Source organism: Streptomyces sp. NPDC054765 (assembly GCF_053612065.1).
Genome location: NZ_JBSHBP010000067.1, coordinates 1 through 43158 on the forward strand (window position 1 = coordinate 1; position 43158 = coordinate 43158).

Annotated in this window: 40 protein-coding genes and 1 riboswitch; of the genes, 29 read left to right on the top strand and 11 right to left on the bottom strand. The window is 71.2% G+C overall.

The annotated features are described in order from the left end of the window. The 3 genes from ACWGJY_RS30700 to ACWGJY_RS30710 form a co-directional block, all read left to right on the top strand. A partial coding sequence (locus tag ACWGJY_RS30700; RefSeq protein ID WP_453264126.1) for a cbb3-type cytochrome c oxidase subunit I occupies window positions 1-455 on the top strand: 455 nt, incomplete at its 5' end. Next, window positions 452-850 (top strand): cytochrome c oxidase subunit 4, encoded by a 399-nt coding sequence (locus tag ACWGJY_RS30705; protein ID WP_453264127.1) that lies wholly within the window; start codon window positions 452-454, stop codon window positions 848-850. The genes ACWGJY_RS30700 and ACWGJY_RS30705, both read left to right, overlap by 4 nt. Before the next feature lie 135 nt (window positions 851-985). Next, a complete protein-coding gene (locus tag ACWGJY_RS30710) occupies window positions 986-2260 on the top strand; it encodes an Ig-like domain-containing protein (protein ID WP_453264128.1) in 1275 nt (424 codons plus the stop codon). Window positions 2261-2279: 19 nt separating this feature from the next. Here ACWGJY_RS30710 and ACWGJY_RS30715 read toward each other — a convergent pair whose 3' ends face one another. Next, window positions 2280-2681: a hypothetical protein gene (locus tag ACWGJY_RS30715; RefSeq protein WP_453264129.1), complete on the bottom strand. Its 402-nt coding sequence runs from the start codon at window positions 2679-2681 to the stop codon at window positions 2280-2282. 264 nt (window positions 2682-2945) lie between these two features. Between ACWGJY_RS30715 and ctaE the strand changes: the two genes are divergently transcribed. From ctaE to ACWGJY_RS30745, 6 genes are all read left to right on the top strand, one after another. Further along, window positions 2946-3566 carry an aa3-type cytochrome oxidase subunit III gene (gene ctaE, locus ACWGJY_RS30720; RefSeq protein ID WP_453264130.1) on the top strand — a complete coding sequence of 207 codons (621 nt, stop codon included), beginning with the start codon at window positions 2946-2948 and terminating at the stop codon, window positions 3564-3566. 87 nt (window positions 3567-3653) lie between these two features. Further along, on the top strand, window positions 3654-4463 hold the full coding sequence (gene qcrC, locus ACWGJY_RS30725; RefSeq protein ID WP_453264131.1) for a cytochrome bc1 complex diheme cytochrome c subunit: 810 nt from the start codon (window positions 3654-3656) through the stop codon (window positions 4461-4463). Further along, entirely contained in the window at window positions 4460-5524 is a 1065-nt protein-coding gene (gene qcrA, locus ACWGJY_RS30730) for a cytochrome bc1 complex Rieske iron-sulfur subunit (protein ID WP_453264132.1), read from the top strand. Before qcrC ends, qcrA begins: the two co-directional genes overlap by 4 nt. Then, complete coding sequence (gene qcrB, locus ACWGJY_RS30735) at window positions 5521-7158, top strand: cytochrome bc1 complex cytochrome b subunit (RefSeq protein WP_453264133.1); 1638 nt, start codon at window positions 5521-5523, stop codon at window positions 7156-7158. Before qcrA ends, qcrB begins: the two co-directional genes overlap by 4 nt. 177 nt (window positions 7159-7335) lie before the next feature. Beyond that, window positions 7336-8400 (top strand): anthranilate phosphoribosyltransferase, encoded by a 1065-nt coding sequence (trpD, locus tag ACWGJY_RS30740; RefSeq protein ID WP_453264134.1) that lies wholly within the window; start codon window positions 7336-7338, stop codon window positions 8398-8400. Between the two features lie 91 nt (window positions 8401-8491). Then, window positions 8492-8609, top strand: a riboswitch (SAM riboswitch). Between the two features lie 170 nt (window positions 8610-8779). Then, window positions 8780-10186 (top strand): aminotransferase class V-fold PLP-dependent enzyme, encoded by a 1407-nt coding sequence (locus tag ACWGJY_RS30745; RefSeq protein ID WP_453264135.1) that lies wholly within the window; start codon window positions 8780-8782, stop codon window positions 10184-10186. 398 nt (window positions 10187-10584) lie between these two features. On the opposite strand, the gene ACWGJY_RS30750 is transcribed toward ACWGJY_RS30745, so the two are convergent. Next, the gene (locus ACWGJY_RS30750; RefSeq protein WP_453264136.1) at window positions 10585-10866 is read right to left on the bottom strand and encodes an Lrp/AsnC family transcriptional regulator; all 282 of its coding nucleotides are present in this window, start codon (window positions 10864-10866) and stop codon (window positions 10585-10587) included. Next, complete coding sequence (locus ACWGJY_RS30755; protein ID WP_453264137.1) at window positions 10863-11543, bottom strand: rhomboid family intramembrane serine protease; 681 nt, start codon at window positions 11541-11543, stop codon at window positions 10863-10865. The genes ACWGJY_RS30750 and ACWGJY_RS30755 overlap by 4 nt, the downstream gene beginning before the upstream one ends. 293 nt (window positions 11544-11836) lie before the next feature. On the opposite strand from ACWGJY_RS30755, the gene ACWGJY_RS30760 reads away from it, so the two are divergent. From ACWGJY_RS30760 to ACWGJY_RS30780, 5 genes are all read left to right on the top strand, one after another. Beyond that, window positions 11837-12076, top strand: coding sequence for a hypothetical protein (locus ACWGJY_RS30760; RefSeq protein ID WP_030086623.1), 240 nt, complete (start codon window positions 11837-11839; stop codon window positions 12074-12076). Window positions 12077-12094: 18 nt separating this feature from the next. Next, on the top strand, window positions 12095-13468 hold the full coding sequence (locus ACWGJY_RS30765) for an NYN domain-containing protein (RefSeq protein ID WP_453264138.1): 1374 nt from the start codon (window positions 12095-12097) through the stop codon (window positions 13466-13468). Between the two features lie 305 nt (window positions 13469-13773). Further along, window positions 13774-14799, top strand: coding sequence for an NlpC/P60 family protein (locus ACWGJY_RS30770; protein WP_453264139.1), 1026 nt, complete (start codon window positions 13774-13776; stop codon window positions 14797-14799). A gap of 272 nt (window positions 14800-15071) precedes the next feature. Beyond that, on the top strand, window positions 15072-16127 hold the full coding sequence (locus ACWGJY_RS30775; RefSeq protein ID WP_453264140.1) for an NlpC/P60 family protein: 1056 nt from the start codon (window positions 15072-15074) through the stop codon (window positions 16125-16127). Between the two features lie 51 nt (window positions 16128-16178). Then, window positions 16179-17564 (top strand): hypothetical protein, encoded by a 1386-nt coding sequence (locus ACWGJY_RS30780; RefSeq protein WP_453264141.1) that lies wholly within the window; start codon window positions 16179-16181, stop codon window positions 17562-17564. Between the two features lie 94 nt (window positions 17565-17658). On the opposite strand, the gene ACWGJY_RS30785 is transcribed toward ACWGJY_RS30780, so the two are convergent. After that, window positions 17659-18978 carry a glycosyltransferase 87 family protein gene (locus ACWGJY_RS30785; RefSeq protein ID WP_453264142.1) on the bottom strand — a complete coding sequence of 440 codons (1320 nt, stop codon included), beginning with the start codon at window positions 18976-18978 and terminating at the stop codon, window positions 17659-17661. Window positions 18979-19202: 224 nt separating this feature from the next. Between ACWGJY_RS30785 and ACWGJY_RS30790 the strand changes: the two genes are divergently transcribed. Continuing rightward, complete coding sequence (locus tag ACWGJY_RS30790) at window positions 19203-20345, top strand: glycosyltransferase family 4 protein (protein WP_453264143.1); 1143 nt, start codon at window positions 19203-19205, stop codon at window positions 20343-20345. Window positions 20346-20551: 206 nt separating this feature from the next. On the opposite strand, the gene ACWGJY_RS30795 is transcribed toward ACWGJY_RS30790, so the two are convergent. Further along, window positions 20552-22348: an AMP-dependent synthetase/ligase gene (locus ACWGJY_RS30795; protein WP_453264144.1), complete on the bottom strand. Its 1797-nt coding sequence runs from the start codon at window positions 22346-22348 to the stop codon at window positions 20552-20554. Between the two features lie 275 nt (window positions 22349-22623). On the opposite strand from ACWGJY_RS30795, the gene ACWGJY_RS30800 reads away from it, so the two are divergent. The 6 genes from ACWGJY_RS30800 to ACWGJY_RS30825 all read left to right on the top strand — a co-directional run bounded on the left by ACWGJY_RS30800 (window position 22624) and on the right by ACWGJY_RS30825 (window position 27892). Continuing rightward, window positions 22624-23400 (top strand): metallophosphoesterase family protein, encoded by a 777-nt coding sequence (locus ACWGJY_RS30800; protein ID WP_453264145.1) that lies wholly within the window; start codon window positions 22624-22626, stop codon window positions 23398-23400. A gap of 256 nt (window positions 23401-23656) precedes the next feature. Beyond that, window positions 23657-24169 carry an SRPBCC family protein gene (locus tag ACWGJY_RS30805; RefSeq protein WP_453264146.1) on the top strand — a complete coding sequence of 171 codons (513 nt, stop codon included), beginning with the start codon at window positions 23657-23659 and terminating at the stop codon, window positions 24167-24169. A gap of 2 nt (window positions 24170-24171) precedes the next feature. Then, window positions 24172-25374 carry an ArsA family ATPase gene (locus tag ACWGJY_RS30810; protein WP_453264147.1) on the top strand — a complete coding sequence of 401 codons (1203 nt, stop codon included), beginning with the start codon at window positions 24172-24174 and terminating at the stop codon, window positions 25372-25374. Between the two features lie 106 nt (window positions 25375-25480). Next, a complete protein-coding gene (locus ACWGJY_RS30815) occupies window positions 25481-25957 on the top strand; it encodes a DUF5304 domain-containing protein (protein WP_453264148.1) in 477 nt (158 codons plus the stop codon). Window positions 25958-26076: 119 nt separating this feature from the next. Further along, complete coding sequence (locus ACWGJY_RS30820) at window positions 26077-27018, top strand: ROK family glucokinase (RefSeq protein ID WP_453264149.1); 942 nt, start codon at window positions 26077-26079, stop codon at window positions 27016-27018. A gap of 127 nt (window positions 27019-27145) precedes the next feature. Next, a complete protein-coding gene (locus ACWGJY_RS30825) occupies window positions 27146-27892 on the top strand; it encodes an endonuclease/exonuclease/phosphatase family protein (protein ID WP_453264161.1) in 747 nt (248 codons plus the stop codon). A gap of 1 nt (window position 27893) precedes the next feature. On the opposite strand, the gene ACWGJY_RS30830 is transcribed toward ACWGJY_RS30825, so the two are convergent. Together ACWGJY_RS30830 and ACWGJY_RS30835 are read right to left on the bottom strand one after the other, a co-directional pair. Then, complete coding sequence (locus ACWGJY_RS30830) at window positions 27894-28433, bottom strand: hypothetical protein (protein ID WP_453264150.1); 540 nt, start codon at window positions 28431-28433, stop codon at window positions 27894-27896. Next, on the bottom strand, window positions 28420-29217 hold the full coding sequence (locus tag ACWGJY_RS30835) for an alpha/beta hydrolase (protein ID WP_453264151.1): 798 nt from the start codon (window positions 29215-29217) through the stop codon (window positions 28420-28422). Before ACWGJY_RS30835 ends, ACWGJY_RS30830 begins: the two co-directional genes overlap by 14 nt. A 162-nt stretch (window positions 29218-29379) precedes the next feature. Here ACWGJY_RS30835 and ACWGJY_RS30840 point away from each other — a divergent pair, with 162 nt between their 5' ends. From ACWGJY_RS30840 to ACWGJY_RS30860, 5 genes are all read left to right on the top strand, one after another. After that, entirely contained in the window at window positions 29380-30111 is a 732-nt protein-coding gene (locus ACWGJY_RS30840) for a lysophospholipid acyltransferase family protein (protein ID WP_453264162.1), read from the top strand. Window positions 30112-30215: 104 nt separating this feature from the next. Next, window positions 30216-31490 carry a MacS family sensor histidine kinase gene (gene macS, locus ACWGJY_RS30845; RefSeq protein WP_453264163.1) on the top strand — a complete coding sequence of 425 codons (1275 nt, stop codon included), beginning with the start codon at window positions 30216-30218 and terminating at the stop codon, window positions 31488-31490. Between the two features lie 20 nt (window positions 31491-31510). Next, the gene (locus ACWGJY_RS30850) at window positions 31511-32155 is read left to right on the top strand and encodes a response regulator (RefSeq protein ID WP_453264164.1); all 645 of its coding nucleotides are present in this window, start codon (window positions 31511-31513) and stop codon (window positions 32153-32155) included. 199 nt (window positions 32156-32354) lie between these two features. Then, a complete protein-coding gene (locus ACWGJY_RS30855) occupies window positions 32355-33383 on the top strand; it encodes a 6-phosphofructokinase (RefSeq protein WP_453264152.1) in 1029 nt (342 codons plus the stop codon). 207 nt (window positions 33384-33590) lie between these two features. Continuing rightward, on the top strand, window positions 33591-34607 hold the full coding sequence (locus tag ACWGJY_RS30860; protein ID WP_453264153.1) for a 2-hydroxyacid dehydrogenase: 1017 nt from the start codon (window positions 33591-33593) through the stop codon (window positions 34605-34607). Here the strand turns inward: ACWGJY_RS30860 and ACWGJY_RS30865 are convergent. Then, window positions 34573-36567, bottom strand: coding sequence for an anthranilate synthase family protein (locus ACWGJY_RS30865; RefSeq protein ID WP_453264154.1), 1995 nt, complete (start codon window positions 36565-36567; stop codon window positions 34573-34575). The two genes, ACWGJY_RS30860 and ACWGJY_RS30865, sit on opposite strands and share 35 nt — an antisense overlap. A 254-nt stretch (window positions 36568-36821) precedes the next feature. On the opposite strand from ACWGJY_RS30865, the gene ACWGJY_RS30870 reads away from it, so the two are divergent. After that, complete coding sequence (locus ACWGJY_RS30870; protein WP_453264155.1) at window positions 36822-38171, top strand: class II 3-deoxy-7-phosphoheptulonate synthase; 1350 nt, start codon at window positions 36822-36824, stop codon at window positions 38169-38171. A gap of 175 nt (window positions 38172-38346) precedes the next feature. Beyond that, the gene (locus ACWGJY_RS30875; RefSeq protein WP_453264156.1) at window positions 38347-38601 is read left to right on the top strand and encodes a (2Fe-2S)-binding protein; all 255 of its coding nucleotides are present in this window, start codon (window positions 38347-38349) and stop codon (window positions 38599-38601) included. A 70-nt stretch (window positions 38602-38671) separates the two neighbouring features. Here ACWGJY_RS30875 and bfr read toward each other — a convergent pair whose 3' ends face one another. Next, entirely contained in the window at window positions 38672-39148 is a 477-nt protein-coding gene (gene bfr / locus ACWGJY_RS30880) for a bacterioferritin (RefSeq protein ID WP_453264157.1), read from the bottom strand. 146 nt (window positions 39149-39294) lie between these two features. Between bfr and ACWGJY_RS30885 the strand changes: the two genes are divergently transcribed. Beyond that, window positions 39295-39927, top strand: coding sequence for a sulfite oxidase-like oxidoreductase (locus ACWGJY_RS30885; protein ID WP_453264158.1), 633 nt, complete (start codon window positions 39295-39297; stop codon window positions 39925-39927). Window positions 39928-40037: 110 nt separating this feature from the next. Here the strand turns inward: ACWGJY_RS30885 and ACWGJY_RS30890 are convergent, their stop codons facing one another. Together ACWGJY_RS30890 and pknB are read right to left on the bottom strand one after the other, a co-directional pair. Then, window positions 40038-40931: a deoxyribonuclease IV gene (locus ACWGJY_RS30890; RefSeq protein ID WP_453264159.1), complete on the bottom strand. Its 894-nt coding sequence runs from the start codon at window positions 40929-40931 to the stop codon at window positions 40038-40040. 63 nt (window positions 40932-40994) lie between these two features. Continuing rightward, window positions 40995-42953: a Stk1 family PASTA domain-containing Ser/Thr kinase gene (gene pknB, locus ACWGJY_RS30895; RefSeq protein WP_453264160.1), complete on the bottom strand. Its 1959-nt coding sequence runs from the start codon at window positions 42951-42953 to the stop codon at window positions 40995-40997. Window positions 42954-43158 lie beyond the last annotated feature (205 nt).

The following is a 43158-nucleotide window of genomic DNA, read 5'->3' on the forward strand; positions in this document are numbered from 1 at the left end:
TGGACGAGCGGCTCGGGAAGATCACCTTCTGGACGCTGTTCGTGGGCTTCCACGGCACCTTCCTCGTCCAGCACTGGCTGGGCGCCGAGGGCATGCCGCGGCGTTACGCGGACTACCTCGCGGCCGACGGCTTCACGACGCTGAACACCATCTCGACGATCAGCTCGTTCCTGCTGGGCCTGTCGATCCTGCCGTTCCTCTACAACGTCTGGAAGACCGCCAAGTACGGCGAAAAGATCGAGGTCGACGACCCGTGGGGCTACGGCCGTTCGCTGGAGTGGGCGACGTCCTGCCCGCCCCCGCGGCACAACTTCCTCACCCTGCCGCGTATTCGCTCCGAATCCCCGGCATTCGACCTGCACCACCCGGAGATCGCAGCTCTTGACGCGCTGCACAACGGCCGCGGCACCGAGCACGACAAGGCCCTCGCCGGCGGCAAGGAGGCGGGCAAGTGAAGATCCAGGGCAAGATGTTCATCTGGCTCGCCGTCTTCATCCTCGTCATGGCGATCGTCTATGGCGTCTGGTCGAAGGAGCCCGCGGGCACCACCGCACTGTTCCTCGCCTTCGGCCTGTGCATCATGGTCGGCTACTACCTGGCCTTCACGGCCCGGCGGGTCGACGCGGGTGCCCAGGACAACGAGAACGCCGAGGTCTCGGACGACGCCGGTGAGCTGGGCTTCTTCAGCCCGCACAGCTGGCAGCCGCTGTCCTTGGCGGTCGGTGGCGCGCTCGCCTTCCTGGGCGTCGTCTTCGGCTGGTGGCTGCTCTACTTCTCCCTCCCGGTGATTTTCGTCGGCCTCTTCGGCTGGGTCTTCGAGTACTACCGCGGCGAGAACCGCACGCAGTAACCACGGCACCTCTGCCGTGCGGCGGGCCCGGACACCTCAACAGGTGTCCGGGCCCGCCTCTTTTGGCGGCCGGGAGCAGACCCGTTTGCAGTCCTCCAGCGCGCTGGGACAGGTGATTCTTCATATTTTTGGGGCATGAGTCACAGACCTCGAACCCGGACGGTGCTGAGCTGCGGCCTCCTGCTCGTGCCCCTTGCGGTGAGCGCCACCGCGTGCGGGGGCTCGGATTCGGAAGCGCTCTCCGCCAACCCCTACGACGCGGCCGACCAGATCTCGGCCAACACCCCGGACGGCAGCAAGAAGGCGGACCCCGACAAGCCGCTGGAAATCTCCGTCAAGGGGGACGAAGCGCGGATCACGGACGTGACCGCCCTCGACACCACCGGCCGCTTCGTCCGCGGCGAGCTGAGCGCCGACGGCAGGCACTGGCGCACCACGGCGCCCCTCGCCGCCGGCAGCCGCTACACGGTGCGGGTGAGCACCGAGGAGGAGGACGGTTCGCCCGGCCGCAAGACGCTCGTGGTCAACACCGCGGGCGCCGAGGGCCAGTTGACCGCCGCCTTCGGCCCGAAGGCCGGCGAGTACGGCGTCGGCCAGCCGGTCACCGCCGAGCTGAGCCAGCCGGTCAAGGACCCCAAGGCCCGTGCGGTCGTCGAGAGCGCCCTGAGGGTGGACTCGATGCCGCGGGTCGAAGGCTCCTGGCACTGGGTGGACGACAAGAAACTGCACTTCCGCCCGAAGGAGTACTGGCCCGCGCACGCCACCATCTCGGTGCACAGCAACCTGGCCGGCCTGAAGGTCGCCAAGGGGATCTACGGAGGGTCCTCCAAGCCTGTGAAGCTCACCACCGGCGACCGGGTGGAAGCCATCACCGACGCCGCGGCGCACCACATGACCGTGCTGCGCAACGGTGAGTCGATCAACACCATCCCCGTGACCACCGGCAAGCCCGGCTTCTCCACCCGCAACGGCGTCAAGGTCGTCCTCGGCAAGGAGAGCTTCGTACGGATGCGCAGCTCGACCGTCGGCATCGCCGCCGGGAGCTCGGACTCCTACGATCTGCCGGTCTACTGGGCCACCCGGGTGACCTGGAGCGGGGAGTACGTCCACGCCGCGCCCTGGTCCGTCGGATCGCAGGGCGCGGCGAACGTCAGCCACGGCTGTACGGGCATGTCCACCAGCAACGCCCAGTGGTTCTTCAACACCGTACGGGTCGGCGACATCGTCAAGGTCGTCAACAGCGGCGGAGAGACCATGACGCCGTTCGACAACGGCTTCGGCGACTGGAACATGCCCTGGCAGGAGTGGCGCGACGGCAGCGCGCTCAAGGGCAAGGCCGCCGGGACCACAGGAGCGGCCGCGCGCGCCCAGAACCCCGCCGACGACGCCCGGCTGCGCCCGGAATTCTGAGCGCCGCCCAGCGGGCCGCTCAGGCCTGTACGAGGTGCTTGCGGCGCAGCAGGCCGGCCAGGGCGTCCGCGAAGGCCACCGGGTCCAGCGGATGCGTCACGGCGGCGTCCGCACGGCTCCAGGTCGCCAGCCAGGCGTCCTGGGGGCGGCCGATCAGCAGCAGTACCGGCGGACACCGGAAGATCTCGTCCTTGATCTGCCGGCAGACGCCCATGCCGCCCGCGGGCGCGGTCTCGCCGTCCAGCACGCAGACGTCGATGCCGCCCTGCGCCAGGGCTTCGAGGACGGCCGGTGCGGTGGCGCACTCCAGGATCTCGATCTGCGGGGCATCGGCGGCGGGGCGCCGTCCGGCCGCCAGCCGGACCTGCTCGCGGGTGTGGGCGTTGTCGCTGTAGACCAGCACCGTGGCAGTCGCCTGCATCGTTCCTCCACGCGTTGTAGCGGCACAGCATCGGTGGGGCGGATGCTACTCCCGCGGCGGGTGTCCGCAGGAGGGGTTGGCCGGATCCAAGATCTGCCCGACGGGCCGTCAGGGCGGGGGGCCGGCGGGGTCCGGCGGGCCGCGGCGGGGCCGGTGCGTCCCTCCTTCGAGCGAGCGCTGAAATGGGCCGTACGAGCAGGGCATACGCCCTTGACACACCGAACGGCACCCCCCGGGGTGAGGGCGGGATAAGCGACCGACATAATGTCGGTCGTGGCGACAGCAACGACAGTAGAAACCGGGCACGCGCACCCGTCGGTCAATCGGCCGAACCTCACCAGCGTCGGAACCATCATCTGGCTGAGTTCCGAGCTGATGTTCTTCGCGGCCCTCTTCGCGATGTACTTCACCCTCCGATCGGTGACCGGATCCGCGTATTGGAAGGAATCCGCCAGTGCGCTGAATCTTCCGTTCTCCGCGACCAACACCACGATCCTGGTGCTCAGCTCTCTGACCTGCCAGCTCGGCGTTTTCGCAGCCGAGCGTGGCGACGTCAAGAAGCTCCGCGCCTGGTTCATGGTCACCTTCATCATGGGTGCGATCTTCATCGGTGGTCAGGTCTTCGAGTACACGGAGCTGGTCAAGCACGAGGGCCTGTCGCTCTCGTCCGGCCCGTACGGCTCGGTGTTCTACCTGACCACCGGCTTCCACGGACTGCACGTGACGGGCGGTCTGATCGCCTTCCTGCTGGTCCTGGGCAGGACGTACGCGGCCAAGAGGTTCACCCACACACAGGCCACCGCGGCCATCGTCGTGTCCTACTACTGGCACTTCGTCGATGTCGTCTGGATCGGCCTCTTCGCCACGATCTACCTGATCCGGTAACCGGTATCGGGCCTGATTGCCGGGCCCGCATATCCGACAGACATAGCCAAAGCATCGACGCAGAAGATCCTGACACCGGGGTAATCCGTGAAAAAGCTCTCCGCACGACGGCGCCATCCGCTGGCGGCGCTCGTCGTCCTACTCTTCGCGCTGGCGGTCACTGGGGGGCTGTACGCCGCGTTCGCGCCGGCGGACAAGGCTCAGGCCGATGACACCGCCCAGTCCCTTGCCGTCAAGGAGGGCAAGAAGCTCTTCGCCGTGGGCTGCGCCAGCTGCCACGGCACCGGCGGTCAGGGCACCTCCGACGGCCCGAGCCTGGTCGGCGTCGGCGCCGCAGCCGTGGACTTCCAGGTGGGTACCGGCCGTATGCCGGCCCAGCAGCCCGGCGCCCAGGTGCCGCGGAAGAAGAACATCTACAACAACGCCCAGACCGACCAGCTCGCGGCGTACGTCGCGTCGCTGGGCCCCGGCCCGAGCGTGCCGTCCAAGGAGCAGTACAGCTCCGCCGGCGCCGACATCGGCAAGGGCGGCGAGCTGTTCCGCACCAACTGTGCGCAGTGCCACAACTTCACCGGCAAGGGCGGCGCCCTGACCAACGGCAAGTTCGCACCGACGCTCGAGGGTGTGGACCCGAAGCACATCTACGAGGCCATGGTGACCGGCCCGCAGAACATGCCCTCCTTCGGCGACGGCTCGCTGTCGAAGGAGAACAAGAAGGACATCATCGCGTATCTCGGCGCCGTCAACGGCGATGATTCCGAGAGCCCCGGCGGCCTCGACCTCGGCGGTCTCGGTCCGGTCAGTGAGGGTCTCTTCGGCTACATCTTCGGCCTGGGCGCGCTGATCGCGGTCGCCATCTGGGTCGCAGCCCGGACTACGAAGGCCAAGAAGTCATGAGCGAGACTGGACGACACGAAGACGTGCCAGAAGAAATTCTTCCCGGTGAGCGGGAGACCGCTCACGAAGGTGCGGTGGCCACGGCGGAGAACCCGTTCGCCGACCCGGGCCTGCCGCCCCACGAGCACCGTGCCCAGGACATCGACGAGCGGGCCGCCCGGCGCTCCGAGCGCACCGTGGCGCTGCTGTTCGTGGTGTCGATGGTGGCCACGGTCGCCTTCATCGCCTCGTACGTGGCGATCCCGATCGACAAGATCGTCTACATCTGGCCGATCGGTCACATCAGCGCGCTGAACTTCGCGCTCGGTCTGACGCTCGGTGCCGCGCTCTTCTGCATCGGCGCCGGTGCGGTCCACTGGGCCCGCACGCTGATGTCGGACGAGGAGGTCGCCGACGACCGCCACCCGATCGAGGCCGCCCCTGAGGTCAAGGCCAAGGTCATGGCGGACTTCGCGGCGGGTGCGAAGGAGTCCCAGCTCGGCCGCCGCAAGCTGATCCGCAACACGATGTTCGGTGCGCTGGCCCTGGTGCCGCTCTCCGGTGTCGTCCTGCTGCGTGACCTCGGGCCGCTGCCCGGGACCAAGCTGCGCACGACGAACTGGAAGAAGGGCGTCCGCCTGGTCAACCAGTCGACCAACCTCCCGCTGCGTCCCGAGGACATCGCGGTCGGCTCCCTGACGTTCGCCAAGCCCGAGGGCCTGGAGGAGGACGACGAGGAGTTCGCGGAGAAGATCGCCAAGGACGCCCTGATGCTCGTGCGGATCCAGCCGCAGAACATCAAGGACAAGCACGAACTCTCCTGGTCGCACGAGGGCATCGTGGCGTACTCGAAGATCTGCACCCACGTGGGCTGCCCGATCAGCCTGTACGAGCAGCAGACGCACCACGTGCTCTGCCCCTGCCACCAGTCGACGTTCGACCTCTCTGACGGCGGTCGGGTGATCTTCGGTCCCGCCGGGCACGCCCTGCCGCAGCTGCACATCACGGAGAAGGACGGCTTCCTGGAGGCCGCAAACGGCTTCGAGGAGCCCGTCGGCCCGAGCTTCTGGGAGCGCGGATGAGTAACGAGACAACCGCGACCACCACACGCCGTGGCCAGGCGCCGCGGGGCGAGCGGATCGCGGACTGGGCGGACGGCCGGCTGGGCATCTACAGCCTCGCCAAGTCCAACATGCGCAAGATCTTCCCGGACCACTGGTCCTTCATGCTGGGTGAGGTCGCGCTCTACAGCTTCATCATCATCATCCTGACCGGTGTCTATCTGACGCTGTTCTTCCACCCGAGCATGGCCGAGGTGACCTATCACGGTTCCTATGTGCCCATGCAGGGGATCCGGATGACGCAGGCCTTCGAGTCGACGCTGGACATCAGCTTCGACGTGCGTGGTGGTCTGCTGATCCGCCAGATCCACCACTGGGCCGCGCTGGTGTTCCTGGCCGCGATGATGGTCCACATGATGCGGGTGTTCTTCACCGGCGCCTTCCGCAAGCCGCGCGAGGTCAACTGGCTGTTCGGCTTCCTGCTGTTCGTGCTGGGCATGTTCACCGGCTTCACCGGCTACTCGCTCCCCGACGACCTGCTCTCCGGTACCGGTGTGCGGTTCATCGAGGGCGTCATCCTGGCGATGCCGCTGGTCGGTTCGTACCTGCAGATGTTCATCTTCGGCGGCGAGTTCCCCGGGCACGACATCATCCCGAGGTTCTTCACGGTCCACGTGCTCCTGCTGCCGGGCATCATGCTCGGCCTGCTGGTGGCGCACCTGATCCTGGTCTTCTACCACAAGCACACCCAGTTTCCGGGTGCCGGCAAGACCAACAACAACGTCGTGGGCATGCCGCTGCTGCCGGTCTACATGGCCAAGGCCGGAGGCTTCTTCTTCCTGGTCTTCGGTGTGATCGCCGCGATCGCCGCGATCGCCAGCATCAACCCGGTCTGGGCCATCGGCCCCTACCGGCCCGACCAGGTGTCCACCGGCGCTCAGCCCGACTGGTACATGGGCTTCGCCGAGGGTCTGGTGCGTGTCATGCCGGGCTGGGAGTGGAACTTCTGGGGCCACACCCTCAACCTGGGCGTGCTGATCCCGATCCTGATCTTCCCGCTGGTCCTCGCCGTCATCGCGGTCTACCCGTTCGTCGAGTCCTGGGTCCGCGGCGACAAGCGTGAGCACCACATCCTGGACCGCCCGCGCAATGTGCCCACCCGCACCGGCTTCGGTGTGGCCTGGCTGGTCGCGTACTTCGTGATGCTGATCGGTGGCGGCAACGACCTGTGGGCCACCCACTTCCACCTGTCGCTCAACTCGCTCACCTGGTTCGTCCGGATCGGCTTCTTCGTCCTTCCGGTGCTGTCCTTCATCGCCACCAGGCGGATCTGCCTGGGTCTGCAGCGGCGGGACAAGGACAAGGTGCTGCACGGACGCGAGTCCGGCATCATCAAGCGCCTGCCGCACGGTGAGTTCATCGAGGTCCACGAGCCGCTCGACCAGGAGCAGCTGCACGTCCTCACCCAGCACGAGCAGCCCGCGCCGCTCGAACTCGGCCCGGCGGTCGACGAGAACGGCGTGGAGCGCAAGCTCTCGCGTGCACAGAAGCTGCGGGCCAAGCTCTCCAAGAGCTACTACGGCGAGGACAACGTCATCGCCAAGCCCACGGCCGAGGAGTACAAGGAGATCACCAGCGGCCACGGCCACCACTGATCACCGCGGCGCCTCGTAGCGCACCGTAGCCAGTACGCCACCCAGAGGGCCCCGTCCTTCCCCATCCGCTCGACTCCGCTTCGAGCAGGGGATACCCCATCCGGACGGGGCCCTCCGGCATGCCCGGGGCTCGATAGGGTGGCGGCACAAGCAGGAGAGAAACCAGGAGTGTGGACCATGAACGTTGTGACCCCGGTCGGCGGCGACAGCGTGGCGGCCCACACCTGGCCGGGCGTCCTCAACGCCCTGCTCGACGGTCGTGACCTCACCGCGGACGACACCGCATGGGCGATGGACAAGATCATGCGGGGCGAGGCCGGCGACGCCCAGATCGCCGGCTTCGCGGTGGCGCTGCGGGCCAAGGGCGAGACCGTCGCGGAGATCTCCGGACTGGTGCGCACGATGTACGCGCACGCCCGGCTGATCGAGGTGCCCGGACCGAGCGTGGACATCGTCGGCACCGGCGGCGACGGCGCCAAGACCGTCAATATCTCCACGATGTCCTCGATCGTCGTGGCCGGCACCGGCGCCAGGGTCGTCAAGCACGGCAACCGCGCGGCGTCCTCCGCCAGCGGTGCTTCCGATGTGCTGGAGAAACTCGGCGTCAATCTCGACCTCAGCCCGCAGCGGGTCACCGAGGTCGCCCGGGAAGCGGGCATCACCTTCTGCTTCGCGGTGAAGTTCCACCCCTCGCTGCGGCACGTCGCCAATGCCCGCGGCCAGCTCGGCATCCGGACCACCTTCAACGTGCTGGGGCCGCTGACCAACCCGGCGCGGGTCCGCGCCCAGGCGACCGGCGTCGCGGACGCCCGGATGGCGCCGATCCTGGCCGGGGTGCTCGCCGAGCGCGGCTCCTCCGCGCTGGTCTTCCGCGGCGACGACGGCCTGGACGAGCTGACCACGACCGCGACCTCCCGGGTCTGGATCGTCCGGGACGGCACCGTGCGCGAGGAGTCCTTCGACCCGCGGGACGTCGGAATCCCGCTGGTGCCGGTGGAGGCGCTGCGCGGTGCGGATGCCTCGTACAACGCGGAGGTGGCCCGCCGGGTGCTGGACGGGGAGACCGGCCCGGTGCGCGACGCGGTGCTGCTGAACTCCGCGGCGGCGCTGGTCGCGCTGGAGCCCGCCGACACCTCGCTGGCGGAACAGCTCCGGGCCGGTATCGACAAGGCCGCCGCCTCGATCGACTCCGGGGCGGCCCGGCAGGCACTGGAGCGCTGGGTGACCGCCAGCAACAGCTGAGCGCGCGGTGACGCAGCGTGTGACGCAAGCCCCGGTCCGGTATGCGGACCGGGGCTTGCGCGCGGGTGCCCGTGTGGCATGATTCTGCGCAGGTCACGAGTGACAGCGATGCAGGCCCCGGCCCGCTGTCCGGCAACCCTCCTTCCGTGGCGGGGTGCCCCGGGTGATGACCAGGCCGCAGGCAGCGAGGTCTGCGGCAAGCGCGGATCCCTCGCCAGGGATCCTGGTCCCCGAGGGAGAACTTCCGTGAATCAGCGAATGCGATAGGGCTCGACGGCCCCTTTTCCGCATCCCTTTTTCCTTTTCCGCTGCGATGCCGAGCGGCGCATGTCCGCGCCCCGTCCGCAGCGAATTCGCTTACCTCTTACGGGAGTTCGCCATGTCTGTTTCCGCCGTTGCCGTCGACCGTTCCGTGTGTGCCCCGCTGCCGGTTCTCGGCCGGGACGTCCGGGTCCCGCTCGTGACCGGCGGCGAGGTCGACTACGCCGCGCTGGACTACGCCGCCAGCGCGCCCGCGCTGCAGCGGGTCTGGGACGACGTGGCGGCCTACGCCCCGTACTACGGCAGCGTGCACCGCGGTGCCGGGTACCTCTCGCAGCTGTCCACCGACCTCTTCGAGAACAGCCGCCGGACGATCGCGGAGTTCCTCGGCTGCGGGGCCGAGGACCAGGTCGTCTTCACCCGTTCCACCACCGACTCGCTGAACCTGCTGGCCTCCGCACTCCCGGCGGGCACCCGGGTGTTCGTCTTCGAGACCGAGCATCATGCCTCGCTGCTGCCATGGGAGCAGCGCGCGGACGTCGCGGTGACGTACCTCGATGCCCCGCGCACCCCGCAGCAGGCGGTGGACATCCTGGAGAAGGCGCTGGCCGGACCGGGGGCACCCGCAGCGGTAGCCGGGGGAGAGCCGTACGGGCCGGCGCTGGTCTGTGTGACCGGGGCGTCGAACGTGACCGGTGAGCTGTGGCCGGTGCGGGAGCTGGCGGCCGCCGCGCATGCGCACGGCGCGCGGATCGTGCTGGACGCCGCGCAGCTCGTCCCGCACCACCCCGTGGACATCGCGGACCTGGGCGTCGACTGGGTCGCCTTCTCCGGGCACAAGCTGTACGCGCCGTTCGGCGCCGGAGTGCTGGCCGGCCGCGCCGACTGGCTGCAGGACGCCGCCCCGTATCTGGCCGGCGGCGGCGCCAGCCGCAAGGTCTCCCGGCGGACCGACGGCGGTGTGGACGTCGAGTGGCACACCACCGCCGCCCGGCACGAGGCCGGTTCGCCGAACGTCATCGGCGCCTACGCGATCGCCTCGGCCTGCCAGGCGCTGACCGAGGCCGGATTCGAGGGCCTGGCCGCCCGCGAGCAGGCGCTGATCGCCCGGGTCCGGGAAGGCCTGTCCGAGGTGCCCGAGGTGAACGTGCTCTCGCTCTTCGGCGAGGGCGCGGCACGCGTGGGCGTCCTCTCCTTCGTCGTCGAGGGCTGGAACAGTTCGCACTTCGCCGCGGCGCTGTCGGCGGAGTACGGCATCGGCGTCCGCGACGGACTGTTCTGCGCGCACCCGCTCGTCCGGACCCTGCTGGGCAGCGAGCCGCAGGACCCGGGGGAGTGCGGCGCCCCGGAGGCGGCGCCCGGCGAGAGGTCACTGAACGCCATCCGGGTCAGCTTCGGCGCCGGCACCCCCGACGAACACGTCGAACGTTTTGTGCGGGCCGTCAAGGAACTGGTGGCGAACGGCGCACGCTGGAACTACCACACTGAGGACGGCCGTTGCGTTCCCGCGCGTAGCGCGGGGTGATTCCCACGTTTTTGGCTTTCCCGCCGTGGGGGTTGTTCGCCGTTGCGCCTGGCGGCGGGCGGGGTCCGCTGCGCGGGGCTGTTGGGGTGCGGTGACGGGTCGGAGTGGGTGGGGAGGAAGGTTGGTGGGGGTGCACGTGGGTGGTCTGGTGCTCCTCGTGGATCACATGGAAGGGGTCCTATCGGTGGCCCGCCCCCACTTTCGTTCACTTATCCACTCACGGGAGGGGACGGGCCGGAGGGGTCTGGTGTGGGGACGTAAAGCGAAGCAGTCCCCACACCAGACCCCTCCGGCCCGTCACCGCACCCACAGCCCCGCGCAGCGGACCCGGCCCGCCGCAGGCGCAACGGCGACAAACCCCCACGGCGGGAAAGCCAAAAACGTGGGAAGAAAAAGGGCTACGCGTCGAGCCCAATCGCAAAGGCCGCCTCGAGGTCGTGCTGGGAGTACGTGCGGAACGCGATATGCGTCTCCGTGGCCGTGACGCCCGGCACCTTGCTGATCCGGCCGGGGATGACCTCCGCGAGGTCATCGTGGGCGGCCACCCGCACCATCGCGATCAGGTCGTGGGCCCCGGTGACCGAGTAGACCTCGCTGACCCCTTCCAGCGCGGCGATCTTCTCGGCGATCTCCGGGATCTGGTCCACGTTGGTCTTGATGAGCACGATCGACGTGATCACGGCTGGCTCTCTTTCTCGGTCACCCGGTCATCTCCCCTGGTGGCCCCCACACTATCCCTCCGGTAGCGGGCCCAGGCGTACAGGAAGCCGAGCGCGAAGCCGACGACATGGGCGAGGTAGGCGACACCGGGGCCGCGGGGGTCGTCCTGCGCGGCGTGCCACTGCAGGAAGAACCAGAAGAGCAGCACGATCCAGGCGGGAAAGCGCAGCGGCAGGAAGAACAGGAACGGGAAGACGCTGGTGACCCGGGCCGTGGGGAACAGGAAGAGGAAGGCGCCCAGGATGCCGGAGATCGAGCCGGAGGCGCCCACCAGCGTCTGGCCCGAGGCGGCGTGTGCGGCCGCGTAGCCGAGCAGCGCCAGGTATCCGATGATGAGGTAGAAGGCGGCGAACGGCAGCCGGCCCATGCGCGCCTCGGCCATCCCGCCGAAGACGTACAGAAACAGCATGTTGCCGAGCAGGTGCAGCCAGCTGCCGTGCACGAACAACGCGGTGAGCGGGGTGATCAGCGCCCGTGGCGAACCGCTCCACAGATCCAGCGGGATCACCCCCCACCGCTCGAAGTACGCGGTCTGCGCCTTCAGCAGGGCCTCGCCGCTGCCGTATATCCGGTTCAGACCGGAGGCCGGGCCGATCACGAAGACCGCACAGCACAGGCCGATCAGCACATTCGTCATCCGCGAGAACACCGCGGCCGGCGACCGGGTGGAGCGCGGAGGGCGGGGGAGGAGACCGGACGAGCGGGGAGAACGGGGTGAGGGGGCCGGCGCCGTCATGAGGTGATCATGACTCAATGCGGGCAATCGGGACAGAGCGCCTCGCCGCGTCCCGGCACCCGGGCGGGCCCGCACCGGCCCCCCGTCAGGCCGTAGGGTTGCAGGCAGTACTTTGCGTACTTCCGCGATCCGACGGCGCACCGCGTGAACCACGCAGCAGCACGAGACCGATGAGCACGAAAGAGGACGACACGATGGCTGTTCCCCTGCCGACGGACGGAACCCGGTGGCGCTGCACGCTGTGCGGCAACCTCACGCGGTTCGATGTGACCCGCCGGTCCAAGGTCGTGGAGTACGTCCACCTGGACCTGGCCGGGGCGCCCACGGTGGAGGAGCGCGAGGTCCTCAGTGAGAGCATCGAGTCCGTGCGCTGCCGCTGGTGCAACGCGGTCGACCAGATCGAACTGGTCGACCGTCCGGGCGCGAACGCCTGAGATCGGAGCGATGCAGCCGTGGTGGACCGTCCAGAAGGGGAGCCGGGGGCACAGCGTGACGACGCACCCGAAGGTGCGGCCGACGAAGTGCTCGACCGTCCGCTGCCCGAGGGCGTACGGCGTCGTGTGGTGGCGCTCACCGCGGAGTCCTTCGGCGCGCTGACCCTCGCCGAACTCCCGCCTCCGCTGCGGCAGTACGCCCGGTTCACCCCGACTCGTCGGGCCAAATTCGCCGGAAATGCGATGGCCGCGGCGCTGGAGAGCGATGCGGTCTTCCGGCAGCGGATCGCGGGCAAGCTGCGCGAGGCGCAGCCGGAGCTCGTCGGGGCGCTGGAGCACGGCACCCCGCCCGCGGCCGCCGATCCGCTCGATGTCGCCGCGGCCGCCTATGTGCTGCGTCCCGAGGGCTGGGTCAAACTCGTCGCGGCGGCCGGTGAGGAGGCGCAGCGGGCGCGCGCCGAGCGGGCCGGCGAGGAGGCCGAACGGGAGCTGGCCAGGCTGCGCGAGGAGCTGACGCAGGCGCGTGGCGAGGCCCGTACGGAGGCCGACCGGATCCGGGTGGACCTGGACGCGGTCCGCAAGGAGAACGAGTCGCTGCGGCGCAAGCTGCGCAGCGCGCTGAGCGATGTCAAGCGCGGTGAGGCCGCGGTGCGCAAGGCCGAGGCCGCGATGGCGGAGGTCCGGGACCGGGCGGCCACCGAGAAGGCCACCGCGGACAGCGAGGTGCGCCGGCTCAAGGCCCGGATCGCGGAGGCCGAAACGGCGCTGGAGACCAGCCGGCGTTCCGCCCGCGAGGGCCGCAGTGTCGAGGACATGCGGCTGCGGCTGCTGCTGGACACGGTCCTGGACGCGGCGCAGGGGCTGCGCCGGGAGCTGGCTCTGCCGCCCGCGAGCGTCCACCCCGCGGACACCGTCGAGGCGGTTGCGCCGGGCCGGATGACGCCCAAGGACATCGCGACACGCGCGCTGTCGGAGATGGACCCGGCGCTGCTCGACCAGCTTCTGGCCCTGCCGCAGGCGCATTTGGTGGTGGACGGCTACAACGTCACCAAAACCGGCTATCCGACCATGCCGCTCGACAAGCAGCGGCTGCGGCTGCTAGGCGGTCTCGCGGTGCTGGCGGCGCAGACCGGTGCGGAGATGACCTGTGTCTTCGACGGGGCGGAGCTGGCGGCGCCGGTGCTGCTCGCCCCGCCGCGCGGAGTCCGGGTCCTTTTCAGCAAACCGGGCGTAACGGCCGATGAGTTGATTCGTCAGCTGGTTCGGGCCGAACCGCCCGGCCGTCCGGTCGTCGTGGTCTCCACGGACCGGGAAGTGGCCGACGGTGTGGCGAAGGCCGGAGCGCGGCCGGTCGCATCGGCCTTGCTCCTCAAAAGACTTGCCCGGACCTGACGTGCCGCCCTGCCGGGGCCGCGGGCGGGCGGGAAATCGGTGGCGATTCGTCTCTGAGTGTCAATTGACGCTTACTGCCTGTGCGATGTTGGTAAAGGATGGGGCTCGTGGCGCAGATTTTTCCTCTGAGGATTTGAAGCGATCACAGCTCGGTTACTAAGGTCAGGCCCGAACCTTCATGCAGATGATCATCCAACCGGGATGAACCGTGAAGGAACCGCCGAGTCCGCGGCGTTCACGCGGAGCCGGGGTCTCACCCCCCCCACTTCCCGGTAGGCGGCTGGAGGAAGAAGGAGCTCGCCCCCGTGGCGTCCCACCGTCGACCCAAGCAGCCGAGCCGTACTCGCGTGACCATGCTCACCGCCACCGCCGCGGCGGCCGTCGCCCTTTCGTCCCAGGCCGCCCAGGCCGCCCCTCACCAGTCGAAGAAGGACGTCAAGTCCGAGGTCGACAAGCTCTACTCGCAGGCGGAGCAGGCCACCGAGAAGTACGACGGGGTCAAGGAGCAGCAGGACAAGCTCCAGAAGGAGGTCGACGACCTCCAGGACAAGGTCGCCCGTGGCCAGGGGGACCTCAACCAGCTGCGCAAGGGCCTGGGTGCGGTGGCCTCCGGCCAGTACCGCAGCGGCAGCATCGACCCCTCGGTCCAGCTGTTCCTCTCCGGCAACCCGGACACCTACCTCGAAAAGGCCGCCACGCTCGACCAGTTGAGCGGCAAGCAGGCCGAGCAGCTGAAGACCATCGCGGACAAGCAGCGCCGGCTCGCCCAGGAGCGCGAAGAGGCCGCGAGCAAGATCAAGGACCTCTCCGAGACCCGCAAGGCGCTCGGTGACAAGAAGGACGAGATCAAGGGCAAGCTGGCCAAGGCGCAGGAGCTGCTCAACACCCTGACGGCCAAGGAGCGGGCGGCCATGCAGGCCGACGAGAACCGCGCCAACCGCAGCAACGAGCGGGTCAACCTCGGCGGTGACGTGCCCGCTTCGCAGCGCGGCGCGGCCGCCCTGGCCGCCGCCCAGTCCAAGATAGGTTCGCCGTACGTCTGGGGCGCCACCGGTCCGTCGTCCTTCGACTGCTCGGGTCTGACGTCGTGGGCCTACGCGCAGGCCGGCCAGTCGCTGCCGCGCACCTCCCAGCAGCAGGCCAACGCCGGTACCCGCATCGGCTCACAGAGCGCCCTCAAGCCCGGCGACCTGGTGCTCTTCTACAGCGACCTGCACCACATCGGCCTCTACGCCGGCAACGGCATGGTGCTGCACGCGCCGAAGCCCGGCGCGGCCGTGCGCTACGAGCCGATCGGCAACATGCCGTTCGCCTTCGGCGTGCGGGTCTGAAAAGCCTCACCACCCTCTCAACCTGCCGTCCGAACGGGCGAATTGCGGCTCCGGCCGCTGACCTGCCGCCCCGTCGGTGACCTGCACAGTCACCGACGGGGCGGCTTTTTGTGCCCGAAAGGGCGTCTTTGGCCGGATCGCACCGGCGCCGTTACTGTCTGCCCTCGCAGCATCCGGTTCACCGACCGCCCTCCCGGGGCGGCAGGGGCTTCCCCCAAGCTCTCGGCTGCGCTCGAACAGGGGGGACCCCCATCGGAAGGAGTTCGGCTCTCGTGGTGTCCCACCGCCGTACCTCGCGGCACGGCCAGACCACCCTCGCCGGGGTCACCGTGGTCTCGGCCGCCCTGGCGACCGCGGCCGCCGCGCTGTCGGCACCGGCGGCCTCCGCCGACCCCGCCGCCCCCGTCAGCCACACGGCCGCCGACCGCCACGCGGCGACGGCGCGGGTCGACCACCTCTACGAGCAGGCGGAGCGGGCCACCGAGAAGTTCAACGGCGCGGACGCACGGACCAAGAAGCTGCGGGACCAGGCGGCCGCCCTCCAGGACCGCACCGCGCGCACCCAGGAGCGGGTCAACCGGATGCGCGGCAGGCTGGGCGCGCTGGCGGCCGCCCAGTACCGGGCCGGCGGGATGGACCCCACCGTCGAGCTGATGCTGTCCGAACGGCCCGACAGCTTCCTGGAGAAGGCCTCCGTCCTCGACCGGCTCGGCATCAGCCAGGCCGGCCGGCTGCGCGGTCTGCGGGCCGCGCAGCGCTCCCTGGAGCAGCAGCGCAGGGAGACCGCCGGGAAGCTGGCGGAGCTGGAGGCCGGCCGCAAGGAGGTCGCGCGCCACAAGAAGGACGTCCAGCGCAAGCTGGCCGCGGCCCGGCGGCTGCTGAACGCGCTCCCCAAGGACGCCAGGAAGGCCTACGCACGGGCCTCCAGGAGCGACGGGCGCCATGAGGCGGTCCCGGACCTGCGGGGAGCCGTACCGGCCTCCGGGCGGGCCGCGGCGGCCGTCGCTGCGGTGCGCGCCGCCGTCGGCTCCCCCTACACCTGGGGAGGCAACGGGCCCTCGGCCTTCGACTGCTCCGGACTCACCCAATGGGCCTACGGCCGGGCCGGCGTCTCCCTCCCGCGCACCTCACAGGCCCAGCGCGGCGCCGGCCGGCAGGTGCCGCTCCGCCAGGCACAACCCGGTGACCTGGTCATCTACCGCTCGGACGCCAGCCATGTCGGGATGTACGTCGGCAACGGTCAGGTGGTCCACGCGCCCTATCCCGGCGCCCGGGTCCGCTACGACCCCGTCGGGATGATGCCGATCTCGTCGATCACCCGGCCCTGAGGCCGGGCGCAGCGTTTTTGCCCCGGCCGGGCCGGATCTACGATCGTCCGCATGTCACACCAGTGGGCGGGACGACGGCCGTCGCGGGCCGGGGCGGCGGGCTGCGCGGCCCTGCTCCTCGCGCTGCTCGCCCCGCTGGCCGGCTGTGCGCCCACGACCTCCACACCGGCCCGCTTCCCGGACGTCCAGCGGATGCTCGACGCCCGTGCGTGGGCCGTCCAGCGGCGGGACCCGGCGGGCTTCCTCGCCTCCGTCGACCCGCGGGCCACCGGTTACCGGGACCGTCAGCGCACGATGTTCGCCCGGCTGTCAGGCATGCCGCTGGCCGACTGGCACTACGACCTCGACTCGGCCGGCGCTTTCCCGCTCCCGGCCGGCGAGAGCGGCGCGCACCTGGCCGTGAAGGTGCGGCTGCGCTACCGCTTCCAGGGTTACGACACCTCGCCCGTGCACGCCGTCCAGTACCTGACCTTGACCCGGCGCGACGGCCGCTGGCTGATCTCCTCCGACAGCGACGGCGCGGCGGCGGGCAAGAGCGGCACCCGCCAGCTGTGGGACCAGGGTCCGGTGCGGCTGGTCCGCGGCCGGTACAGCCTGGTCCTGGGCGGCGCCGCGCATCTGGCGCGGCTGACGGACCTGGCGCACCGGGTCGACCAGGCGGTGCCCGCGGTCTCCGCCGCCTGGAAGGGGAAGTGGTCCCGGAAGGTCGTGGTGGAGGCGCCGGACTCGGTCGAGCGGATGGCGCAGCTGATGGGCAGCGACGACGCCTCCGGCTATGCCGGGATCGCGGCGGTCACCACCGGTGAGGCGGGCGTCTCGACGGCCGCGCCGGCGGACCGCGTGATCATCAACCCCGACGCCTACGAGGAGCTCAACGACCTGGGCCGCAGGGTGGTCCTCACCCACGAGACCACCCATGTCGCCACCCGCGCGGTCACCACGGTGGCGACCCCGCTGTGGCTCTCGGAGGGCTTTGCCGACTGGGTCGCCTACCGCGGCAGCCGCCGCAGGCCCACCACCACCGCCCCCGAACTCACCCGTGCCGTCGCCCGGGGCAAGGTCCCCGCCCGTCTGCCCACCGACGAGGACTTCGGCTTCACGGCCGGCGCGGACCGGCTGGCCAAGGCATACGAGGGCAGCTGGCTGGCCTGCCGGATGATCGCCGGCAAGTGGGGCGAGGCCAAGCTGATCGCCTTCTACCGGGCGGCGGGCAAGGGCGCGATACGCACCTCGTCGGTGAGCACGGGGGCACCGATGGAGGCGGCCACGGCGGCCGCCGCGGGCTCCCGGCCCACCTCACAGGCGGCCGGCGCCGGGCACCGGCCGGCCGCCCGCGCCGACCGGACGGACGGCGCACTACGCTCCCAACTGGGCGTCGGGCTCGCGGAGTTCACCCGGCAGTGGCGGGCTTATGTGCGGGCGCAGCTGCGGCGGTGAGGCGTGGGCGGGTGCCCGCCGGCCGGCGGGGCTGCGCGGGCGTGCCGGTGTCCCGTACGCGGGGCGGCGCCCCGCGGCGGTGGGACATGACGGCTCACCGGCCCGGGGGCGGCGGCCCGTCGGCCGGTGCCTGCGGGGCGGGGCCGGTCAGCTGCCCGGCAGCGGCGGCGGTCTCGGCCGGCCGGCGTGCGCTCACCGCGGCGACGGGCCCGCTGTGTCCGCGCCCGGTGCCGCGCGTCGAGACCCACAGCCGGCGGCAGGCGAGCAGCGACGCGGCCACCAGCAGCCCGTTGCGTACGGCCAGCACCGCGACGGCCTGCGGATCGCTCGCCACGACATGCGCGAACCAGACGGGGAACTCCAGCAGGGTGAGCCCCGTGGCGAGCAGCACCAGCACCGCCGGCAGCGTCTGCCGGCCGGCCCGCAGGGTCGTGCACACCGCGGCGAGCCCCACCAGCCAGAGCATGTACTGCGGGCTGATCACCCGGCTGGTGGTCGTGAGGAGCAGGGTGGCGGTGAAGGCGGCGTCACACAGCGTCGCGGGGCCCAGCTCCCGGGCGCGCACCCGCCACAGGAACAGCCAGCCCGCGGCGGCGAGGCTCAGGGTGAGCGCCAGGGTGCTGACGAACGGGACGCCCGGCCCGAGGAACTCCAGCGAGCCGTAGTGCAGCAGCACCTGCCCGTCCCAGCCGTAGTGGCGGGCGACATGGAAGACCAGCGCGCCGAGTGACTCGACCTCCGTACCGCGGTCGCGCTGGAAGGTGAGGAAGGCCAGTGCGCCCGGTGCGGCGGCCACGAAGAACAGGGTCAGCCCGGCCGCGGTGCCGGCCGCGCTCCACCACAGGGCGCGTGCCCGGCGGCCGCGCACCGCCGCCCCCGTCAGCAGCAGTACGGGCCAGACCTTCAGCAGCGCGCCGAAGGCGACCAGCGCACCCGCCACCCGCGGCCGGCGGGCGGCCGCGAACAGCGCGGCGGCGGCGACCGCGACGACCATCAGGTCATAGCGGGCGTACGCGGTCGGGCCCAGCAGCGCCACGCCCGCGATCCACACCCAGGCCCCCGCCGGGCGGTGGCCCGGCCGCCGGCCGGCCCGCAGGAAGAGCGCCAGCGCCGCCGCGTCCGTGAGCAGGACCAGGGTGAAGAATGCCGGGGCGTAGTCCAGGAACGGCAGCAGACCGGGGGAGAGGATCGCGAGCGCGGCGGCCGGCGGGTACTGCCAGGTCACGTCGTCCAGCGGGAAGGTGCCGGTCTTCAGGACCTCGAACCAGCCGTGGTAGATCACCGAGACATCGGTGGCGACATCCGGACCCGGCAGCACCAGCACCCTCAGGACGCACAGCAGGACCACGGCCCGGGTCACGGCCCAGACCGCGACCGGGAGCCCTACCCCGCGTGCCCTGCCGATGCTGCTCATGGTCACCTCGCCGTTCCCCGGTCGTCGTCCGCCGGCGCCGTCCGCGGCCCCGGGGACACTGTTCCCTGCCCACCGCGTCCCGCTCGTGCTGCCTGCATGACGGCGGTCGTGGCTGGTCACGACCGTAGACGAGAGACGGGCGGGGCGGGGCGGGCAGCCCCCGGCCGCCCGCCGCCCGGTACTGTCGGGCCCGAACCGCCGAGACCGACCGCCGAGAGACCATCGTGCACAAGACCTTGATCGTCACGAACGACTTCCCGCCCCGGCCCGGCGGCATCCAGGCCTTCCTGCACAGCATGGCGCTGCGCCTGGAGCCCTCCCAGGTCGTCGTCTACGCCTCGACCTGGAAACGCGGCGCGGAAGGTCTCGCGGCCACCGCCGCCTTCGACGCCGAACAGCCGTTCCCGGTGGTCCGGGACCGTACGACGATGCTGCTGCCCACCCCGCGGGTGACCCGGCGGGCCACCGGGCTGCTGCGCGAACACGGCTGCTCGTCCGTATGGTTCGGCGCGGCGGCCCCCCTCGGGCTGATGGCGCCCGCACTCCGCTCGGCCGGTGCGCGCCGCATCGTGGCGACCACGCACGGCCACGAGGCGGGCTGGGCCCAGCTGCCGGCCGCCCGCCGGCTGCTGCGCCGGATCGGCGAGGGCACCGACACGCTCACCTACCTCGGCGAGTACACCCGCTCGCGGATCGCCGGCGCGCTCACCGAGGCGGCCGCCCGGCGGATGGTGCAGCTCCCGCCCGGCGTCGACGAGAAGACCTTCCACCCCGGTTCGGGGGGCGACGCCGTACGGGCCGCGCTCGGGCTCACCGGCCGGCCGGTGGTGGTGTGCGTCTCGCGGCTCGTCCCGCGCAAGGGCCAGGACACCCTGATCGAGGCGATGCCGGCCATCGTGTCGGCGGTGCCCGACGCCGTCCTGCTGATCGTCGGCGGCGGCCCGTACGAGAAGGAACTGCACGCGCTGGCCCTGGAGAAGGGCGTAGGGGACTCGGTGCGCTTCACCGGCGCGGTCCCGTGGGAGGAGCTGCCGGCCCATTTCGGCGCCGGCGATGTCTTTGCGATGCCCTGCCGCACCCGCCGCGGCGGGCTCGACGTCGAGGGTCTCGGCATCGTCTACCTGGAGGCCTCCGCCACCGGACTCCCGGTGGTGGCGGGCGACTCGGGCGGCGCCCCCGACGCCGTCCTGGACGGCGAGACGGGCTGGGTCGTCCCCGGCGGCTCCCCGGCCCCCACCGCCGAGCGCATCGTGGCCCTGCTCCAGGACCCCGCCCTGCGCCGCGCCATGGGCGAACGCGGCCGCGCCTGGGTGGCGGAGAAGTGGCGCTGGGACCTGCTCGCGGAACGGCTGAAGGAACTGCTGTAGGAATGACGGAACAGCTGTAGGAACGACGGAACGGCTGAAGGAACCGCTGTAGGCACGAGGGAGCTGCTGTAGGAACGACGGAACGGCGTGCGGCGGTTCCGCTTCCCGCCACGGCAAACCGCCGCCGTGGCGAGCGGCCACGACGCCGGATTCGGGCGGCAGCGGTCCGGCGCCGGCGGTCCGGCCCCGGCGCGGGCCGGAGCCCGCTACGCGCGGTAGAGCGTCTCGATATCCTCCGCGAAGTCCTTCGCCACCACGTTCCGCTTGAGCTTCAGCGACGGGGTGACATGGCCCGACTCCTCGGTGAACTGGGTCGGCAGGATACGGAACTTGCGCACCGACTCGGCCTTGGAGACCGCGGCGTTGCCGTCGTCGACGGCGCGCTGGACGGCGGCCAGCAGCTCCGGGTCATCGGCGATCCGGGACGGCGTCACGTCGGCCGGGTGGCCGTGCTCCTCGGCCCAGCGCGGCAGGAACTCCTCGTCGAGGGTGACCAGCGCGCCGATGAACGGCCGGCCGTCGCCGACGACCATGCACTCGGCGATCAGGGCGTGTGCCCGGATACGGTCCTCGATCACGGCGGGGGCGACGTTCTTGCCGCCCGCGGTGACCAGGATTTCCTTCTTGCGGCCGGTGATGGCGAGGTAGCCGTCCTCGTCGAGGGTGCCGATGTCGCCGGTGTGGAACCAGCCGTCGGACAGCGCCTCCTTGGTGGCCGACGGGTTGTTCCAGTACTCGGTGAAGAGGTGCTCGCCGTGCAGCAGCACCTCGCCGTCGTCGGCGATCCGCACCACCGAGCCGGGCAGTGGCTGGCCGACCGTGCCGATCTTCTGCCGGTCCCAGGGGTTGAAGGCGGTCGCCGCACAGGACTCGGTCAGGCCGTAGCCCTCCAGGGCGGTGAAGCCGATGCCGCGGTAGAAGTGGCCGAGGCGCTCACCGAGCGGCGCGCCGCCGGAGATGGCGTGCGTGGCGCGGCCGCCGAGGACGGCGCGCAGCTTGCTGTAGACCAGCCGGTCGAAGACCTTGTACTTCACCTTCAGGCCGAACGCCGGGCCCTGGGGGGTGTCCAGCGCGCGGCTGTAGGCGATCGCGGTGTCCGCCGCCTTGTCGAAGACCTTGCCCTTGCCGTCGGCCTGCGCCTTGGCCCGCGCCGAGTTGTAGACCTTCTCGAAGACCCGGGGCACGCCCAGGACCAGCGTCGGCTGGAAGGAGGCGAGGTCCTCGGTGAGGTTCTTGATGTCGGGGGCGTGGCCCAGCTTGATGGGGGCCATCACCGCGGCGATCTGCACCAGCCGGCCGAAGACGTGCGCGATGGGGAGGAAGAGCAGCACCGAGGAGTCGCCGGTACGGAACAGCGGCCGCTGTCGCTCGACGATGTTGCCGCACTCCGCGAAGAAGCTGCGGTGGCTGAGCACACAGCCCTTGGGGCGGCCGGTGGTGCCGGAGGTGTAGATGATGGTGGCCGGCGCGTCCGCATCGGCGAGCGCACTGCGCGCATCCACCTCCGCGTCGGTGACGGCGGCGCCCGCGGCCCGCAGCCGGGCGATGGCGTCCCGCTCGATCTGCCAGATGTTCTCCAGGTCCGGCAGCCGGTCGCGGACCGACTCGACGGTCGCCTCGTGGGCGGGGGACTCCACCAGGCAGGCCACCGCGCCGGAGTCGCCGAGGATCCACTGGATCTGCTCGGCCGAACTGGTCTCGTACACCGGGACGGTGATGGCGCCGGCGCTCCAGATGGCGAAGTCCAGCAGCGTCCATTCGTAGCGCGTGCGCGACATCAGGCCGACCCGGTCACCGGGCTGGACTCCGGAAGCGATCAGACCCTTGGCGGCGGCGCGCACCTCGGCGAGGAAGGTGGCGGCGGTGACGTCCTGCCACACCCCGTTCACCTTGCGTCCCATGACGGCAACATCCGGGTGCTGCGCGGCATTTCGGCGGATAAGATCCGTCAGATTGCCGTCCGCGGGGACCTCGTACAGGGCCGGAAGGCTGAACTCGCGCAAGACTGCTGCTCCTCAAAAGCGCCGGCGCCACGACGCTGTGTGTACACCGGCGGCGGTCCATGATCATGCAGGGGGGAGGTTGGACTGCCCGGACGTTACCCATGGGTATTGCGTTGGGGATAGAGGGGAAAGGTAGATGTTCGATGCGTCACACGCGACGGGACGCGCCATGGGGACTGTCCCGCGCAGACTAGACCAGCGGGTCGGCGACCCGAAAGTAACCCCAGGTCCCGGGCCCCCTCCCGGTGCCCGGCCGGGAGATCTAGGGTGACGCCATGCGCGTGCATGTGGTCAGTGACGTACACGGCAACAGCCGGGACCTGGCGGCGGCCGGAGCCGGGGCCGACGCCCTGCTCTGCCTGGGTGACCTGGTCCTCTTCCTCGATTACGCCGACCATTCGCGTGGCATCTTCCCCGACCTCTTCGGCGTCGCGAACGCCGACGCGCTGGTCGAACTGCGCACCGCCCGCCGCTTCGAGGAGGCCCGCGCACTGGGCCGCGGACTGTGGGCCGAGCTCGACCGCACGGGCGTGAGCCGCGAGTCGGTCATCGAGGGCGCGGTCCGCAAGCAGTACGCCGAACTCTTCGCGGCCTTCCCCACCCCCACGTACGCCACCTACGGCAACGTCGACATCCCGCGTCTGTGGTCCGAGTACGCCGGCCCCGGCACCACCGTTCTGGACGGCCAGCGGGTGGAGCTCGGCGGCCGGGTCTTCGGGTTCGTCGGCGGCGGGCTGACGACACAGATGTCCACCCCGTACGAGATCAGCGACGAGGAGTACGCCGCCAAGGTCGAGGCGGTCGGCGAGGTGGACGTGCTGTGCACCCATATCCCGCCCGACGTCCCCGAGCTCTGCTACGACACCGTCGCCCGCCGCTTCGAGCGCGGCAGCGCGGCCCTGCTGCACGCCATCCGCACCACCCGGCCGCGCTACGCCCTCTTCGGCCATGTGCACCAGCCGCTTGCCCGGCGGACCCGGATCGACGGCACGGAATGCATCAATGTCGGCCATTTCAATGCGACCGGGACCCCCTATGTCATGGAGTGGTGAGCCCGGACTCCTCCGGTCGTGAGCCGGGTGGCGAGCGGCCCGCGGACGTCCGGGCCCGTCGTACCGGGCCTGCTGGTGTCCGCCCGCAGGTTTCCGCGCGGTAGCCTCAGAGCCTGTAGCAGCACAGACACCGCGTAATGGGGTCTCCCCGGCTCATGGGGGTGCCCCCGCTCGGGCGAAGCCGAGAGCGGGGGCGGAGCTGAGAGCCCGGGGAAGTCGGCGGACCGGCATGAATCGGCATGGAGGAGTCACGGCGATGGCCGAACACACCAGCTCGAGCATCACGATCGAGGCGGCACCCGCCGAGGTGATGGGAGTGATCGCCGACTTCGACCGCTATCCGGAATGGACCGGCGAGGTCAAAGAGGCAGAGGTGCTCGCCAAGGACGACCGCGGCCGCGCCGCGCAGGTGCGCCTGCTGCTGGACGCCGGCGCGATCAAGGACGACCACACCCTCGCCTACAGCTGGACCGGCGACAACGAGGTCAGCTGGTCCCTGGTCAAGTCCCAGATGCTGCGCGCCCTCGACGGCTCCTACCGCCTCGCCGCGCTCGGCGGCGGCGCCCGCACCGAGGTGACGTACCAGCTCACCGTCGACGTCAAGATCCCGATGCTCGGCATGATCAAGCGCAAGGCCGAGAAGGTCATCATCGACCGTGCGCTGGCCGGGCTGAAGAAGCGCGTGGAGAGCGGCCACGACGCCGGGCCCGCCGACGCGGCCGGGTCGGCCGACGAGGCCGGTTCCGCCGACGAGGCCAAGAAGCTCTGAGCGTGCGCCTCGTCCTCGTCACCGGTCCGGGCGGCGCGGGCCGCACCACGCTCGCCGCCGCCACGGCCCTGGCCGGAGCCCGTCGGGGCGCGCGGGCCCTTCTGCTCACCACCGGGAGCAGCGCTCCCGAAACGGTGCTGGGCACGTCCCTCGGCGCCGGCACACCCACCCCGATAGCGCCGGGGCTGCACGCCCTGCGGATCGACGCCGGCGACCGCTTCCGGCAGGAGTTCCTCGCCTTCCAGGAGCGGGCCGGCGCGGCCTTCGACCTGCTCGGCGCCAGCCCCCTCGACGAGGACGAACTCACCGAACTCCCCGGCTCCGAGGACTTCGCGCTGCTGCACGCCCTGCGCGCCGAACACGCCTCGGGCGACTGGGACATGGTCGTCGTCGACATGCCCTCGGCAGCCGAAACGATCAGGCTGCTCGCCCTGCCGGCCCAGGTGCGCCGCTATCTGCGCCGTCTGCTGCCGCCCGAGCGCCAGGCGTCCCGCGCGCTGCGCCCGGTGCTGGCCCAGCTCGCCGGCGTCCCGATGCCGGCCCAGAAGCTCTACGACGCCGCCGAGCGCTGGGAGAGCGAACTCGCCGCCGTCCAGCGGACGATCGACGACCCCGGCACGTCCGTACGCCTGGTCACCGACGCCGGCCCGGTCGCCGTCGCCACCCTGCGCACCCTCCGCGCCGGACTCGCGCTGCACGGCCGGCGCACCGACGGCGTGGTCGTCAACCGGCTGCTGCCCACCGGCTCGGCGGACCCGTTCCTCGCCGCGCTCTCCGGCAGCCAGCAGACCGCCCTCAAGGCGCTGCGCGAGGAGTTCCCCGACGTCCCCGTCCACGAGGTGCCGCACCTGGGCCGCGACCCGCAGGGCGTCGACGAGCTCGACGAGTTGCTCGACGGGCCGGCCGGCGGGATCGACGCGGAGGGACCCGTCGACGCGGACCGCCCCGACCCCTGGACCGTCGAGGACCGGCTGGCCACCGACGGCATCCTCGTCTGGCGGGTGCCGCTGCCCGGCGCCGAACGAAGGGGCCTCGGCCTGGTGCGCCGCGGCGACGAGATCGTGGTCACCGTCGGCCGCTTCCGGCGGATCCGTACGCTCCCCTCCGCGCTGCGCCGCTGCACCGTCTCCGGCGCCGGACTGCGCGACGGCGCCCTGGAGATCCGCTTCACGCCCGATCCGGACCTGTGGCCCAAGAGCGACTGAACGCGGCAGCACCCTTCGGGTACCGTCGGGAGTGGGCCCCGTTCCGGCGTGCCCGTCCCGCACCCCTTCGCCGTACCGCCTCGCCGCAGGAGTCACGGAGTTCCTCATGAGTGATGCCACCGAGCGCCCCGCCGACCGCAGGGCCGAGCCCGATGCCGACGCCTGGGCGACCGCCTGCGCCGAGGATCTCGCGGCCGAGAAGGCCCGGCACCGCGCCGCTCACGGTCCGCAGCCGGGCAGCGCCGCGGAGGAGCTGCGCAAGCTCGCCGACGCGGTGACCGACAAGCTCGCCGGCATCCAGCTGCCCGGCGCGCTGGGCGGCATCGCCGCGCAGGGTGCCGTCAGCCAGCTGTTCAAGCAGGCCAAGGCCGCCGTCGAGCCGGTCATCGAGCGCAACCCCGACCTCTTCGACCACCTCGCCGCGGCCGGCTCCGAGCTGCTCGCCGCCTACCGCTCCGCCGTCGAGAGCGGCGAGCGCCGCTGGACCCGCGACGACCTCGACGACGGGCCCGCCGCCCGCCGCGACGACGATCCCCGCGACGACGACGGCCCCGCCGGCACGGAGCGCATCGACCTCGACTGAGCCCCGGGCCCCGCACCACCGGGGCGGCCGCCCGGGTCCGCCACGTGAAGAACACGGGCGCCACCCCTGCTCCGGTACGGTGGGTCCTGGCGGGGTTCGAGCGAAAAACTGAGGGACACATGGGACTCACCATCGGCGTCGACATCGGCGGCACGAAGATCGCGGCCGGCGTGGTCGACGAAGAGGGCTCGATCCTTGAGACGTGCAAGGTTCCGACTCCGCATGCCACCGACGCGCTGACCGAGGCGATCGCGGACGCGGTGCGTACCGTCGGGGCCGGCCACCATGTCGAGGCCGTCGGCATCGGCGCGGCCGGCTATGTCGACGAGAAGCGGGCCACGGTCCTGTTCGCCCCGAACATCGACTGGCGCCACGAACCCCTCAAGGACAAGGTCGAGCAGCGCGTAGGCCTCCCCGTGGTGGTCGAGAACGACGCCAACGCCGCGGCCTGGGGCGAGTACCGGTTCGGCGCCGGCCAGGGCCACAGCGACGTCATCTGCATCACCCTCGGTACGGGCCTGGGCGGCGGCATCATCATCGGCAACAAGCTGCGCCGCGGCCGTTTCGGCGTCGCCGCCGAGTTCGGCCACATCCGGGTCGTGCCCGACGGCCTGCTGTGCGGCTGCGGCAGCCAGGGCTGCTGGGAGCAGTACGCCTCCGGCCGCGCCCTGCTGCGCTACGCCCGCCAGCGCGCCTTCGCCACCCCCGAGAACGCCGAGATCCTGCTCGGGCTCGGCGACGGCACCTCCGAGGGCATCGAGGGCCGGCACGTCAGCGAGGCCGCCCGCCAGGGCGACCCGGTGGCCATCGACTCGTTCCGCGAACTGGCCCGCTGGGCCGGCGCCGGCCTGGCCGACCTCGCCTCGCTCTTCGACCCGTCGGCCTTCATCGTCGGCGGCGGTGTCTCGGACGAGGGCGAACTCGTCCTGGGCCCGATCCGCAAGTCATTCCGCCGCTGGCTGGTCGGCAACCAGTGGCGGCCGCACGCCCAGGTGCTCGCCGCCCAGCTCGGCGGCAAGGCCGGTCTGGTCGGCGCGGCCGACCTGGCGCGCCAGGGCTGAGCGGCCCGGGGGCCTGCCACGCCCGCTCCTTCGTACGACACCGTCCGTCGCGTCCCCGAGGGGATGCGGCGGACGGTGCTCTATCTTGGCCCGCGTGACGATCCCGGTGAGAGGACCCGCCGCCTTGATGCCGCTTCCCGACTCCCGTACCGAGCCCGACGGAACGGCCGTGATCCGGGTGCTCAGCTACAACATCCGCTCGATGCGCGACGACCGCGCGGCGCTGGCCCGGGTCGTGCGGGCCTGTGCCCCCGATCTGGTGCTGGTCCAGGAGGCGCCGCGGTTCTTCCGCTGGCGCAAGGCCGCCGAGAAGCTGGCCCGCGCGGCCGGTCTGGTGTACGTCACCGGTGGCGGCACGGCCGCGGGCCCGATGATCCTGTCCAGCCTGCGTGCCCATGTGGAGCGCACGGAGGACGTGCTGCTGCCCCGCACCCCCGGACGGCACCAGCGCGGCTTCGCCACCGCCGTGGTCCGGATCGGCGGGGCCCGGCTCGGTGTCCTCAGCTGCCATCTCAGCCTCGCCGCCGGGGAGCGCACCGAGCAGGCCGGGCTGTTGCTGGAGCGGCTGGCCGCCCTGGACGTGCCGTACGCCGTCGCCGGGGGTGACCTCAACGAGCGGCCCCAGGGCCGTGCCTTCGGGCGGCTGGCGGGGGAGCTGACCGATGCCTGGGCAGCCGCCCCCTGGGGCGGGGAGCTCACCTCCACGCCCCACGACCCGCACCAGCGGATCGACGCGATCTTCACCACGAAGGGCGTGACGGTCCTCGGCTGCGGAGTCCCGCACGGGCTGCCGGGAGTGCGGGAGAGCGACCTCACGGCCGCGACGGATCATCTGCCCGTGCTGGCCGCACTGCGGGTGCCGGCCGCGGGCTGACTCACACCACCGCGCCGCTGCCCGGCAGGTCGTTGTCGTCCTCGTCGTCGTTCTTCATCCGCGCCACCAGGGTGGCGAAACCGCCGAGGAAGCCGCCGATGCCCAGGACCGTGATCCACCACGTCACCGGCTGCTGCAGCAGCATCATGGCCACCAGCAGCAACGGACCGCCGATCACCGCGAGCCAGGCGAACTTGGTGGTGACATCGGCCTGCGGCAGCGGGGGCGGCTCGGGCGGGGTGAAGTGGCCCTCGTCGGTCTCGTCGAAGTCGTCGTCGGACGGCTCCGCGGTGGTCCAGTTGCGGGGGCCGACACCGGGCGCGAAGACGACGAAGCTGCCCGGACGGGCGGCCCCGCCCTTGCTGTCCCCGGCCGTGTCCTCCTCCGTGGCCTTCGCGCCGTCACCCCCGGCCGGCTCGTCCTTGCCGTCGCCGTCTGCCGGGGGGAACGACGGCTGGTCGCCGTAGCCCGCCACGATCTGGGCCCAGGCGGCCTCTTCGTCCAGCGGGTCCCGGGGGTCGCGGGGGCTATGCTCCGCCACTGGCCGCCGTCCCCTCCGAAGCCGCGTCCGCCCGTGCCTGCGGCGCGAGCCGGGTGATGAAGGCGAAGGTCTCCTCGAAGATCCGTTCCGCGTCGTGGTCGAGCGTGGCGACGTGGTAGCTGCGCTCCAGCAGCGTCTGCCGGACGTCCGTCGAGGACACCCGGCTCAGGATGCGCTCGGAGTCCGCCGGCGGGACGACATGGTCCTGCGGACTGGTCATCACCAGCAACGGCTGGGTGACACGGGGGAGTTCGGAGTCGACCTGCTGGAAGAGCCGGCGCACCGCATACGCGGCGTGCAGCGGCACCCGGTCGTAGCCGACCTCTTCGGAACCGGGCTTGGCGATATCGCTCGCCAGCCCCTTGGTGGTCCGTACGAGATGACGCAGCACCGGCAGCAGCGGTCCGGCGGCGTCATGCACCTTGTTGGCGGGGTTGACCACGGCCACCCCGCTGATGGCGTCGCCGTGCTTGGCGGCCAGCCGCAGCGCCAGCGCGCCGCCCATCGACAGGCCGCAGACGAAGACCGTGGCGCAGCGCTCGGTCAGTGCCCGCAGCTCGCGGTCGACCTCCGCGTACCAGTCCTGCCAGGTCGTGATCTGCAGATCCTGCCAGCGGGTGCCGTGACCGGGCAGCAGCGGCAGACTGACCGTGAGCCCCTGGTCGGCCAGGTATGCGGCCCAGGGGCGTACGGACTGGGGGGAGCCGGTGAAGCCGTGGCACACAAGGACGCCGACCTCTCCGCCGTCACGGCGGAACGGCTCGGCTCCGGGAAGGAGCGGCACCGGGGAACTCCGATCGATGAGGGGGGCTGGCGAGTTACCTCAGGGTACGCAAAGTGACGGCGGGCGGATAGGTCCGGCGACGGCCGCGGCGCGAGTGCGCCACCGGGGCAGGTTAAGGTCTTTGCGTCACACACAGGAGGCAGTCGGTTGATCTACGGCGCAATGAAGTTTTCCATCGGCGGATCGCTGAAGCTTGCCTTCAGGCCCTGGGTGGAAGGCATCGAGAACATTCCCGCCGCGGGCCCGGCGATCCTCGCGAGCAATCACCTGTCCTTCTCGGACTCCTTCTTCCTGCCCGCGGTACTCGACCGCAAGGTCACCTTCATCGCGAAGTCCGAGTACTTCACCTCTCCGGGAGTGAAGGGCAAGCTGACCGCCGCGTTCTTCAAGGGCGTGGGCCAGCTGCCGGTGGACCGCTCGGGCGGCCGGGGCGCGGGCGAGGCGGCGATCAAAAGCGGCATCGAGGTGCTGGAGCGCGGTGAGCTGTTCGGCATCTACCCGGAAGGCACCCGCTCACCGGACGGCCGGCTCTACCGCGGTAAGCCGGGCGGGCTGGCACGGGTGGCGCTGGCCACCGGGGCGCCGGTCATCCCCGTCGCGATGATCGACACCGAGAAGGTGCAGCCGCCGGGCAAGATCGTGCCCAAGATGATCCGGCCGGGCATCCGCATCGGCAAGCCGCTCGACTTCACCCGCTACCAGGGCATGGAGAGCGACCGCTTCATCCTGCGGTCGGTCACCGACGAGGTCATGTACGAGATCATGAAGCTGTCCGGCCAGGAGTACGTCGACATCTATGCGACGGCGGCCAAGCGGCAGCTGGCCGACGCGGCGAAGGCCGAGGCGACGAAGAAGGCCGAGGCGGAGCAGGCCAAGAAGGCGGCCGCCGAATAGACGGGCAGGGCCGAGACCGGGCGTGAGCGCGCCCGGCAAGGGGGACGGCAATGACGGATACGGGCACCGATACGGGCACGGACATACGGACGGTGGGCGCCGCCATGGCCGCCGCCCGGCGCCATGGCAAACGCCCCCCGAAGGTGCTGCGGATGTCCGTCGAACTCCCGCTGTGGCGGGCGCTCACCGGCTACCGGATCCTCACCCTCGTCTACACCCTGTGCCTGGTCGCGCTCTCCTACCGGCAGTACGCCCATCCGCCGGGCGCCGCCGCCTACATGGGCGCGCTCACCGTCTGGATGGTGCTGACCTGGCGCTGCACCACCTCGGCGGAGCGCTGCACCCGGCAGTTCCTGGTCGCCGACCTCGGCTTCGCGGTCGGCGGCATCCTGCTCACGCTGGTGGTAGACAGCCACGCCCGCATCATGGACGGCGGTCCGACGCTGCCGTCCATCTGGACGGCAGGTGCCGTCCTGGGCTTTGCGATCAAGGGGGGCTGGCGCTGGGCCGCGGTGGCCTCCACCGTCGTGGCGGTCGCCAATCTCGTCGAGCGCCAGGAACTGGCCCGCGACACCATCCACAACGTGGTGCTGGTGTGGGTGGCCAGCGTCGGCCTCGGCTACGTCGTCGAGGTGGCCCGCTCCAGCGAACGCACCCTCGCCCGTGCCCTGCAGATCGAGGCCGCCACCCGGGAACGGGAGCGGCTGGCCCGCGATATCCACGACAGTGTGCTCCAGGTGCTGGCGATGGTGCAGCGGCGCGGCACCGAGATCGGCGGAGCGGCGGGCGAACTCGGCCGGATGGCCGGTGAACAGGAGGTCGCGCTGCGGACCCTGGTCGCCGGGGGGCTGGTCACGCCGCCCGGGATGCGGCCCGGTGGCGCGGCGCCCGAGCTGCCGCACCCGGCGGGCGCGAGGATGCGGAAGGACACCACGGCGCCGTCCGCCGACGGGCCGTGCGATGTCCGGGCGCTGCTCGCGCCGTACGCGGGCGCCGGTGTCACCTTCTCCGAGCCGGGCGCCCCGGTCACGCTGCCGCCCGCCGCGGCCGCCGAGCTCACGGCCGCGGTCGGTGCCGCGTTGGACAATGTCCGGGTGCATGCGGGGGCCGGGGCCCACGCCTGGATCCTGGTGGAGGACGAACCGCACGCGGTGATCGTGACGGTCCGCGACGACGGCCCCGGCATCCCCGAGGGCCGGCTCGCGGACGCCGAGCGCGAGGGCCGCTTGGGGGTGGCCCTGTCGATCCGTGGCCGGCTGCGGGACCTGGGCGGCAGCGCGGAGTGGGTCTCGGTCCCCGGTCAGGGCACGGAAGTGGAGTTGACGGTCCCCAAGGGCGGTGCGCCCGAGGGCGGAAAACGGGGGAAGGCCGGAGCGTGAGCGAGCAGGGGCTGAAGGTCATGGTGGTCGATGACCACCCGATGTGGCGGGACGCGGTCGCGCGGGATCTGGCGGAGGCCGGGTGCGAGGTGGTGGCGACGGCCGGGGACGGCCTCCAGGCGGTGCGCAGGGCGCAGGCCGCGGCGCCCGAGGTGCTGGTCCTGGACCTCAATCTGCCGGGGCTGCCCGGCGTGGCGGTGTGCAAGGAGCTGGTCGGCGCCAATCCGGCGCTGCGGGTGCTGGTGCTGTCCGCGAGCGGTGAGCATGCCGATGTCCTGGAGGCGGTCAAGTCCGGGGCGACCGGCTATCTGCTGAAGTCGGCGAGCACGGACGAACTGCTGGACGCGGTGCGGCGCACGGCCGCCGGCGATGCGGTGTTCACCCCGGGCCTGGCCGGTCTGGTGCTCGGCGAGTACCGCAGGCTGGCGACCGAACCGGCCCCGGTGACGCCCGACGAGCCCGGCGCACCGCAGTTGACGGACCGGGAGACCGAGGTGCTGCGCCTGGTCGCCAAGGGACTCTCGTACAAGCAGATCGCCGAGCGGCTGGTCATCTCGCACCGCACGGTGCAAAACCACGTCCAGAACACCCTGGGCAAGCTCCAGTTGCACAACCGCGTCGAGCTGGTGCGGTACGCGATCGAGCGCGGGCTCGACGAGGAGTGACCGGCGCGTTCACCGGCCGGGCCGGCGCGCGCCCGGCCGCATCCGCTCGTACGGGTGAACGCCTCGCAGCAACTCCCCGGTAAATCACGGACATCACCGTTTGTCCCATCCCGGAGTGACTCAGATCACCATTAGCGTGACCGGGGTCGGCTCACACACGGCCGTGCGCGGCCACTGACGGGATGTAGGTGAAGCAGCGATGCGGGTCGGAGTACTGACCGGCGGCGGCGACTGCCCGGGTCTGAACGCAGTCATCAGGGGCGTCGTACGCAAGGGCACCCAGGAGTACGGATACGCATTCGTCGGCTTCCGGGACGGCTGGCGCGGGCCGTTGGAAGGCGACACGGTAGCGCTGGACATCCCGGCGGTACGCGGCATCCTGCCCCGTGGCGGCACGATCCTCGGCTCCTCGCGGACCAACCCCTTCAAGGAGAAGGACGGCGTCCGCCGGATCAAGGAGACGCTCGCCAAGGAGGAGGTCGAGGCGCTGATCGCGATCGGCGGCGAGGACACCCTCGGTGTCGCCGCCCGGCTCTCCGGCGAGCATGCGATCCCCTGTGTCGGCGTCCCCAAGACCATCGACAACGACCTGTCGGCCACGGACTACACCTTCGGCTTCGACACCGCCGTCGGCGTCGCCACCGAAGCCATCGACCGGCTGCACACCACCGCCGAATCCCATATGCGGGTGCTGGTCGTCGAGGTGATGGGCCGGCACGCCGGCTGGATCGCCCTGCACTCCGGTCTCGCCGGCGGGGCGAACGTCATCCTCATCCCGGAGCAGCGCTTCGACATCGAGCAGGTCTGCCGGTGGATCGACTCCCGCTTCAAGGTCCGCTACGCCCCGATCGTGGTCGTCGCCGAGGGGGCGATGCCCAAGGACGGTCAGATGGTGCTCAAGGACGACTCCACCGACTCCTTCGGGCATGTCCGGCTCTCGGGTGTGGGGGAGTGGCTGGCCAAGGAGATCGAGGCACGCACGGGCAAGGAGGCACGCACGACGGTCCTCGGGCACACCCAGCGCGGCGGGACGCCCAGCGCCTTCGACCGCTGGCTGGCCACCCGCTTCGGGCTGCACGCCATCGACGCGGTGCGTGACGGCGACTTCGGGAAGATGGTCGCGCTGCGCGGCACGGACATCGTCCGGGTGCCGATCGCGGAGGCGACCGCGAAGCTGAAGACCGTCGATCCGGCGCTCTACACCGAGGCCGGTGTGTTCTTCGGCTGAGCCGGACCGCCGGACCGCCGGGCCACCGGACCGCCGGGCCGCCCTTCCGCTCCCGTCCGTACGCCGCCCCCACACCCTGTGTGCCGCCGTCCCCCCACTCCGGGCGGCACCGCCGGGCGAGGGGCCGTATATTCGCCATACGCGACATATCCGGCCTCCTGCCCTCGGGCGGGAGACCGGAACCGGCGGGAGAACCCGGGAGAGCTCGTGGAGATCGTCGCCTTCGGCGTCCAGGCGGATGAGCGGCCGTATCTGGACAAGGCCTTCGCCGGCCGTCACCAGGTCCGCAGCCTGGAGGTCTTCCTCCACCGCGACACCGCTCCCATCGCCCGCGGCTACGAGATCGTCAGCTCCGGCGTCAACGCCGATCTGGGCGCGGACGTCCTGCAGATCCTCGCGGCCGGCGGGACGAAGATGATCGCCCAGCGTTCCACGGGCTTCAACAACATCGATCTGGAGGCCGCGGCCGACCTCGGACTGAGCGTCGGCCGGGTCTCCTTCTACTCCCCCTACGCGGTGGCCGAATTCGCCTGGACCCTCGCGCTGGCCGTCAACCGGCGGATCGTCCGGGCCACGAACCGCACCCGTAACTTCGACTTCCGGCTGGACGGCCTGATGGGCCGCGATCTGCGCGGGCGCACGGCGGGGGTGCTCGGCACCGGCAAGATCGGCGAGGCCTTCACCCGGATCGCCCATGGCTTCGGCATGAACCTGCTGGGCTGGGACCTCACCGAGAACCCGCGCTGCGTCGCGCTCGGCATGAAGTACGTCCCCCGGGAGCGGCTGTTCGCCGAGTCGGACCTGATCACCCTCCATGTCCCGCTGGTGGACGCCACCCGGCGGATCGTCGACGCCGCCGCGCTGGCCGCGATGAAGGACGACGCGGTCCTCGTCAACTCCAGCCGCGGCGGGCTCATCGACACCGCGGCCCTCGTCGAGACGCTCAAGGCCGGCCGGCTCACCGGCGTCGGCCTGGACGTCTACGAGGAGGAGGGCAGATTCTTCTTCTTCGACAAGTCCCTCGACATCATCGACGACGACACCCTCGCCCGCCTGATGACCTTCGGGAATGTGCTGGTCACCTCGCACCAGGCGTACTTCACCGAGGACGCGGTCGGCCAGATCGTCGAGGCCACGGTGGCCAATGTCGAGGACTACCTGGCCCACCGCACCAACGAGAACATGCTGGTCACACGAGGACGGCTGCCAACAACTGGGCGGTGACCGAGGCGCCGTCCAGGGTCAGCACCGACTCGGGGTGGAACTGCACCCCCGCAAAGCCCGGACCGCGCAGCGCATGCACCTCGCCGGTGTCCGCGTCCCGGCTCAACTCGACGCGGTGCATGGCGAGTTCGGCCGCCGTGGTGTCGTCGCAGCGGGCCGTGAAGGTGTTGTAGAAGCCGACCGTCTCCGGGCGCCCGAAGAAGTCGATCCGCTCCTGCGCGCCCTGGTGGGGCACCTCCTTGCGGACGATCTCCAACCCCAGCTCGGCGGCGAGCAGTTCATGGCCCAGGCACACCCCCAGCAAGCCGTCGCGGTGCCCGGCGACCAGCTCGGCGGTCAGCGACCGCAGAAAACGCATCCTGGGGTCGGCGGCGTCCGACGGGTCGCCCGGCCCCGGGCCCAGCACGACCGGGCCCCGGTGCGCACGGGCGGCCTCGCGCAGCCCCGGCTCGTCGAAACGGCGCACCGTGACGGTCAGCCCCGAGGTGCGCAGCAGATGCGCCAGCATCGCGGTGAAGGTGTCCTCCGCGTCGATCACCAGCGCATGCCCGCTCAGCTCGGCGGTCGGTGCGGTGGTCTGCAGCCGCAGCCAGAAGGGCGCCAGGCCGGCCCGGCGGGCGTCCAGCGCGGCCTGCACCCGGGGGTCGTCGGCCAGCCGCTCCCGGTCCCCGGCCGCCGGCCGCGCGGGCGTCGGCCGTACGCCCAGCGCGCTCAGCACCCCCGCGGCCTTGGCGTGGGTCTCGGCGACCTCGCCGTAGGGGTCGGAGGCGCGGACGAGAGTGGCGCCGACCGGTACCCGCAGCCGGCCGCCGGCGGCGATGTCGGCGGTTCGGATCAGGATCGGCGAGTCCAGCGTCTGTGCGCCGCCCGCGTCCCGGCCGATGAGCGCCAGCGCCCCCGCGTAGTAGCCGCGGCCCCGCCCGTCCGGGCCCGCCGGCTCGTACCGCTCGATCACCCGGCAGGCGTTCTGCACCGGCGACCCGGTGACCGTGGCCGCGAACATCGTCTCCTTGAGCACCTCGCGCACATCGAGGGTGGAGCGGCCGCGCAGCTCGTACTCGGTGTGCGCGAGATGCGCCATCTCCTTGAGCCGGGGGCCGATCACCACCCCGCCCCGGTCGCCGACGGTGCACATCATCTTCAGTTCCTCGTCCACCACCATGGACAGTTCCTCGGCCTCCTTGCGGTCGCCGAGGAACGCCAGCAGGCTTTCGGCGGTGGGGCCGCCCTCCGGGTAGCGGTAGGTGCCGCTGATCGGGTTCATCACGACCGTGCCGGCCGCCCGCGCACCGTCCCCGGACGGGAGCGGCTCCCGCCCGCCGGTCATCCGGACATGCACCTCGGGGCTGGCGCCGACCAGCGTCCGCACCCCGGGGCGGTGCACCACGTACGTCCAGTACGCACCGCGCTCACCGGTCAGCAGCCGCCGGAACAGCGCCAGGGCGTCGGCGGCCGAGAAGTCCTCGATCGTGCCCTCGAACGTCCTGCGGATCACGAAGTTCGCGCCCTCGCCGGTGCCGATCTCGTCCCGTACCACCCGCCCGACGATCTCGGCATAGGCGTCGTCGTCCACATCGAATGCCCCGTCCGTCACGTGCACCCGGTGCCCGGGAAGCGCCGCCAGCACCTCGTCCAGCGGCAGTTCGGCGCACTCGCGCGGACGCAGCACCGCCAGCGGAGTGCCGTCGTCATGGGCCCGGAAGCCGCGCTCGCGGATCTGCCGGAACGGCACCAGCGCGAGCGCATCGGTCACCGGCCCGTCCGGCACCCCCTCGCCCAGCGGGATGTCGGCCAGCCGCCCGACCTCGTCGACCTCACCGATCAGCACCTCGACGGTGGGGGAGGCCGCCTCCCGGCCGGGGGAGCGGCGGTGCAGCAGGGCGAAGGGCGGGCAGGCGGGGTCGAGCAGCCGCTGGACGAGTGCGGCGGCGCCGGTGCGGGCGGGGGGCTCGTGGTGCATGGCGGGGTTCCTTCCAGGAAGAGGAGGAACGGCCGCCGCAAAAGGCTGAAGGCCGCCCCTCGGGCGGCCTTCGCGAAGTGTGTGGGGTGCGCGCGAAATCAGTGGGCCGCCGGATGAGCGGTCCACCACCAGTTGCTGTTCATTGCCGGTCGCGTGCACATGAGGGGCACCCTACCGGACCGTCCGGGTGCCGTGCGTCTCACAGTCCGGATGCGCGGACGGACACCCGCGCGGGACCCCGTAATGTGGGGCTTGTGACCGTGAACGCTGAAACCCATGCCGGTGGCCACACCTGGCGAGACCTGCCCGCGGCGCAGCAGCCTGACTGGCCGGACCAAAAGGCTCTGCGCGATGTGATCGCGGAGCTCGCGTCCTATCCGCCGCTCGTCTTCGCGGGCGAGTGCGACCAGCTGCGCGAGCGCCTGGGGGCAGTCGCCCGTGGTGAGGCGTTCCTGCTGCAGGGCGGCGACTGCGCGGAGGCCTTCGACGGCGTATCCGCCGAGCACATCCGCAACAAGCTCAAGACGCTCCTGCAGATGGGCGCCGTGCTGACCTACGCCGGGTCCGTCCCGGTGGTCAAGGTCGGCCGGATCGCCGGCCAGTACAGCAAGCCGCGCTCCAAGCCCACCGAGACCCGCGACGGGGTGACGCTGCCGACCTACCGCGGCGACTCCGTCAACGGCTTCGAGTTCACCGAGGCGGCCCGTATCCCGGACCCCGAGCGGCTGAAGCGGATGTACCACGCCTCCGCGGCGACCCTCAACCTCGTGCGCGCCTTCACCACCGGCGGCTACGCCGACCTGCGCCAGGTGCACGCCTGGAACCAGGACTTCGTGAAGTCCTCGCCCTCCGGACAGCGCTACGAGGCGCTGGCCCGCGAGATCGACCGCGCGATGAACTTCATGAACGCCTGCGGGGTGGACCCGGAGGAGTTCCGCACCGTCGAGTTCTTCGCCTCCCACGAGGCGCTGGTCCTCGACTACGAGTCCCCGCTGACCCGGGTCGACTCACGCACCGGCAACCTCTACGACGTCTCCGGCCACATGCTCTGGATCGGCGAGCGCACCCGTCAGCTCGACGGTGCCCACATCGAGTTCGCCTCGCGCATCCGCAACCCCATCGGCGTCAAGCTCGGCCCGACGACCACGCCCGAGGACGCGCTGGCGCTCATTGAGCGGCTCGACCCGGAGCGGGAGCCGGGCCGGCTGACCTTCATCACCCGCATGGGAGCGGACAAGGTCCGCGACAAACTCCCCGAGCTGGTCGAGAAGGTCACCGCCTCCGGCGCGCAGGTCGCCTGGATCTGCGACCCGATGCACGGCAACACCTTCGAGGCGGCCTCCGGTCACAAGACCCGGCGCTTCGACGACGTGCTGGACGAGGTCAAGGGCTTCTTCGAGGTCCACAAGGGCCTCGGCACCCACCCGGGCGGTATCCACGTCGAGCTGACCGGTGACGATGTCACCGAGTGCGTGGGCGGCGGCGACGAGATCTTCGTCGACGACCTCCACCAGCGCTACGAGACCGCCTGCGACCCGCGGCTCAACCGCAGCCAGTCGCTCGACCTGGCCTTCCTGGTTGCGGAGATGTACCGCGATCAGTGAGCCGGCGGGCCGCTGACCTGCGCTGACGGGCAGAGGTACGACAAGGGTGGGGCGCGGATCCTGTGATCCGCGCCCCACTGCGTTGTGCGCCCGCCGCCAAGGAAGGTAAGGTAAGGGTTACCTCACTCAAGATCAGCCGGATGGGATGAGGTGCCTCCACGGAAGGTGAAACCGCGTGTACGTCTGCTCCTGCTTCGGGATCACCGAGCGGCAGGTCCGTGAGCACGCGGACACGGGCGCCTGCACACCCCGTCAGATCGCCTCCGCCTGCAAGGCCGGCACCGACTGCGGTGGCTGTGTCCGCCGCATCCAGGCACTGCTCGGCCGGGGCGCCTGCCCCCGCCGGGATCTCATCGACAGTGGCGCGCCCGAGCCGCTGGGCGCGGAGGCGGACGCAGTGGGGCCCGCGGCGCTTTCGGAGGCCGCGTAGCCCCCATGGGCGACGGGGATCTCCCGTTGCCGTGCGGGACCTGGCGGAGGGCGGGCATCCGGCCGCTCGCTCAGCTCGGCTGCTCGATGACCTGGGCGAGGTAGAGCGCCTCTCCGAGCTTCTCCACCAGCTCCAGCTGGGTGTCGAGATAGTCGATGTGGTGCTCTTCGTCCGCCAGGATGTCCTCGAAGATATTCGCCGAGGTGATGTCGCCCTTGTTGCGCATGATCTCGATACCGCGCTTGAGGCGGTCGATGGCCTCGACCTCGATCTGCCGGTCGGCCTGGAACATCTCGGTGACGGTCTGGCCCACCCGCACATGGAACAGCCGCTGGTAATTCGGCAGACCTTCGAGGAAGAGAATCCGGTCGGTCAGGATCTCTGCGTGCTTCATCTCGTCGAAGGACTCTGAGCGGGTGTACTTCGCGAGCTTCGTCCAGCCGAAGTTCTCCTGCATCTTGGCGTGCAGGAAGTACTGGTTGATCGCGGTGAGCTCGGCGGTCAGCTGCTCATTGAGGAATTCGATGACCTCGGGGTCGCCCTGCATGGCTGCGGGCTCCTTCCACGCGAGAAACTGGGCAGGTGCCGCATCCTCGCACCGCGCGGAGCGGGGCGTCCAGTAAGTGCACGCTTAGTGCGAGTTGCCCGAATCCCGCTATCCCTGGTCATCGTCACCCCTTCCGGTCTGACACCATGGAGGGTATGGGTCAGCCGGAAAGCCGCGAAGAGGAGCCTCCTCAGCTGCCTCCGGGCCAGCGGCTGCAGCGCGGCTGGCCGGTGACGCATTACGGGCCGGTGCCGAAGTTCCGCGCCGACCGCTGGGAGTTCCGGGCTTTCGGCGCCACCGCCGACGACGCCAAGCATTGCTGGTCGCACGAGGAATTCACGGCGCTGCCGTACACCACCGTCGTCGCCGATATGCACTGCGTGACGAAATTCAGCATGCTGGGAGCCGAATGGGGTGGGGTGCGGACACAGACCATCATGGAACTGGCGCCGCCGGCACCCGACGTCACCCATGTCATGGTGTGGGCCGAGTACGGCTTCAGCTCGAATGTGCGGATCGAGGATTTCGCCGCGGAGAAGTGCCTCTTCGCCACGCATCGCTCGGGTGAGCTCCTCACCGCGGAACACGGATTCCCGGTGCGCTTGATCGTGCCGCATCTGTATGCCTGGAAAGGCCCCAAGTGGGTCCGCGGCATCGAATATATGCGAGCCGACCGCCGGGGCTTCTGGGAAGAGCGCGGCTACCACAATCTGGGCGACCCGTGGCAGGAGCAGCGCTACTCGTACCAGGAAGAGCCCGGGGACGGCCCCGAACTCTGATCCCGTACGCCGCCGGCGGCTTCCGTCCCCGTCCCCGGCCGTGGCCGTGGCCGTGGCCCGCGGGCCCCGGCCACGGCCCCGCCGGACCGCCCGCCCCGTGGCCCGCGGGCTCAGTACGCGCGCAGCTCCTTGAGCCGGGCCACGTCCGCCGCGTGCCCCTCCTTGCCGCCCGGGGTCTCGACGACCAGCGGCACGCCTGCCGCAGCCGGGTGGCGAAACAGCTCGCCGAAGGGCTTCGCACCGATGTGACCTGCGCCGATGTTCTCGTGCCTGTCCTTGTGGGCGCCGGCCACATCCTTGGAGTCATTGGCGTGGATCAGCTTCAGCCGGCCCTCGCCGGCGACCTCCACCACCTCGTCCAGCAGCGCCTTGGTCCCGCCCGGCGCCGCCATGTCGTGCCCGGCCGCGAACGCATGGCAGGTGTCGAGGCAGATCCCCAGCTTGGGGTGCCGGTCCAGTGCGTCGAAGTACGGACCGAGATCCTCGGCCCGCGCACACAGTGACGCCCCCTGCCCGGCCGTCGGCTCCAGCAGCAGCCAGGGGTCGTCCGGATGCGTCAATTCGTCGAGCAAGGGCCGCATCCGCTCCCTGACCTGCGCCATCGCCGTCGCACGCGGCCGTCCGCCGGTCGCCGAGCCGGTATGGACGACCACCCCGAGCGCGCCGATCTCCCGGCCGCGGCGCAGCGAGTGGCGCAGCGACGCCACGGACTTGTCGACGGTCGCCTCGGTGTGCGAGCCGAAGTTGATCAGATACGGCGCATGGACATACGCCGGAATCCCCTGCAGGGCACAGGCCGCCCGGAACGCCTCGTCCTGCTCGGGGTTGCCGGGCAGCGTCGCCCAGCCGCGTGGATTGGCCACGAAGACCTGAACGACCTCGTCGCCCATCTCGCGGGCGTAGGGGATACCGGTCTTCGCCAGGCCGCCGGCCACCGGCACATGGCCGCCGACGGGGTTCCGTGCACGGGCGCGCTGCTCGTCGCCCTCGGGGGAGGTACTCACCCTCCCAGGGTGCCAGGTGCCCCACGCCCGCCGGACGGCAGCCGTGGGGCAGCGCCCGCCGCGCTACAGGGCGCCCTTGAGCTCGATGGTGATCGTGCCGCCCTTCGGCGCCTTCTTGCCCGGGTCGACGGACTGGGTGTCGACCGTGTCCTGCGGGAACAGCAGCGGCTTCTTCACCTCTACCTGGAAGCCCAGGTCCGTCAGCTGCTTCTTGGCGTCATCGACGTTCTTACCGGTCACGTCCGGGACGGCGATCATCTCGGGCCCCTTGGAGAGCGTGAGGGTGACCGTGTCGCCCTTGCCGAGCTTGCCGCCCTCACCCGGGCTCTGCCGGGCGACGGTGCCCTTGTCCTGGGCGGAGAAGACCGGCTGATCGGCGAAGCGCACCTGGAAACCGGCCGCGCGCAGCGTGGCGGCGGCATCCGCGCGGTTGTTGCCGAGCACTCCGGGCACCTCGACCGCGGTGCCACGGCTGACGGTCAGCCCCACCGCCGTGTCGGGCCGCCGCTTGCTGCCGGCGGCCGGGTCCGTACGGATCACCGAGCCCTTGGCGACCTCGTCGCTGAACTCGCGGGTCACGGTGCCCGGAACCAGCCCGCGGTCGCGCAGCTTGCGCCTGGCATCCGCGACCGGGGTGCCGGACAGATCGGGGACGGCGACGATGTCCGGGCCGCGGGAGATGGTGAGGGTGACCGTGCCACGGATCCGCTTGCCGTTCGCGGGATCCGTCTTCATGACATGCCCGCGCTGCACGTTCGAGCTGAAGCCGCGCACCACCTTCACGCCCAGGCCGTCGTCCCGCAGCGTCTTCTCGGCCTTGGCCTGCGGCATGTCCAGCACCGCGGGGACGGTGGTGAACTGGCCGGAGTTGATGTACCAGACGCCCGTGCCGACCCCGAGGACCAGCAGGACGGCCGCGATGACGGTGGCGAGCCGGCGCCGCTGGAGCAGCCCGCCACGGGGTGCCTCGGCGGGCTGCGGCCGCAGCCGCGTGGTCTGCTCGGCCGGCGGCACCTCCAGCCGGCTGGTGCGGTTCAGCTCCCCTTCGCCGGCCCCCGGCAGCGGCAGCTGTACGCCGTCGGCGCGGGGTATCACGTCCGTACGCTCCGAGCCGTCACCCGGCCCGCCCGAGGGCACCTCCCTGGCCTGCGGCGGCACGGCGTCCAGCTGTACGCCGGTCAGCCGCGCACGGGCCTCCTGGGCCCGGGACAGCAGCGCCACCGCGTCCTGCGGACGCTGCTGCGGATCGCGGGCGCAGGCCAGCGCGACCAGCTCGTCCAGCTGCGGCGCGAGACCGGGCACCAGCCCGGACGGCGGCAGCACGTCCTCGTGCAGATGCTGGTAGAGGACCTGTGCCACGGTGCCGCCGGTGTGCGGCTTGCCGCCGGTCAGCATCTCGTAGAGCACCACCCCGCAGGCGTAGACATCGACCCGGGCGTCCGCGGTGCCGTGCTCCAGCTGCTCGGGGGCGAGGTAGGAGACGGTGCCCAGGACCGAGCCGGTCGAGGCGGTGGTGTTCGTGTCCACCGCGCGCACCAGGCCGAAGTCGGCGACCTTGACCCGGCCGTCGTCGCCGATCAGGACGTTCTCCGGCTTCATGTCGCGGTGCACCAGGCCGGCCCGGTGCGCGGCCCCCAGAGCGGCCAGGATCGGCTCCAGGATGTCCAGCGCGGCCCGCGGCTGCAGGGCGCCCCGCTCCCGCAGCACATCGCGCAGCGTGCAGCCGGCCACGTACTCCATCGCCAGATAGACGTACGTACCGTCCGTGCCCTGGTCGAAGACGCCCACCACATTCGGATGGGACAGCCGCGCGACGGACTTCGCCTCCCGGATGAAGCGGTCGACAAACGCCCCGTCCGAGGCGAGCCCCGGGTGCATCACCTTCAGCGCGAGCACGCGGTCGAGCCGGGTGTCCATGGCCTGGTAGACCGTGGCCATACCGCCGGCGGCGATGCGCGCCTGGACGCGGTAGCGGCCGTCGAGCAGCTGGCCCACGAGCGGGTCCTGAAGGGTCGTATCCACGGGGGACGAGTCTACGGGGCGCTGCGCATCGGCTTGGGCCCCCCACGTTTTTGGCTTTCCCGCCGTGGGAGTTGTTCGCCGTTGCGGCCGGCGGTTCCTCCCACGTTGTCGGCTTTCCCGCCGTGGGGGTTGTTCGCCGTTGCGCCTGGCGGCGGGCGGGGTCCGCTGCGCGGGGCTGTTGGGGTGCGGTGACGGGTCGGAGTGG

Excerpts from the sequence above, each read along its gene's own strand:
- ACWGJY_RS30710 (WP_453264128.1), top strand. The coding sequence starts at position 986 with ATGAGTCACAGACCTCGAACCCGGACGGTGCTGAGCTGCGGCCTCCTG.
- ACWGJY_RS30815 (WP_453264148.1), top strand. The coding sequence starts at position 25,481 with ATGAGTGATGCCACCGAGCGCCCCGCCGACCGCAGGGCCGAGCCCGAT.
- qcrB (WP_453264133.1), top strand. The coding sequence starts at position 5,521 with ATGAGTAACGAGACAACCGCGACCACCACACGCCGTGGCCAGGCGCCG.
- ACWGJY_RS30800 (WP_453264145.1), top strand. The coding sequence starts at position 22,624 with ATGCGCGTGCATGTGGTCAGTGACGTACACGGCAACAGCCGGGACCTG.
- ACWGJY_RS30855 (WP_453264152.1), top strand. The coding sequence starts at position 32,355 with ATGCGGGTCGGAGTACTGACCGGCGGCGGCGACTGCCCGGGTCTGAAC.
- ACWGJY_RS30780 (WP_453264141.1), top strand. The coding sequence starts at position 16,179 with ATGTCACACCAGTGGGCGGGACGACGGCCGTCGCGGGCCGGGGCGGCG.
- ACWGJY_RS30840 (WP_453264162.1), top strand. The coding sequence starts at position 29,380 with ATGAAGTTTTCCATCGGCGGATCGCTGAAGCTTGCCTTCAGGCCCTGG.
- ACWGJY_RS30825 (WP_453264161.1), top strand. The coding sequence starts at position 27,146 with ATGCCGCTTCCCGACTCCCGTACCGAGCCCGACGGAACGGCCGTGATC.
- ACWGJY_RS30820 (WP_453264149.1), top strand. The coding sequence starts at position 26,077 with ATGGGACTCACCATCGGCGTCGACATCGGCGGCACGAAGATCGCGGCC.
- ACWGJY_RS30805 (WP_453264146.1), top strand. The coding sequence starts at position 23,657 with ATGGCCGAACACACCAGCTCGAGCATCACGATCGAGGCGGCACCCGCC.
- ACWGJY_RS30785 (WP_453264142.1), bottom strand. The coding sequence starts at position 18,978 with ATGAGCAGCATCGGCAGGGCACGCGGGGTAGGGCTCCCGGTCGCGGTC.
- qcrA (WP_453264132.1), top strand. The coding sequence starts at position 4,460 with ATGAGCGAGACTGGACGACACGAAGACGTGCCAGAAGAAATTCTTCCC.
- ACWGJY_RS30715 (WP_453264129.1), bottom strand. The coding sequence starts at position 2,681 with ATGCAGGCGACTGCCACGGTGCTGGTCTACAGCGACAACGCCCACACC.
- ctaE (WP_453264130.1), top strand. The coding sequence starts at position 2,946 with ATGTCGGTCGTGGCGACAGCAACGACAGTAGAAACCGGGCACGCGCAC.
- trpD (WP_453264134.1), top strand. The coding sequence starts at position 7,336 with ATGAACGTTGTGACCCCGGTCGGCGGCGACAGCGTGGCGGCCCACACC.
- ACWGJY_RS30865 (WP_453264154.1), bottom strand. The coding sequence starts at position 36,567 with ATGCACCACGAGCCCCCCGCCCGCACCGGCGCCGCCGCACTCGTCCAG.
- ACWGJY_RS30850 (WP_453264164.1), top strand. The coding sequence starts at position 31,511 with ATGGTGGTCGATGACCACCCGATGTGGCGGGACGCGGTCGCGCGGGAT.
- macS (WP_453264163.1), top strand. The coding sequence starts at position 30,216 with ATGGCCGCCGCCCGGCGCCATGGCAAACGCCCCCCGAAGGTGCTGCGG.
- ACWGJY_RS30885 (WP_453264158.1), top strand. The coding sequence starts at position 39,295 with ATGGAGGGTATGGGTCAGCCGGAAAGCCGCGAAGAGGAGCCTCCTCAG.
- bfr (WP_453264157.1), bottom strand. The coding sequence starts at position 39,148 with ATGCAGGGCGACCCCGAGGTCATCGAATTCCTCAATGAGCAGCTGACC.
- ACWGJY_RS30755 (WP_453264137.1), bottom strand. The coding sequence starts at position 11,543 with ATGACGAATGTGCTGATCGGCCTGTGCTGTGCGGTCTTCGTGATCGGC.
- ACWGJY_RS30745 (WP_453264135.1), top strand. The coding sequence starts at position 8,780 with ATGTCTGTTTCCGCCGTTGCCGTCGACCGTTCCGTGTGTGCCCCGCTG.
- ACWGJY_RS30760 (WP_030086623.1), top strand. The coding sequence starts at position 11,837 with ATGGCTGTTCCCCTGCCGACGGACGGAACCCGGTGGCGCTGCACGCTG.